This window comes from Stenotrophomonas sp. P5_A9, assembly GCF_056400525.1.
Genome location: NZ_JBFULC010000030.1, coordinates 1 through 43,229, shown reverse-complemented (window position 1 = coordinate 43,229; position 43,229 = coordinate 1). Strand labels below are relative to the sequence as shown.

Annotated in this window: 41 protein-coding genes and 1 pseudogene; 13 read left to right on the top strand and 29 right to left on the bottom strand. The window is 67.7% G+C overall.

Annotation, left to right across the window (positions count from 1 at the left end; genetic code table 11):
• Positions 1-167: 167 nt before the first annotated feature.
• From murU to AC1DR7_RS11450, 4 genes are all read right to left on the bottom strand, one after another.
• Positions 168-881: an N-acetylmuramate alpha-1-phosphate uridylyltransferase MurU gene (murU, locus tag AC1DR7_RS11465; RefSeq protein ID WP_457321191.1), complete on the bottom strand. Its 714-nt coding sequence runs from the start codon at positions 879-881 to the stop codon at positions 168-170.
• Positions 878-1,903 (bottom strand): aminoglycoside phosphotransferase family protein, encoded by a 1,026-nt coding sequence (locus tag AC1DR7_RS11460; protein WP_457321193.1) that lies wholly within the window; start codon positions 1,901-1,903, stop codon positions 878-880. Before AC1DR7_RS11460 ends, murU begins: the two co-directional genes overlap by 4 nt.
• 58 nt (positions 1,904-1,961) lie before the next feature.
• Positions 1,962-2,237, bottom strand: a complete 276-nt coding sequence (locus AC1DR7_RS11455) for a GlsB/YeaQ/YmgE family stress response membrane protein (protein WP_256775735.1) — start codon at positions 2,235-2,237, stop codon at positions 1,962-1,964.
• Positions 2,238-2,306: 69 nt separating this feature from the next.
• Positions 2,307-3,800 carry a M20 family metallopeptidase gene (locus AC1DR7_RS11450; RefSeq protein WP_478051957.1) on the bottom strand — a complete coding sequence of 498 codons (1,494 nt, stop codon included), beginning with the start codon at positions 3,798-3,800 and terminating at the stop codon, positions 2,307-2,309.
• 94 nt (positions 3,801-3,894) lie between these two features.
• Between AC1DR7_RS11450 and AC1DR7_RS11445 the strand changes: the two genes are divergently transcribed.
• The 4 genes and pseudogenes from AC1DR7_RS11445 (at position 3,895) to AC1DR7_RS11430 (ending at position 7,161) form a co-directional block, all read left to right on the top strand.
• Positions 3,895-4,329: a ComEA family DNA-binding protein gene (locus AC1DR7_RS11445; RefSeq protein ID WP_457320421.1), complete on the top strand. Its 435-nt coding sequence runs from the start codon at positions 3,895-3,897 to the stop codon at positions 4,327-4,329.
• Positions 4,330-4,718: 389 nt separating this feature from the next.
• Positions 4,719-5,792 (top strand): annotated as a pseudogene (locus AC1DR7_RS11440) (L,D-transpeptidase).
• A 26-nt stretch (positions 5,793-5,818) separates the two neighbouring features.
• Positions 5,819-6,538, top strand: a complete 720-nt coding sequence (locus AC1DR7_RS11435) for a murein L,D-transpeptidase catalytic domain family protein (RefSeq protein WP_457320419.1) — start codon at positions 5,819-5,821, stop codon at positions 6,536-6,538.
• A 23-nt stretch (positions 6,539-6,561) separates the two neighbouring features.
• Complete coding sequence (locus tag AC1DR7_RS11430) at positions 6,562-7,161, top strand: HutD/Ves family protein (protein WP_457320417.1); 600 nt, start codon at positions 6,562-6,564, stop codon at positions 7,159-7,161.
• Positions 7,162-7,321: 160 nt separating this feature from the next.
• On the opposite strand, the gene AC1DR7_RS11425 is transcribed toward AC1DR7_RS11430, so the two are convergent.
• The 14 genes from AC1DR7_RS11425 to AC1DR7_RS11360 all read right to left on the bottom strand — a co-directional run bounded on the left by AC1DR7_RS11425 (position 7,322) and on the right by AC1DR7_RS11360 (position 21,968).
• Entirely contained in the window at positions 7,322-8,926 is a 1,605-nt protein-coding gene (locus tag AC1DR7_RS11425) for a sulfite reductase subunit alpha (protein ID WP_478052012.1), read from the bottom strand.
• Positions 8,923-9,903, bottom strand: coding sequence for an FAD:protein FMN transferase (locus AC1DR7_RS11420; protein ID WP_478052868.1), 981 nt, complete (start codon positions 9,901-9,903; stop codon positions 8,923-8,925). Before AC1DR7_RS11420 ends, AC1DR7_RS11425 begins: the two co-directional genes overlap by 4 nt.
• Positions 9,904-10,035: 132 nt before the next feature.
• Positions 10,036-10,842, bottom strand: a complete 807-nt coding sequence (locus tag AC1DR7_RS11415) for a DUF4198 domain-containing protein (RefSeq protein WP_256775742.1) — start codon at positions 10,840-10,842, stop codon at positions 10,036-10,038.
• A 113-nt stretch (positions 10,843-10,955) separates the two neighbouring features.
• Complete coding sequence (locus AC1DR7_RS11410; protein WP_457320364.1) at positions 10,956-11,474, bottom strand: DUF2271 domain-containing protein; 519 nt, start codon at positions 11,472-11,474, stop codon at positions 10,956-10,958.
• Between the two features lie 36 nt (positions 11,475-11,510).
• A complete protein-coding gene (locus tag AC1DR7_RS11405) occupies positions 11,511-12,146 on the bottom strand; it encodes a PepSY-associated TM helix domain-containing protein (RefSeq protein WP_256775744.1) in 636 nt (211 codons plus the stop codon).
• A 652-nt stretch (positions 12,147-12,798) separates the two neighbouring features.
• A complete protein-coding gene (locus AC1DR7_RS11400; protein ID WP_478051855.1) occupies positions 12,799-15,228 on the bottom strand; it encodes a TonB-dependent receptor domain-containing protein in 2,430 nt (809 codons plus the stop codon).
• A 143-nt stretch (positions 15,229-15,371) separates the two neighbouring features.
• Positions 15,372-15,800 (bottom strand): hypothetical protein, encoded by a 429-nt coding sequence (locus AC1DR7_RS11395; protein WP_256775746.1) that lies wholly within the window; start codon positions 15,798-15,800, stop codon positions 15,372-15,374.
• 139 nt (positions 15,801-15,939) lie between these two features.
• On the bottom strand, positions 15,940-16,668 hold the full coding sequence (locus tag AC1DR7_RS11390) for a tetratricopeptide repeat protein (protein WP_457319433.1): 729 nt from the start codon (positions 16,666-16,668) through the stop codon (positions 15,940-15,942).
• Positions 16,661-17,350, bottom strand: coding sequence for a Fe2+-dependent dioxygenase (locus tag AC1DR7_RS11385; RefSeq protein ID WP_256775748.1), 690 nt, complete (start codon positions 17,348-17,350; stop codon positions 16,661-16,663). Before AC1DR7_RS11385 ends, AC1DR7_RS11390 begins: the two co-directional genes overlap by 8 nt.
• A 49-nt stretch (positions 17,351-17,399) precedes the next feature.
• A complete protein-coding gene (locus tag AC1DR7_RS11380) occupies positions 17,400-19,685 on the bottom strand; it encodes a TonB-dependent receptor (RefSeq protein ID WP_457319434.1) in 2,286 nt (761 codons plus the stop codon).
• Between the two features lie 155 nt (positions 19,686-19,840).
• Positions 19,841-20,233, bottom strand: coding sequence for a hypothetical protein (locus tag AC1DR7_RS11375; RefSeq protein WP_457319435.1), 393 nt, complete (start codon positions 20,231-20,233; stop codon positions 19,841-19,843).
• An 80-nt stretch (positions 20,234-20,313) separates the two neighbouring features.
• Entirely contained in the window at positions 20,314-20,646 is a 333-nt protein-coding gene (locus AC1DR7_RS11370) for a non-heme iron oxygenase ferredoxin subunit (RefSeq protein ID WP_256775751.1), read from the bottom strand.
• The gene (locus tag AC1DR7_RS11365) at positions 20,643-21,179 is read right to left on the bottom strand and encodes a GNAT family N-acetyltransferase (protein ID WP_457319436.1); all 537 of its coding nucleotides are present in this window, start codon (positions 21,177-21,179) and stop codon (positions 20,643-20,645) included. Before AC1DR7_RS11365 ends, AC1DR7_RS11370 begins: the two co-directional genes overlap by 4 nt.
• 90 nt (positions 21,180-21,269) lie before the next feature.
• Positions 21,270-21,968: a hypothetical protein gene (locus AC1DR7_RS11360; protein ID WP_478052018.1), complete on the bottom strand. Its 699-nt coding sequence runs from the start codon at positions 21,966-21,968 to the stop codon at positions 21,270-21,272.
• Between the two features lie 75 nt (positions 21,969-22,043).
• On the opposite strand from AC1DR7_RS11360, the gene AC1DR7_RS11355 reads away from it, so the two are divergent.
• Positions 22,044-22,478, top strand: coding sequence for a hypothetical protein (locus AC1DR7_RS11355; protein ID WP_478052867.1), 435 nt, complete (start codon positions 22,044-22,046; stop codon positions 22,476-22,478).
• 243 nt (positions 22,479-22,721) lie between these two features.
• Here AC1DR7_RS11355 and AC1DR7_RS11350 read toward each other — a convergent pair whose 3' ends face one another.
• The 5 genes from AC1DR7_RS11350 to AC1DR7_RS11330 all read right to left on the bottom strand — a co-directional run bounded on the left by AC1DR7_RS11350 (position 22,722) and on the right by AC1DR7_RS11330 (position 28,012).
• The gene (locus AC1DR7_RS11350) at positions 22,722-23,978 is read right to left on the bottom strand and encodes a cysteine desulfurase (RefSeq protein WP_478052866.1); all 1,257 of its coding nucleotides are present in this window, start codon (positions 23,976-23,978) and stop codon (positions 22,722-22,724) included.
• The gene (gene sufD / locus AC1DR7_RS11345) at positions 23,975-25,237 is read right to left on the bottom strand and encodes a Fe-S cluster assembly protein SufD (protein WP_256777479.1); all 1,263 of its coding nucleotides are present in this window, start codon (positions 25,235-25,237) and stop codon (positions 23,975-23,977) included. Before sufD ends, AC1DR7_RS11350 begins: the two co-directional genes overlap by 4 nt.
• Entirely contained in the window at positions 25,237-26,001 is a 765-nt protein-coding gene (gene sufC / locus AC1DR7_RS11340) for a Fe-S cluster assembly ATPase SufC (protein ID WP_457319249.1), read from the bottom strand. Before sufC ends, sufD begins: the two co-directional genes overlap by 1 nt.
• A 66-nt stretch (positions 26,002-26,067) precedes the next feature.
• Positions 26,068-27,543 carry a Fe-S cluster assembly protein SufB gene (gene sufB, locus AC1DR7_RS11335; RefSeq protein ID WP_478076492.1) on the bottom strand — a complete coding sequence of 492 codons (1,476 nt, stop codon included), beginning with the start codon at positions 27,541-27,543 and terminating at the stop codon, positions 26,068-26,070.
• A 16-nt stretch (positions 27,544-27,559) separates the two neighbouring features.
• A complete protein-coding gene (locus AC1DR7_RS11330; protein WP_256777476.1) occupies positions 27,560-28,012 on the bottom strand; it encodes an SUF system Fe-S cluster assembly regulator in 453 nt (150 codons plus the stop codon).
• 175 nt (positions 28,013-28,187) lie between these two features.
• Here AC1DR7_RS11330 and AC1DR7_RS11325 point away from each other — a divergent pair, with 175 nt between their 5' ends.
• Entirely contained in the window at positions 28,188-28,655 is a 468-nt protein-coding gene (locus AC1DR7_RS11325; RefSeq protein WP_256777475.1) for an SET domain-containing protein, read from the top strand.
• 138 nt (positions 28,656-28,793) lie between these two features.
• Positions 28,794-29,336: a type 1 glutamine amidotransferase domain-containing protein gene (locus AC1DR7_RS11320; RefSeq protein WP_457319247.1), complete on the top strand. Its 543-nt coding sequence runs from the start codon at positions 28,794-28,796 to the stop codon at positions 29,334-29,336.
• A gap of 69 nt (positions 29,337-29,405) precedes the next feature.
• Here AC1DR7_RS11320 and AC1DR7_RS11315 read toward each other — a convergent pair whose 3' ends face one another.
• The 4 genes from AC1DR7_RS11315 to AC1DR7_RS11300 form a co-directional block, all read right to left on the bottom strand.
• On the bottom strand, positions 29,406-30,002 hold the full coding sequence (locus AC1DR7_RS11315; RefSeq protein ID WP_256777473.1) for a DUF1439 domain-containing protein: 597 nt from the start codon (positions 30,000-30,002) through the stop codon (positions 29,406-29,408).
• 99 nt (positions 30,003-30,101) lie between these two features.
• A complete protein-coding gene (locus AC1DR7_RS11310) occupies positions 30,102-30,638 on the bottom strand; it encodes a hypothetical protein (RefSeq protein WP_256777472.1) in 537 nt (178 codons plus the stop codon).
• 49 nt (positions 30,639-30,687) lie between these two features.
• The gene (locus AC1DR7_RS11305; protein WP_457319245.1) at positions 30,688-30,996 is read right to left on the bottom strand and encodes a DUF3861 family protein; all 309 of its coding nucleotides are present in this window, start codon (positions 30,994-30,996) and stop codon (positions 30,688-30,690) included.
• Positions 30,997-31,725: 729 nt separating this feature from the next.
• Positions 31,726-32,124 (bottom strand): HU family DNA-binding protein, encoded by a 399-nt coding sequence (locus tag AC1DR7_RS11300; RefSeq protein ID WP_038689886.1) that lies wholly within the window; start codon positions 32,122-32,124, stop codon positions 31,726-31,728.
• 376 nt (positions 32,125-32,500) lie between these two features.
• Between AC1DR7_RS11300 and AC1DR7_RS11295 the strand changes: the two genes are divergently transcribed.
• The gene (locus tag AC1DR7_RS11295; RefSeq protein WP_312238668.1) at positions 32,501-32,935 is read left to right on the top strand and encodes an OsmC family protein; all 435 of its coding nucleotides are present in this window, start codon (positions 32,501-32,503) and stop codon (positions 32,933-32,935) included.
• A 75-nt stretch (positions 32,936-33,010) separates the two neighbouring features.
• Entirely contained in the window at positions 33,011-34,687 is a 1,677-nt protein-coding gene (locus AC1DR7_RS11290) for an amidohydrolase (protein WP_457320961.1), read from the top strand.
• A gap of 32 nt (positions 34,688-34,719) precedes the next feature.
• Here AC1DR7_RS11290 and AC1DR7_RS11285 read toward each other — a convergent pair whose 3' ends face one another.
• Entirely contained in the window at positions 34,720-35,595 is an 876-nt protein-coding gene (locus tag AC1DR7_RS11285) for a PhzF family phenazine biosynthesis protein (RefSeq protein WP_478050921.1), read from the bottom strand.
• Between the two features lie 179 nt (positions 35,596-35,774).
• Between AC1DR7_RS11285 and AC1DR7_RS11280 the strand changes: the two genes are divergently transcribed.
• From AC1DR7_RS11280 to murD, 3 genes are read left to right on the top strand one after another with little or no spacing between them, the layout of a single operon-like run.
• The gene (locus tag AC1DR7_RS11280; protein WP_457319463.1) at positions 35,775-38,378 is read left to right on the top strand and encodes a bifunctional aspartate kinase/diaminopimelate decarboxylase; all 2,604 of its coding nucleotides are present in this window, start codon (positions 35,775-35,777) and stop codon (positions 38,376-38,378) included.
• 33 nt (positions 38,379-38,411) lie between these two features.
• Positions 38,412-39,764 carry a UDP-N-acetyl-alpha-D-muramoyl-L-alanyl-L-glutamate epimerase gene (gene murL / locus AC1DR7_RS11275; protein WP_457319462.1) on the top strand — a complete coding sequence of 451 codons (1,353 nt, stop codon included), beginning with the start codon at positions 38,412-38,414 and terminating at the stop codon, positions 39,762-39,764.
• Positions 39,745-41,154: a UDP-N-acetylmuramoyl-L-alanine--D-glutamate ligase gene (gene murD / locus AC1DR7_RS11270; RefSeq protein ID WP_457319461.1), complete on the top strand. Its 1,410-nt coding sequence runs from the start codon at positions 39,745-39,747 to the stop codon at positions 41,152-41,154. The genes murL and murD overlap by 20 nt, the downstream gene beginning before the upstream one ends.
• A gap of 136 nt (positions 41,155-41,290) precedes the next feature.
• On the opposite strand, the gene AC1DR7_RS11265 is transcribed toward murD, so the two are convergent.
• Positions 41,291-41,893: an SMI1/KNR4 family protein gene (locus AC1DR7_RS11265; protein ID WP_457319460.1), complete on the bottom strand. Its 603-nt coding sequence runs from the start codon at positions 41,891-41,893 to the stop codon at positions 41,291-41,293.
• A gap of 227 nt (positions 41,894-42,120) precedes the next feature.
• Between AC1DR7_RS11265 and AC1DR7_RS11260 the strand changes: the two genes are divergently transcribed.
• Entirely contained in the window at positions 42,121-42,921 is an 801-nt protein-coding gene (locus tag AC1DR7_RS11260; protein WP_256777531.1) for a dienelactone hydrolase family protein, read from the top strand.
• The last annotated feature ends 308 nt before the right edge of the window (positions 42,922-43,229 follow it).

Here is a 43,229-nt window from a genome sequence, read left to right as displayed (position 1 = left end):
GACCAACGGTCGGCTCTACACGGTGGGGGGCCGTGTCCTGAGCAGCCGACCAACGGTCGGCTCTACCAGCGGGGCGGAGAGCAGCCGACCAACGGTCGGCTCTACCAGCCCAGCAGCCGACCAACGGTCGGCTCTACCAGCGGGTCGCCCAGGGGGTGTCCGCGGTGTTACCCGTGCGGGTATTGCAGCTGCGCGTCCAGCTGCGCCAGACGCTCCGGCGTACCCACATCGGTCCATCGCCCGCGGTGGTGCTGCCCGCTCACGCGGCCCTGCGCGATGGCATGCCGCAGCAGCGGCGCCAGCCCGAACTGCGGCGGCTGCGCAGCCGCGCCGGGGGTATCGCCGATGACCGCGCGCCACCCATCGAGAATCCGCGGCCGATACACGCCGATGCCGGCATAGGTCAGCCGCGCGGCCTCGCCGTCATCGCTGACCTGGCCATCGCCGCGCAGGATGAAATCGCCGCGCGGATGCTGCGCCGGGTTGTCGACCAGCACCAGGTGCGCATCCCCTGTGGGATCACGCGGCAGCGTGCCGAAGTCCACGTCCGTCCACACATCGCCGTTGACCACCAGGAACGGCGCATCGCCGAGCACCGGCAGCGCGTTGAGGATGCCGCCGCCGGTTTCCAGCGGCACCGCGCCCTCGTCGATGATGTGCAGGCGCAGGCCCCAGCGCGCGCCGTCACCGAGCGCGGACGCGAATTGATCGCCCAGCCATGAGGTATTGATCACCACGTTCTCCACGCCCGCCGCCGCCAGACGCTCCAGGTGCCATTCGATCAGCGGCTTGCCACCGGCCACCAGCAGCGGCTTGGGTGTATGCAGGGTCAGCGGGCGCATGCGCTCGCCTTTGCCGGCCGAGAAAATCAGTGCCTTCATGGGCGTGCCGGGATTGGGCCGGCCAGCTGCGCCAGCGCGGGTTTGATGCGCTGCTGGAGCAGGTCATCCAGCGCCGCCAGTTCGGGATGGCGCGGCAGCACTTCGTCCAGGTAACGGATGAAACGCGGCGCGTCGTCGAAGTAATGGCCCTTGCCATCGCGGTCGCGCAGGCGCACGAACAGGCCGAGGATCTTGAGGTGGCGCTGCACGCCCATCCAGTCCGCATCGCGCAGGAACTGCGGCCACGGGCGCACCGGGAGGCCTGCGGCCAATGCCTGGGCGTGGTACCGCGCCAGCCAGGCATCCACTTTCTCCAACGGCCAGCTCAGGAATGCATCCTTGAACAGGCTGACCGGGTCGTAGGCGATCGGCCCACGCACCAGGTCCTGGAAATCCAGCACGGCCGGACCGGCGTCGACCGGCATCAGGTTGCGCGGCATGAAGTCGCGGTGGGTGAGCACCTGCGGCTGGTTCAGTGCGTTGTCCATCAGCCGGCGATGCACCCACTGCAGCTGTTCCAGTTCGCCGCAGTCCAGCTGCAGGCCCAGATGGCGCTGCAGGAACCATTCGTCGAACAGCCCGGCGTCACGCTGCAGCAGCGCCTCGCCGAACGACCCCATACCCTCGGGCACCGGAATCTGCTGCAGCCGGATCAGCTGTGCGAAGGCGGCATCGAACCACGCGTCGGCATTGTCGTCGTCGATATGCCGCGCCAGCGTCGGGCCCCCGAGGTCTTCCAGCAGCAGGAAGCCCTGCTCGACATCGCGCTCGAGCACGCGCGGTACGCGCACGCCGTTGGGTTCGAGCAGGTCATGCATGCGCAGCCACGGGCGCACGTCTTCCAGCCCGGGCGGGGAGTCCATCACGATGTGGCTCCCGGCCGTGCTGGTGGTGCGCCAGTAACTGCGGAAACCGGCGTCGACCGAGGCCCGGTCCAGCGCCAGGTGCGGGTCGTTGAGCGCGGTACTGGCCCACTGGCGGCGGAGGTCGGCGCGCAGGGGATCGGAAGCGGGATCGTTCATGGACGGGTACGTCGAAGCGGCACCGTGCAGGCGCCAGGGAAAAGAGGGGAGGGCGGGCTCAGCGTTTGCCGTTGCCGCTGACAAGGCGCAGCACGGCAAGCACGGCCACTGCACCGAGTATCGCGCCGAGGAAGCCGGCCGGCTCACCGGCGGCATACCAGCCCATGTACTGGCCGAACCAGCCGGCCAGCAGTGCGCCGACGATGCCGAGCACGATGGTCAGCAGGCAGCCCATGCGGTTGTTGCCGGGCATGAAGAAGCGCCCGAGCAGGCCGACCACGAAGCCGACCAGGATGATGTAGAGCCAGCTGGTGCTGCCGAACAGTCCGTTCATGCCATTTGCGCCTTCGGAGGGTGGACGCAGCCTAGCAAGGCCAGGCTGCGTCCGTCACGCCGTGTGCGCTCAGCAGCAGCCGTGGCCGCCGTGGCGGGTGCCGCTGTCGGCGGCCACCGGCGAACCGCTGGTCTCGCCGCGCAGGCTGGCCGCGTAATGCTCGCTGATCACCTTGGAGACGCACGAGGTGACCTTCTTGCCCATCGGGATATGCAGGAACTCGTTCGGGCCATGGGCGTTGGAATGCGGGCCGAGCACGCCGGTGATCATGAACTGCGCGCCGGGGAACTTCTCGCCGAGCATGCCCATGAACGGGATCGAGCCGCCTTCGCCCATGTACATCGCCGGCTTGCCGAAGAAGGTCTGGCTGGCAGCATCGATCGCCTGGGTCAGCCACGGCGCCATCGCCGGTGCGTTCCAGCCGCTGGAGGCCTTTTCAAGGTCGAGTTTCACTTCGGCGCCGTTCGGCGGATCGCGCAGCAGGGCCTCCTTGAGCAGCTCGCCGCAGGCCTTGCCATCGGCGGTCGGCGGCAGGCGCAGCGACAGCTTCACCGCGGTGTGCGGGCGCAGCACGTTGCCGGCCGAGGCCAGCGGCGGCATGCCGTCCACGCCGGTGACCGACAGCGCCGGACGCCAGGTGCGGTTGAGCACCAGTTCGGTGAGGTCCTCGTTCATCGGCTTGAGGCCGTCGACCATCGGGAATTTCTCGAAGATCGCGGTGTCCACTACGTCCGCGGCGCGCTTGGCCTGTTCCAGGCGCTCGGCCGGGATGTCCACGTTCATGCCGTCGATCAGGATGCGGCCGGTGTTCTCGTCCTCGATCCGCGACAGCAGCTGGCGCAGCAGACGGAAGCTGGACGGAATCACGCCGGAGGCATCGCCGGAGTGCACGCCTTCGTTGAGCACCTTGACCGAGAAATTGCCGCCGGTCAGGCCACGCAGCGAGGTGGTGCACCACAGCTGGTCGTAGTTGGCGCAGCCCGAATCCAGACACACCACCAGTGACGGCTTGCCGATGCGGTCGGCCAGGTGGTCCACGTAGGCCGGCAGGTCGTAGCTGCCCGATTCTTCGCAGGCTTCGATCAGCACCACGCAACGCGCGTGCGGCAGCCCCTGTTCCTGCAGTGCCAGCACGGCAGCCAGCGAGCCGAACATCGCATAGCCGTCATCGGCGCCGCCGCGGCCGTACAGCTTGTCGCCGCGCAGCACCGGCACCCACGGGCCGAGGTCGTCGTCCCAGCCGGTCATTTCCGGCTGCTTGTCCAGATGGCCGTAGAGCAGGATGGTGTCGTCGCCGGTCTCGGCGCCGGAGGCGGGGATTTCCAGCAGCAGCAGCGGCGTGCGGCCTTCCAGGCGCACCACCTCCACGCTCAGGCCCGGCAGGTTCTGGGCCCGGGCCCAGGTTTCCATCAGGGTGACGGCCTGCTCCATGTACCCATTGGCCACCCAATCTGCGTCGAACATCGGCGATTTGTTGGGAATACGGATGTAATCGACCAATTGCGGGACGATTTCGCTGTCCCACTTCTCACTGACGAATTGGCCGAGTTTGGTGCTGTCCATCTGACACTCCGGAGGCATTGGCTAGTCGTCACATTCTACGCCGCTGGTCGGGGTAGGGATTTCCCTACATCACGTCAGGTATTTGGCTGGCTGTGTGAAGGCGTTGTGGACGATAGGCTGTGTGTATGTGGCGAGGGATGCTGGAGCCTCCGACGGGATAGCCGGCAGGCACCGGTTCCGAGCCACAAGGAGTAGCACGGTGGGGCCTTGGTTTTCGTGGAAGGCGCTTGCGCTGGGACTGCTGTTGATGGGAGCCGCTCACGCGGCCGACCGCATCGACATCAATACGGCTGATGCGTCGACGCTGCAGCAGGGATTGACGAACGTGGGGCCACGCAAGGCCGACGCGATCGTCGCGTACCGGCGACAACACGGACCTTTCCTCCGGATCGAGGATCTGGCACGGGTGAAGGGGATAGGGACAGCAACGGTCGAACGGAATCGACAACGGATGACGGCGGGGGTCATGAAGAGCCCCGCGGCGGAACCGCCCAGGAGGGCGTTGCCGGCAGCCGTACCAAGGCGATGACCAACAGGACAGGTCGGGGACGGGCAGGGAGCTGGTCACTGGTCGCCGCGCAGGACGCGCGATGACACCGACACACGCAGGGAAGCGGTGCGCACGGATGCGGCGCGGAAGGAGTGGCGCGGATCCACCTGGACGGTGGCATCCAGACCCGGGAAGGGCTGCGATGGCGGAACGATTTACGGCCGAGTGCAGGGAGCATGGCCGGACCCACACTGGGCAGGATGCACAGGGGGAAGGCTGGACGCCGACAAGGACGTGACGATTGCCCGGTCTGCGCAGGGATGCGTGGCCGGGCAATTTCTTTTGGGCGACGTGCACACCCACGCCAACACCTGATTCATGCAGCGCGTTGGTGTAGCGTCGTCGCATCACTGCATGGAATGAACCACATGGCGCCACGCCGCGCGTTGCTTACCCTGGCCTTGGCCACCTTGTTCGCCGCCGGTATGGGCTCGGCTGCTGCCGCGACCGCCACGCCGCCCGCCAGCACCGCCGCCGCGAAGGCCGTTGCCGCGCCGCGCGGTCCCACCGATCTGAAGCCTGGCCAGTTCCTGTAGCATCCGGAAATCTCCCCGGCCGGTCCGATCGTGCTGGTGGTCAGCCTGGATGAGCAGCGCGCCTACGTGTACCGCAACGGCATCGCCATCGGCCTGAGTACGATCAGCTCGGGCAAGACCGGGCACGAAACCCCGACTGGCGTATTCACCATCCTGCAGAAGGACAAGGACCACAAGTCCAACCTCTACAACAGCGCGCCGATGCCCTACATGCAGCGGCTGACCTGGGACGGCATCGCCCTGCACGGCGGCAGCTTGCCCGGGCACCCGGCCTCGCATGGCTGCGTGCGCCTGCCGCAGGCGTTCGCGCAGAAGCTGTTCGGCGAAACCAAGCGCGGCGACACCGTGGTGGTGGCCGATGCCAAGAGCGCGCCGATGACGCTGGCCTATCCGGCGGTGCTGGCGCCGGTCAACAGCACCGGCAAGCCGCTGGTGGAAACCACCGCTGCGCYGGAGCATTACTGGAACGATGCGGCCGCCCCCAGCGGGCAGGTCGGCATCCTGGTAAGCCTGCACGACCAGCGCCTGTACGTGTTGCGCGACGGGGTACTGATCGGCGAATCGCGGCTGCAGGCCAAGGCGCTGCCGGCGTTCGAGGGCACCACCTTGTTCGTGATGCAGCAGGGCTACTCGGATGTGCCCAGCCCGCTGGACGCCCATCAGCGCCTGCACAAGTGGACCGCCTATCCGCTGCTCGGGCAGAGCGCCGGCAATGCCAGCCCGGACCTGCTGGCCACGCCCAGCCTGCCGATGGCGCTGCCGCCGGAATTCGCCGAGCAGCTCTACAAGGCGCTGGTGCCGGGCACCACCCTGCTGGTCACCAGCCTGCCGGCGGTGCGTCCGGAGGCCGATGAACAGAACCTGCAGCCGGTGTTGGAATCCGACGCTGGCGGGTCCACCTTGTAGGCATGGGTCCTGCGGGTATGCCGTTGATGCGTGTGTCCACCTTTTCCTGGAATGCCCTGTGCGGGCTGGCGCTGACCGCGTCGGCCGCCGCGGTAGAGGCTGCCCCGGCAGTGGCGGCCGGGACGTTGCCGCCGGCGCAGCTGGCCGACATGCTCGCCCGCGCCGCGCCCGGCGCGGACCGCAAGGTCCTGCAGCTGGCCGCCAAGGCGATGTCGTGTGCGCTGCGTCGGCCGGAGTTGGGCATCGATCCGACCCGGCTGAGCGTGATCGATTATTCGCGGCCCTCGACCCAGCAGCGCATGTGGGTGTTCGACCTGGCCCGGCAGAAGCTGCTGTTCGAAGAATGGGTGGCGCATGGCCGCAACAGTGGTGGCAACCAGACCGAGCACTTCTCCAACCGCGACGGCAGTTTCATGTCCAGCCTGGGCGCGTTCACCGCCAAGGAAACCTACATGGGCGGCAACGGCTACTCGCTGCGCCTGGAAGGCCTGGAGCCGGGCTTCAACGACCATGCGCGCGACCGCGCCATCGTCATCCACGGGGCGCCGTACGTGAACCCGACCATGGCGCGCCTGCAGGGCCGCCTCGGCCGTAGCCTGGGCTGCCCGGCAGTACGCCTCACGGTGGCCAAGCCGCTCATCGACAGCCTGCGCGGCGGTGCGATGGTGTTCGCCTACTACCCCGACAAGGACTGGCTGGCGCGCTCGCAGCTGCTCGGACCGGACTGCGGTGGCAGCGCCGGCTGAGCGTGCTGGGGCACAATGGCGGCATGTCGACCGATACCGTCCTGAGCGCGGCCACGCGCGTCATTCCCAGTTTCGAATACCGTCGCGAACGTTGGCGCAACGGCATGGGCTGGACCCGAGAAATCCTGCGCGTGCCGGACAATGATGGCTGGCAGGTGCGCTTGTCGATTGCCGAGATCGAACAGGACGCGGCGTTTTCCGCGTTCCCCGGCATCGAGCGCGAGCTGGTGCTGCTGCGTGGGGAAGGGCTGCGTCTGCGTTTCGCGGATGGCACGGTACATACACTGTCGCCCCCGCACGACCGGCTGCGTTTTGCCGGCGAGGCGCAGGTCAGCGGCGAGCTGGTCGATGGCCTCACCCACGATTTCAACCTGATGTGGCGGCGCGACACGCTCGATGCAGCGCTACTGCACCGACCGTTGGTGGGCAGCATGTTCTTCTTCACCGAGCCCGCGGTGGCCTGGGCGATTCACCTGCTGGCCGGCCAGGCCGCGTTCGAGGGGGAGGCCGGAATGCCACCGTTGGAGGCGGGTGACACCGCGTGGCTGGCCGCTGGCGCGCGCAAGCGATTTGCGTTGCGCGGTGGCGGCGAGCTGCTGGCGATCCGGCTGAGTCCGCGTTAGGGACGCATCCCGATCGATCACCGATACCCGTGTGCCACGTTCGGTGGCGACCTGACCGGTGGCGAAGGCGGCTTCGGTGGAGATGATGCGTGTGTCGCGCCGATCACGGTCATCGTTCGTTTGGGAACCGACCCTATCGGCTGCGGCGCACTGGGTGCGCTCAATACACGTCGCGGCGGTACCTGCCGGCCACGATCAACGCTTCCTTGCCTTCGCGTCCCAGTGCGCGTTCGATCACGTCGTCCACTGCCGGGGCCATGCCCTGCAGACTGCCGCAGACCAGGATCGTGGCGCCGTCGCGGACCCACTGCCACAGCGTGTCGATGTTGGCCTGCAGCCGGTCCTGCACGTAACGATGCTCGCCGCCGTCTCGGCTGAACACCGTATCCAGACGCTCGATCCAGCCGGCCTGCTGCCAGGCCTGCAGTTCATCGCCGAAGTAGAAGTCATGCGCAGCGGTACGTTCGCCGAACAGCAGCCAGTTGCGCCGCGCGCCGGCATCCCTGCGTGCACGCAGGTGCGCGCGCAGGCCGGCGATGCCGGTGCCGTTGCCGATCAGGATCAGCGGTGCGTCGGTAGCGGGCGCGTGGAAATTCGGATTGCTGCGGAAGCGCAGGTCGATGCGTCCACCGAGGGCGGCGTGATCGCACAACCAGCCGCTGCCCAGGCCGGGCGTGCCATCGGGACGCAACTGGCGGCGCAGCAACAGCTGCACGTCACCTTCGACCGGCATGCTGGCGATGGAGTATTCGCGATGGGGCAGCGGTCGCAGCGCGGAAACCAGCAATGCGGCATCGGCGGACGGTGTTTCTTCAGCGGTCGGCAGGTGCGCACAGGCAAGATGCTCGCGCAACGCGACGCCGTCGATCACCTGCGAGCCGTCCAATGCGGCCTCGGCCAGCCATGCCTCGACAGCGGCCGGCGCGTGGCGTGGACCGATCTCCACCACATCGCCCGCCTGCCAGACCGGCAGCACACCGTCGGCCGGTAACAGCGATACCGCCCAGGTGCCCGCGCCAGGGCTCCCGGGATTCTGCAGCGCACGGCTGCGCAGCTGCCAGTGCTGATACTCGGCCGGGGTCCAGTCGGGCAGGTCGGTCGCCGTACCCCCAAGTTGGCCAAGCAACTGCTGCCAGTGGCGCAGCGCGGCCGGATCGGCGTTGTCCACCTCGACGGTGTCGAACAGCGGGTGCGCACCCTGCCGGCGCAACCAGGTATCCAACTGATGGCCGAACGCGCAGAAATGCCCATAACTGCGGTCACCAAGCGCCAGCACGCCGTACTGCAGGTCGGGCAGCGCCAACGACTGCGACATCACGGTGCGCAGGAACGGCAGCGCATGATCGGGTGCATCGCCTTCACCGGTGGTGCTGGCCACGAACAACACCTGCGTCGCCTGCTGCAACGCGTTGCTGTCGATCTGGTGCAGACCCCGGATGCGTACCGGCAGGCCGGCCGCGCGCAGTGCCTCGGCACTGCGCGCGCACACCTGCTGGGCGAAGCCGGTCTGGCTGGCCCAGACCAGCAGGATCGGTGCCTGTCCTTCACTGCCTGCATCGTCGCGTGGGCGCCCACGCCACCAGATCAGCGCGCATAGCGCGGCATAGCCGAGCACGCTGCCGATTGCCCAGCGCCAGTGCGAGGCCAGCGGCGCGCCCTGCCACCCGTCTTTCTGCAGGTGCAGGCGCAACAGCAACCACGCCAACACCGCCAACGCGGCGAGCACCAGCAGGTTGCCGACCACGGCGCGCGACGGACGGCTCATGCGGCCGGCGCCTGCTGCACATCGAACAGACGTTCGAACGCCGGGCTCATGTGTTCTTCAATGCCATTGGAGCCACGACTGACGAAGCGCACGGCCAGGTCGTGCGCGCGCGCGAACGCCAGCCCCTGCTCGACGCCCATCACGGTGAGCGCGGTGGCCCAGCCGTCGGCATGCATCGCATCGCGTGCCACCACAGTGACGGCTGCGGCGGCACGGGTGACCGGTGCGCCGCTGCGTGGGTCCAGGGTATGACTGAACTGCGCGCCGTCCTGCTCGAAGTGGTGCCAGCGGTCGCCGGAGGTGGCCACGGCCAGGTCATCCAACCCAAGCACGCGCGGCGGCAGGTCGGTACTGGCCTCTTCTTCCGGGCCGGCTTCCACCAGCACGCGCCACGGTTGGCCATCGGGCTTGCGACCGTAGCCGTACAGCTCGCCGCCAACGTCGACCAGCGCCGCGCGTACGCCCTGTTCGCGCAGCCAGTGGCCCACCTGGTCCACGCCGAAGCCCTTGGCGATCGCCGACAGGTCCAGCGCGACGCCGCCGGGTTGCTGCAGCGCGCGGTCCCGCCAGAGCAGGCGTTGCCAGCCACAACGCGCGCGGGTGGCCGCGAGCACCGCCGGATCGGGGATGCGCTGGGCGTGGGCGTGCGCGCCAAAACCCCACAGCGCCACCAGCGGGCCGACGGTGGGATCGAAGGCACCGCCGCTGCGCGCGGCGATGTCCAGCGCGGCGTCGAGTACCTGCGCGAACAAGGGCGGCAGCGGATGTACGCTGCCGCTGTCGGCGCGGTTGAAGCGTGAGATATCGCTGCCTGCTTCCCAGGTGCTCATCTGCGCGACGATGGCGTCGAGCTGGGCCTGGATGCCGGTGTGCAGCGGAGGCAGATCGCGCGTACGCGCCACCACCAGCTTTACCTGCCAGGTGGTGCCCATGGTGTGGCCACCGAGGCTGGCGATGTCGAAATCCGTGTTGTTCATGGGGTGGGCATGGCGGGCACGGTCGGCCCGATTGCCGATAAGGGTCTGGTGAAAGGCCCCCTCCATGCTGAAGGGGGCGTGGCAACCGCGCAGGCTGGACGTGACCTGCGCGGCGGTGAACGCCTTGGGCGATTACTGCGGCAGCACTTCCAGCGTGGCGACGTAGTTCAGGCGACGGGTCTTGGCCTGCTTCAGCGAGGTCTTCTTGTCTTCGCTGCTGGTTTCCAGCCAGTACATGCCGGCTTCGGGCCAGGTGACGGTGAACTCGCCCTTCTTGTCGGTGCTCACCTTGATCTCATTCTGGGCGTTGCGGTAACGCGTGCCGCCGCGGGTGATCTCGAACGCCAGGCCGGCGCGCGGCTTGCCATCGACCAGCACGCGAAAGCTTGCCGCTTCGCCGGCGGCCAGGTCGTTGGGGTGACCCAGAGCGACCAGCTCGATGCCCTGCTTGGTGGGGGCCAGCGCGGTGGCGTTCGGGGTGCCGTTGGTGACGAAGGTCTCGATGCGGTTGACCGACTGCGACACCTGCAGCTTCTTGGCTTTCTTCGGCACTTCGGTGGCGAAGGTGGCCGGGGTGCCGCGCCAGCGCTTGGGCTTGCCGGCTTCTTCCCAGCTGGCCGACAGGCCGCTGCTGACCGAGGCCAGGCGGTAGGTGCCCTGCTGGGTCAGTTCCACGTCGAAGACGCTGCGGTACTTGCCGGTGGACGCGTTCTGCGGCTGCACGGTGCTGCCGTCCGGCGCGGTGATGACCAGGCTGTCCAGGCGCAGCGGCACGTGGTTGAAGTAGAACAGGTCGTTGGACACGGCCGCATCGACGGTGATCCACGGGTTCTCACCGGCAATCACGGTCTGCGAGGGCTGCAGCCAGGCCTTGTGGGCCAGGGCGGAGAACGGAAGTGCGGCGGCCAGGGCGGCGGCTAGGACGAGCGAGCGCTTCATCAAAAACTCCATGTAGTGGACAGCTTCGGTGAACTGGGGATCGGCCCGGAGGCCGACGCTACGCCGCTGCGCGACGTCCCGAGGGGAACCCGACGGTGAGGGCGGGCGACAAGTCAGGGCTTGGCCGTGAGGGTGACCAGACCGAGTTCGGTGGCGCCTTGGGCTTTGCCGTTCTGGACGGTGGTGGCCGGCCAGGTAAAGGGGATCTTGAGCAGTTCGCGGCCGCCGACTTCGCGCACCGCTTCGACCACCAGAGTGTAATTGCCCGGGGCGAGGGCTTTCAGTGCCGGCTGCTTGTCGTTGAACGACAGCGCCTGCTTGCCGGCCGGGCGGGTGGGGCCGGTGACGCCGTCCACGGGCACGTCCAGGGTACGACCGCTCTTGCGCCACCACTGGCGCAGGTCGGGCAGCCACTTGGTGCCGTGGCCTTCGCTGTTGCCGGTCTGCTGGTACCAGACCGAGAGATTGGCGGCCACTTTCTGGTCGGCCCCTTCCAGCCACACGGCGACATACGGGCGGTGATATTCGGCCACGTTGAGCTTGGGTACTTCGACGTTGATGTCGAGGGTGGCGGCGTAGGCCGGGGTGGCGGCCAGCAGGCCGCTCAGGGCGATGGTCAGGGTGACGCGCATGGTGCGGCTCCGTGGGGGACGATCAAGGTAGGAGGGTCAGTGGATCAGGATCAGGGCGATCAGCAGCGGGATCATCAGGCCCAGGCCGACCAGCGGCCAGGTCATGCGACGCTGGCGGGCATGCAGGTGCAGCAGGAACAGGCCGGTGATGCAGAACACCAGGCAGGCCACGGCGAACACGTCCAGGAACCAGCCCCAGGCCGGTCCGGCGTTGCGGCCTTTGTGCAGGTCGTTGAAATAGGAGATCCAGCCGCGCGAGGTGGCTTCGTATTCGACCGCGCCACTGTCGCGATCGATGCTGAGCCAGGCGTCGCCGCCGGGGCTGGGCATGGACAGGTAGATTTCGCCCTCGGACCATTCGGCGCGGCGGCCGCCGACGGAAATGGCCAGCTGCGCATCGAGCCAGCGCGCGGCGGGGCGCGGAATCGGGGCGTTGCCGTCGGTGCGGTCGCCAAGTTGTGCGAGCAGGTCGGCGGGCAATTCGAGCTGGCGATTGACCACCTTCGGGGTGGCTTCGATGCTGGACGCGTGATTGAGGGTGATGCCGGTGGCGGCAAACAGGAGCATGCCGATCAGGCACACGGCCGAGCTGATCCAGTGCCACTGGTGCAGGGTGCGCAGCCAGAAGCCACGACGTTGTTGCTGCTGCACGCTGGAGGAGGGAGTGGCCACGGTCACGCTGCTGGGAACTGAATGGCGAATTACACCATTGATGAGAATGGTTCGCAATTTCTGGGTTTGCGGGGCTCCTGTGCTTGGAGGCGAGCGTCGCAAGCGCGGGACGTCCAGATCCTTAGCTGGCCAGCGGATATGGGTAAAAGCGGGTGCCTCGCAGTTTGTTTACTGAGGGCTGCCGAGCATGGCTCGGCACTACCGGTACACGGCCCCCGGGTAGWGCCGAGCCATGCTCGGCTGCTCCTGCTCCTGCTCCTGCTCTTGCTCTTGCTCTTGCTCCTGCCCTTGCTCTTGCTCTTGCCCTTGCTCTTGCTCCGGATCTCAACGCGGCGACCCGCCAACTTTCCGGGGGCGGTGGGGGCGGGGTTGCGGGATCGTAGAGCGCTTCCTGATCCGCAGCTGGGCTGGCGGGCATGGGTAAAAAGCGGGTGCCTTGCAGTTTATTTCGTGAGGGCTGCCGAGCATGGCTCGGCACTACCGATATACGGGCCCTGGTAGAGCCGAGCCATGCTCGGCTGCTCCTGCTCCTGCTCCTGCTCCTGCCCTTGCCCTTGCTCTTGCTCTTGCTCTTGCCCTTGCTCCGGATCCCACTTCCGCCCCCACCGCACCGCCCCCGCAGTGCGCAGGCCGTCCGCCGTTGCCGTCGCCCTCAGAACTTCGCGTTCACCGAGATCCAGTAACTCCGGCGCTGGTCCTTGGTGGCGTAATCGTCCACGCAGTTGTACTCGCTGTCGCTGCTCAGCACGCACGACTGCGACACGAAGTCCTTGTCGAACAGGTTGTTCACCCGCGCGTTGAGCGTCAGCCAGGGATTGATGTTCCAGCTGCCGCCCAGGTGGAAGATCGTGTAGTCCTCGTAGTAGCGCACCTGCGACGTGTTTACCCCGCCCACGTTGCTCAGCAGCGTGTCGCGGTAACGGTCGTAACGCCCCTCGCCGATCAACGACAGGCTGACCGCATCGCTGAGCTGCCAGTTCAGGCTGGCATTGGCCATGTGCCTGGCCGGCGTCGTGGTGCCGCCCACCGGCTTGCCCTTGTCCACGCCGCTGGTCTGCTCGGAGCGCGTGTAGGTGTAGTTGCCACGCAGCTGCAGGTTGTCCAGCAGGTCCACATAAGCGGCCGTTTCAATGCCCTTGGTCTCGGCCTTGTCCACGTTCACGCTCTGCGCGAACGTGCTGTAGCCCAACGCTGCCCAGCCCGGACCGACGTCAACGCAGTAGCCACTGCCGGCCGGTGCCACTTCGCAGTTCGGGAAGGTGCCGCCGCTGGCGATCTTGTCGTCGAACTTGTTGAGGAAGCCGGTCACGTTGAAGCCCCACTGCGCGCCCTCGTAGTACGTCGCGATCTCATAGTTGGTGCTGGTTTCCGGCTTCAGGTTCGGCGAACCCACCAACGGCAGCACGCCCTGGCCGCCGAAGCCGGTCACCCCCGGGAACAGCTGGTCGGGGCGCGGGGTCTTGTAGCCGGTGCTCACGCCGCCCTTGATCGTCCATGCATCGCTGGCGTTCCACACCAGGTATCCGCGCGGACTGACGTGGCTGCCGAAGATGTTGTGGTCGTCATAACGCACGCCCACCGTAGCGGTGAGCGTATCGGTCAACGACCAGTTGTCCTCGGCGAACACCGACCACATCCGATGCTGCTGCTTCACGTTGGCGCGGTAGCCGGCGCCGTCCATGCCGAACACGCCGTCGACCATGTCGGTGTCGTTGTATTGGCCGCCCACGGTCAGCTTGTGCGCGCCGAAGGTCATGTCCAGCATCGTGTCCAGCACGTAGCCTTCCAGCTCCATCGTGCGCAGCGGGCGCGGCAGGAATGCCTGCAGGCGTGCCTGCTCGCTGGCATTGAGCGCACTCAGCGCGTTGCCGCGGCCGGCCGCGCAGTTGGCGGCGGCGCCGGTGCGACGGCAGACGTCGTTCCACAGCGTCTGCAGGTCATCGCGTTCGTCCAGCGTCAATGGCAGCGAACGGCCGAGGTTGTTGCTGATGGTGTGGGTCAGCGTGGTCTGCCAGGTGCCGAATGTGTAGCGGCCCTGATGGCTCAGCGCCAGCTGGTCGCGCTCGTAGCGCTGGTAGGCGGTATAACCCACGCGCGGCTGAACTACGCGGCGGGTGAGGGTGCCGGTGCCGTTCGGATGGGGAACCGTGGCGTTGCCGACGCGCCACAGGCTGGCCAGGCTGTCCAGGGTGCCGGTCTGGCCCTGGCTGTTGTCGTATTTCTGCCGCGACACGTCGTAGTCCAGGGTCAGGTCGTGATCGTCGTTGATCGTCCAGTTCACGCGCACGCCGGTGTTCCAGTTGGTATTGGCCACCGCCTTGCCGCCGCCACCGAAGCCGATGCTGCGCTCCCACAGCGTGCCGTCCGGCAGCGGCAGGTCGTCCCATTCCGGGTTGGAGGCCTTGGCGTCGTAGTAGCTGCCACGCACCGCCAGGCCCAGGCGATCTTTGACGAGCGGTCCGGTCAGGTACACATCGGTGGTGCGCGCATCGCCGAACTGGTCGTCCTGCTGCACGGTGGCGCCCTGGGTGAGCGAGCCGTGCCAACTGTCCTGGTTGCGCCGGGTGATGATGTTGATCACCCCGCCCATCGCGTCCGACCCGTACAGGGTGGACATCGGGCCACGCACCACTTCGATGCGCTCGATCGCATCCAGCGGCGGCAGGTAGGAGAACTGGCCGCCGCCGAAGTTGTTCGGGTAGAGCTGGCCGACGTTGCTCTGGCGGCGACCGTCGATCAGCACCAGGGTGTACTCCGACGGCATGCCGCGCATGGAGAGGGTGGCGCGGCCGTTCTTGTCGGTGGTTTCCATGCCCACATCGATGCCTTCCACGTCGCGCAGCGCGTCGACCAGGCTGGTGTAGGGCCGCTTGCTCAGCTCTTGGCGACTGACCACGCTGATGCTGGCCGGGGCGTCGGTGATTTTCTGTTCGAAGCCGGCGGCGGTGACCACGACCTTGTCCAGCGTGGTCGGTGCGGCGGCGTCGCCGTTGGCGAAGGCGGGCGCGCTGATCGCGCCGAGCAGGGCCAGGCTCAGGGCGTGGCGGGACAGGGACATGCGACGACGATGGCGTTGGGCCATGGGGGTAACCTCGAAAAGGAAAGACGAACGCGGGACGCCACGACCGGCGGTCGCAGCGCTGCAGGAATCAGGGAAGTGCCCGGGAACAGGCAGGTGTCGCCATCGACGGGGGGCGCGTCACTACCGCGACGCGCGTGTCGGAATCAGCCCTGCGGTGGGGCTTGTCCGCGTTGAACGCGCAGGCCGGGCGCAGCCGGCAGCGGAATGGCAGGCGCCGAATCCACCGACGGGGCCACCTGCGGCGGCAGGTCGACCCAGGTCGCCAGCAACCGGTCCAGCGCGTCGGGCAAGGCCGGCGGCAACGGTGGCGGGGTGTTGGCCGGACGCACGCTGGTGAGCCGACGCGGTTTGGCCGCTACTTCTTCCTGCGGCGTGGTTTCACCGCCACCGCGACGTTCTTCGGCCGGCAGCTGCAGTACCAGCGCGGCACTGCCCGGCAACGCCCGGTCCAGCACCGGCAGGGCGGTGAACAGCATCGCCAGCAGGCCCAGCCATGCCAGCACGCTCGCCAACGCCGGACGCTGCCCGCGCACGGCGGGGGCGAAGTTGCGAAGGCGGTGCGGGTGGCGCAAGACGGAATCCCTGCTCAAGCGTGTTGGGTGGGGAACATGACGCTCCCGATCACGAGCGGACCTCGATGACGCGGCGGAGTGTAGTGAGATCCGTTCGCGGACGCAAATAGGAATGATTTGCGAATGGCTGGGTAACGATCTACGGCGCCGAAGGCGGATCGACCAGCGCCCGCAACGCGGCATGCGGCGAGGCCGCGAGGGTCGGGCGGAGGTGGGCAAGGAATGATGGGCTGCCATGGGCCAGTGCGCGTTTCAGCCACGCCGTGGCTGCATCGACCTGACCCGCCGCCAGCAACACCGAAGCATGGCTGGTCTGGCCGCGGAAGTCGCCGGCTTCGGCCGAGCGCAGGTACCACGCCGGTGCCGCGGCCGGATCCGCCGCCACGCCGATGCCGTCTTCCAGGCAGCGGCCGACCAGGTTCATCGATTTGGCATGGCCCAGTTGCGCGGCCCGCAGGTACAGCGCAAACGCGGCGCGGTCGTCGCGGAGGACGCCGCGGCCGGTGCCCAGCAGGTTGGCCAGGTTGTATATCCCCCAGTCCAGGCCGCTGTCGGCCGCCTTGCGATACCACACCGCCGCCAGTTCCAGGTTCTGCACGGTGCCGCTGCCCAGCTCATGGCAGCGCCCGAGCATGTTCATGGCGATGCCCAGCCCGCCGTTGGCGGCGCGCTCGAACCAGAGCACGGCGGCGGCCGGATCCTGCGGGATGCCGCGGCCTTCCATGCAGGCCTGGCCGAGCAGGAACTGCGCCTGCACGTCGCCGCGTTGGGCGATCGGGATCAGCGTGGCAAGTGCGGCGGTGGGGTCGTGCTGCAGCTGCGCGGCCAGCGCGGTGGCATCCAGTGCGGGCGGGGTCGGCTCAGACATCAGCCCACTGCCGCAGCAGGTTGTGATACACGCCGGTAAGGTTCACCAGCGCGGGATGGTCGGGGTGGTCGTGGGTGAGGCGCCGGATCGCGTTGTCCATGTCCCACATCAGGCGGCGCTGCCCGTCGTCGCGCAGCATGCTCTGGATCCAGAAGAACGAGGCCAGTCGCGTCCCGGCGGTGACCGGAGTGACCTGGTGCAGGCTGGTGCCGGGGTACAGCACCATGTGCCCGGCGGGCAGCTTCACCCGCTGGGTGCCGAAGGTGTCCTCGATGACCAGTTCGCCGCCTTCGTACTCGTCCGGATCGCTCAGGAACAAGGTCGCCGACACATCGGTGCGCACCGGTTGCGGTTGCCCGGCCACGCTGTAGTCGTAGCGCACCGCGTTGTCGATGTGGAAGCCGAAGGTCTGGCCGGGCTGGTAGCAGTTGAACAGCGGCGGAAAGATCCGTCGCGGCAGGGCGGCCGAAAAGAAGCTGCTGTTGCGCCCGAGCGCATCCAGGATGGTCGAACCCACCGCGCGCGCGGCCGGGTCGGACTCGGGCAGCTGCAGGTTGTGCTTGGCCTGCGCGGACTGGTAGCCCGCGGTCAGCCGTCCGTCGGTCCAGCCGGCGGTGGCCAGCTGCTTGCGGGCCAGGGTGACCTGCTCGGCGCTGAGGACGTCGGGGATGTGCAGCAGCATGATCGGCTCCAGCCCCTCCCGCACCGGAGCGCGGGAGGGAGCGTATCGCTTAGAACGTGAAGTTGAAGGCCAGCGTGGCCGAACGACCCGGCGCGATGGCAGCGTAGTGCGAAGCGTACGCCTTGGTGAAGTAGGTTTTGTTGGTCAGGTTCTGCACGTTCAACTGCAGGCTGTAGCGCTCGCTGAAGGCGTAGCCCACCATCGCATCCCAGCGGATGTAGGACGGCACCCACTTGGTGTTGTTGACGTTGCCGTAGACCTTGTCCACGTAGTTCGCGCCGGCGCCCAGGCTGAGGCCTTCGACGAACGACGGCGCCCAGGTGGTCCACAGGCTGGCGCTGTGTTTGGCGGTGTTGGGGAACTGGTTGCCGTTGAACGGCGAGGGCACGTACACCCCGTTGACCAGGGCAAAGCCGTTGTCCTCGACTACCGCGTCCAGGTAGGTATAGCCACCAAACACCTGCCAGCCCTGCACGATCGTGCCGCTGAAGCCGATCTCGGCGCCCTTGACCTTCTTGCTGCCCGCGTTCTGGGTGGTGCCCGCATCGCTGGTGACGCGCGCGTTGGTCATCTCGGTTTCGAAGATCGCACCGGTCAGCGACAGGCGCGCATCGAACAGGTCCCACTTGGTGCCCAGTTCGATGTTGCGGCTGCGCTGCGGCTTGAGATCCTGGATGGTGGCGCTGATGCCATCGGCGCCATCACCGCCGTCGGTGCCCACCGGGGTGGAGGAGGTGCCCCAGGACAGGTAGATGCTGCCGTTTTCCACCGGCTTGAAGACCAGCCCGGCCTGGCCGTTCCAGAACGAGGTGTCGTTGCGCAGGTGCTGCAGGTTGGCTGCGGCCGTCGGGTTGAACTGGTGGGTGCTGTAGTCGTCGAAGCGCGCGCCCAGGTTGAGCATCCACTGCTCGCTGAAGCTGATGGTGTCGAACACGTACGCCGACTTCGTGCGCGTGGTCTGGCGCACGTCATTGGCGGGGTTGCTGCGGGTCACGGTGTGCAGCGACGCCCACGGATCGTTCGGGTTCGGGTTGGTCAGGTCGGTGCAGTTGTAGCCGGTGGCCGCGCCGGTCGTCGGGCAGCTCTGGTTGCCGGTGATCGGGTTGTTGGTGCCGCCGGTGGTCTGTCCGTTCGGGCGACGCACCTCGCCGATCAGGTAGTTGCCGCGCACGGTCTTCTCGCTGCTGTATTCCACGCCGGCGTTGAAGCTGTGGCGCAGCGGGCCGGTCTCGATCTCGCCGGTCACGCTGGTCTGGTTGATGAAGCTGTCGGTCTGCGTGGCGCGCGAGTTGGTGCGGCGCCAGACCGTGCCGTACAGGTTCGGATTGCCCTTGCTGTCGTCCGGCTGGGTCCACAGGTAATCGTTGCGGGTATCACCGTAGCGGGTGATGTTGCGCAGCACGATGCCACCGAAATCATGCGACAGGTTCAAGGTGGTGATGTCGGCGCGGGTCTTCTGGAAGTCACGGTCGACCAGGCCGTAGAACGCGTCGCGGTTGGTCACGATCGGGCTGCCGTCGCCGTTGAGCGCCAGGTTGGCGCCGCTGGTGAACGGGTTGCTGTACGGGAAGCCGCCGGCGTCGGGCAGGTCGTCGGTTTCCATGTGGTAGTGGCTGATCACCCCCTGGGTCGGACCGTTGAGCCCGAACGCCAGCGACGGCGCGATGCCCCAGCGGCTGCTGTTGACTTCATCACGGCCGGCCACGTCGGCCTCGTGCTTCATGAGGTTCACGCGCGCGGCGATGCCGTCGCCGATGACCTGATTGGCGTCCAGCGTGCCGCGGTAGTAGTTGTCGGTACCGGCGGCCAGCGAGCCCTGCACGAAGTTGTCCAGCTTCGGGGTCTTGCTGACCAGGCTGATGGTGCCGCCGGCCGAACCGCGACCGGAGTAGGCCGAGCTGGGGCCCTTGACCACGTCGATCTGCTCGATCGCGAACACCTCGCGGGTCTGGCTGCCGGCATCGCGCAGGCCGTCCACGTAGATGTCCGAGGCCGAATCGAAGCCGCGGATGAAGGGACGGTCGCCGGTCGGGTTGCCGCCTTCGCCGGCACCGAAGGTAATGCCCGGCACGGTGCGCAGCGCGTCCAGCAGCGTGGTGGCCGCGGTCTGCTCGATCACCTGCTGGGAGATCACGCTGACCGACTTGGGCGTATCCAGCAGCGGCGCGGTGAACTTGGACGACTGCGCGCGCACGCGCTCGCCGTGCACGTCCACGCCGTCCAGTTCGGTCGCGCGCTGCGGCTCGGCGGCGGTGTCGGTGTCGGCATGGGCGATGGCGGGGGCGGCAATGGCCAGCAGCAGGGCGGACGACAACGGGGTCGGGCGAACGGTCATGGGAGGTCCTGGACGTACGGGCAAGGGCGGACCGGCAGGCGGTCACGGCGGCGAGCGGGTGGGAAGGTCGGGAAAGCGAACAAACGAACAGGCAGGGCCGCTGGCTGCGCAGGCGCAGACAGGGCGGGGCCGTCACGCGGGGCGTGCGGCGGGGATCAGGCGGTGGGAGGGGCGTGGCCCGGGTTGAGGCGCAGCGAAGGCTCCATCCGCTGCCAGCGCAGTGCATCGGCAGGCCATAGCGGAATCGCTGCTACCCACGCGTTGCGGCGCAGCGGGAACAGTGCGGCAGCGCTCCCGGGCTCGGTATCGGCACTCGCGTCGCTTTTGGCGCTGTTTTCGCTGGCCGGCGCATCAGGGCAGGGCAGCGAAGGCGCTTTCTGGCCGGTGTCGGTGGCCATCGCGGCGGCTTCAACCTGCTGCGCAAGCGGCCCAGGACCGTCCTGCACGCCGCGGGTGGCGCCCGTATTCAGCCAACCGGCGGCCAGCAGCACCACGCAGAACGCGGCCCACAGGGCGACAACATCGATGGCGGAACGGGTGAGAGACACGGGCGACCAGGCAGGCGCGGCCAGGCGGCCGCGGTGCACATGGTAATGCTAGCAATTCGCATTTTCAAAACGCCGGGCGTTCAGTCGCGGTCGTCGCGGGTCCAGACCCCGTCGTGTTCGCGCTTGACCGGGAACTTGGCCACCGGAGAGTAGGCCGGGGCGCACAGGGCGCGGCCGTCGCGGATATCGAAACGCGCTCCGTGCAGCACGCACTCGATGCTGGCCTCGGCGGTGTCGAACGTGCCCGAGGACAGCTCGAACTCATCGTGGGTGCACTGGTCTTCGAGCGCGTAGAGCTCGCCGTCCAGGTTGAACACCACGATCGGGGTGCCGGTGACCTCGTCGAAGGTGCTCTTCATTTCCCCGGCCAGCAGCTCGGCGCTGGCGCAGACGAAGGTCCAGGTCTCGCTCACGCCTGGACCGCCAGCGGCTTTTCCAGGATCTCGAAGCGCAGGTCGTCGCGCTTGGGCGTGCCGAAGCGCGCGTCGCCGTACGGGAACGGCTTCTTGATCCCGGTGCGCACGTAGCCGCGGCGCTCGTAGAAGGCGATCAGTTCCTCGCGCACGTCGATCACCGTCATCTGCATCACCGGCACGCCCCATTCGCGCGCGGCGTGGGCCTCGGCCGCATCGATCATCACCTTGCCGATGCCGCCGCCCTGCTGGGCCGGATCGACCGAGAACATGCCGAAGTACCCCTTGCCGCGGTCGTCGGCCACGTGCGCGCAGGCCAGCAGCTGGCCATCGCGCTCGGCCAACAGGATGGTGGAACGCGGGCGCGCCAGATCGGCCTGCAGGCTTTCGGCATCGATGCGCGCCCCATCCAGCAGGTCGGCTTCGGTGGTCCAGCCGGCACGGCTGGCGTCGCCGCGATAGGCCGAGGTGACCAGGGCAATCAGGGCGGGGATGTCGGCAGCGGTGGCCGATCGGAAGGTCAGGGTGCTCATGGGCACATTCTAGGCGGGGTGGGCGGTGGCGGGGAGGGGGCAGGGGAGGCAGGGCGAGGCAGGAGGAGGCGACGGGCGGTTGGCTGGCCGCTATCGGGGGACCGGTGATCGGCAATCGCGGAGCGGCACTCGGCGGAACGGCAAGCGGCGGAACGGCAAGCGGCGGAACGGCAAGCGGCGGAACGGCAAGCGGCGGAACGGCGGATCGTCGAATCGCCGGATCGCCGGATCGCCGGATCGCCGGATCGCCGGATCGTAGGATCGTCGAATCGTAGGATTGGTAGTGCCGAGCCATGCTCGGCAACCCGCAATGCGGCGTCGCGATCCGCTGGCGGTGAGCGACGCAGCGAAACGACAACGCTGTTTATGTCTCCTGTCCGTCTGCAATTGCCAGCACAGCTCTGAGACGGGCCGGATTTGACCGGTCTGATCCGACTGGAGAATGCCAGCGATGCGATACATGCCGATCTCGATGACCACCTTCACGATGTGTTTTGTCTTGAACTGGCCCGTCGCGACACGGGGTTTATCTTGGCATCGCGCCGAGACTGGATGACGACGTCGTAAAGCGACTTGTTTGCTAACCGTCATGGAGTGATTTGACCGACAAGTCGTCCGCAGCAAACGCATCCATTGAAATGATGTTGGATGTAAACGTTTGCATGCGACAGCGTGAATCGCCACGCGCAGAATCATCGAAACACTGCGTTGGTTACCTATCGGAATGCAGCCTAGGATGACCTGCGTCTCCTGCGATTGCGTCGCAATGTTCGCAACAGTGCGATGCATGACAGGGTCCGCGCCGTTGCCGTGGTGACAGCCGAGCAGCGCGTCTTCCTCCCCCAATCTTCGCTGGTGCTTTCCATGAAACAGTTTCTGATGCTGTGCGTACTGCCGTGCGCGGTGTTTTTTCTGCTGGCCGCATGTCGAGGGTCGACGACGTCCAGCGGGACCTATCTTTCTCCGGAACAGACCGCGCAGGTTCTGGCCAAAGCCCAGGGTGGCGACCTCCACGCCATCAAGCGGCTGATCTCGCACTACGAAGCCAGCGGCGACGTGGACGGGCTGGCAGGTCCGTGGCGGGTGCGGGCGCGGAAACTGGGGGATCCGTCGGAGTTGTACCACCACGCCGCGTGGTGCTTCGCCGCGTCACGGGAAGAGCAGGACCCGAAGGTGCGTGCGCAGTTGCTGGAGGACGCGTTGGCGTCGGCGAAGCGGGCGAGCGTGGTCGATCCCTCGGCGCAGTTGTTGGCCGACCAGATCGCCCACGTACAGATGGAAGCCACGCGGGCCGAATAGGGCTGCGCGTCAGCGCATGAAGAATTCGACCGGGAACGCCGTTCCACGGGCGCCGAACGGTCGTCGGGCACCGTGGGAAGCGGGGCGGCGCTGCGGAATGCCGCGTGAGCTGGCGGGACATGTTCCGCGCGACTGCGCCGGGACGGCCTCGCGCAGTCAGCCGTGATCCAACGGCCTGGCCACCCGGAAAACAAAAACGCCGTGGCAAGCCACGGCGTTTCGCTGCCAAGGGGGTGTTGCACCTCACCCCAGCAGCTTGCGCACCTTGTTCAAGGCCACGATGAAGCGCTCGATCTCCTCATGCGTGTTGTAGAACGCCAGCGAGGCACGGCAGGTCGCGGCCACGCCGTAGTACTGCAGCAGCGGATGAGCGCAGTGCTGCCCCGAGCGGATGGCCACGCCTTCCAGGTCGAGCAGGGTGGCCAGGTCGTGCGCGTGCGCGCCTTCGATCAGGAAGGAAACCACGGCCGCCTTGTGCGGCGTGGTGCCGAAGATGCGCAGGCCGTCAATCTTGTTGAGCTCTTCGGTGAAGTGCGCCAGCAGCTCGGCTTCGCGGGTTTCCACGTGCGCCAGGCCGAGGGATTCGAGGTAGTCCACCGCTACGCCCAGGCCGATGAAGCCGGCAATGTTCGGGGTGCCGGCTTCGAACTTGTGCGGGGCATCGTTGAACACGGTGCCCTCGAAGCTCACTTCCTTGATCATCTCGCCGCCACCGATGAACGGCGGCATCGCGTCGAGGTGTTCGCGGCGGGCCCACAGCGCGCCGGTGCCGGTCGGGCCGCACATCTTGTGCCCGGTGATGGCGTAGAAGTCGCAACCGATGGCGGCCACGTCGACCTTGCGGTGCGGCACGGCCTGGGAGCCGTCGACCACGGTGATGATGCCGCGCTTGCGTGCTTCACGGCAGATCTCGCGCACCGGGTTGACCGTGCCGAGCACGTTGGAGACGTGGGCCACGGCCAGCAGCTTGACCTCGGCGGTCATGGCACGACGCAGGGCGTCCAGGTCGAGCGCACCGTCGGGGGTGATCTCGGCCACGCGGAGGGTGGCGCCGGTGCGCTCGGCGACCAGCTGCCACGGCACGATGTTGGCGTGGTGCTCCATGCGCGAGACCAGGATGACATCACCGGCCTTCAGCCGCGGCAGCGCCCACGAGTACGCGACCAGGTTGATCGCGAAGGTCGTGCCGCTGCATAGCACCAGCTCGCTGGGGCGCACGTTGAGGAAGCGCGCGAGCTTGTTGCGTGCGCCCTCGTAGGCGTCGGTGGCCTCGGTGCCCAGGGCATGCACGGCGCGGCTGACGTTGGCGTTGTAGCGGCGGTAGAACTCGTCCACCGCGCCGATCACCTGCACCGGCTTCTGGCCGGTGTTGGCGTTGTCGAAATAGACCAGCGGCTTGCCGTGCACTTCGCGCATCAACAGCGGGAAATCCAGGCGCACGCGATCCCAGTCCGGGGCCGCCACGGTATCGGCCGCCGGGCGCGGGGTGGACAGGTTCATGCCACGCCTGCCCGTGCCAGGGCCAGGTCGAGCTGGCGGCGCAGCTGTTCGGTCAGGCGTGCGTCGAGCGCGTTCAGCGGTTCATGGCAGAACGCGGCACTGAGCAGCTGCTGGGCCTGGTCGGCGGGCAGGCCGCGCGAGCGCAGGTAGAACAGCGCATTGGTGTCCAGCTGGCCAACGGTGGCGCCGTGCGCGGCCTTCACTTCGTCGGCGTCGATCACCAGCGTGGGCTGGGTATCGATCTCCGCGTCGGCCGACAGCAGCAGGTTCTTGTTGGACAGGTTGGCATCGGTGCCATCGGCGCCGGCGCGGATGTGGATGCCGCCGTGGAAGACCACCCGGCTGCGGTTGGCGGCGACGCCACGCCACACCATTTCCGAGGCGGTATCGCGCGCGATGTGCTCGATGCCCAAGCGGGTGTCGACGTGGCGACGGCCATTGCCGAGCAGCACGCCGTTGGCAGTCAACTGGGCGTTGTCGCCTTCCAGGCGCACGTTGAACTCGTGGCGGCTGAGCGCGGCGCCCAGTTCCAGGTCGATGCGACGGTACTGCGCGTTGCGGGCCAGCACGGCATCGGTACGCAGCAGGCTGGTGGCGCGGGTGGCGTCGGCCTGCACGCGGGCATGCGAGAGCACGGCGTCCTGGGCCAGGTGCACGTGCACCAGGGTGTTGCCCAGGTGCGCGGCATCGCCGACGTGCAGGTGATGTTCGACCACGCCGAGCGCGGCGCCGCTGCGCAGCTCGATCAGGTGGCGGTGGTGCCAGGCCAGGTCGGCGCTGCCGGCCACGCTGACAAACACCAGCTGCAGCGGCAGGTCGATCTTCGCAGCTTCGTCCACGCGCACCAGCACGCCTTCGTCGGCAAGGGCGGCGTTGAGGCGGGCGAACACTTCTTCGCTGCGCTCGAAACGACGGCCGAGGAAGCGCAGGGCTTCATCGCCGGCGGCCAGTGCCGAGGACAGCGTCTGCAACTGCACGCCGGCGGGCAGCGCGCCCAGGTCGCTCAGTGCATCGGACGGGCGGCCGTTGACGAACACCAGGCGCGGCGACGGGATGTCGGCCAGCAGCGCAGCATCGACCTCGGCGGCCGCAAGCGGCGCGGGGCTGAAGCTGCGACGCTCCAGCTGGCGCAGCGAGGTGTACTTCCAGGCTTCGGTACGCGGGCCGGGCAGGCCGGCCTGCAGGGCGGCATCCAGTTCGGCACGACGCGCGTCGCTGCCGCAGAAGCCGCTGGCGAGGGAATCCAGCAGGACGCTCATCAGACCGCTGCCTCGGGAACGACGCGATCTTTCAGGAAGTGGTAGCCGTGGGCTTCCAGTTCCAGCGCCAGCTCCGGGCCACCGGTCTGCACGATTTTGCCGTCGGCCAGCACGTGCACCACGTCCGGCTTGATGTAGTCCAGCAGGCGCTGGTAATGGGTGATCACGATGAACGAGCGGTCCGGCGAGCGCAGCGCGTTGACGCCGTCGGCCACGCTCTTGAGCGCATCGATGTCCAGGCCGGAGTCGGTTTCATCCAGGATCGCCAGCTTGGGCTCGAGCACGGCCAGCTGGAAGATCTCGTTGCGCTTCTTCTCGCCACCGGAGAAGCCTTCGTTGACGCCACGGTGCAGCAGCTCGTCCTTCAGGTGCAGCACGGCCAGCTTCTGGCGCACCAGCTTGAGGAACTGCATTGAATCCAGTTCTTCCTCGCCACGCGCCTTGCGCTGGGCATTGAGCGCGGCGCGCAGGAAGTAGGTGTTGTTCACGCCGGGGATTTCCACCGGGTACTGGAAGGCCAGGAACAGGCCGGCGGCGGCGCGTTCTTCCGGCGCCAGGTCCAGCAGGTCGCGGCCTTCGAACTGCACGCTGTCGGCGCTGACGTCATAGCCTTCGCGACCGGCGAGCACGTTGCCCAGGGTGGACTTGCCGGCGCCGTTGGGGCCCATGATGGCGTGCACCTGGCCCGGCTTCACGCCGAGCGAGAGGCCCTTGAGGATGTCCTTGTCGCCGATGCGGGCGTGGAGGTTGTCGATCTTCAGCATGATACGAATCCGGGGTAGAGCCACGCCATGCGTGGCTGAAAAATTCAAACGAAGGCGGCTGTGGGGTTAACCCACGGACCCTTCCAGCGAGACTTCCAGCAGCTTCTTGGCTTCCACCGCGAACTCCATCGGCAGCTCGCGGAAGACCTGCTTGCAGAAGCCGTCGACGATCATCGACACGGCGTTTTCCTGGTCGATGCCGCGTGCGCGGCAATAGAACAGCTGGTCGTCGGAGATCTTGGAGGTGGTCGCCTCGTGCTCCACCGTCGCACTCGGGTTCTTGACCTCGATGTACGGGAAGGTATGCGCGCCGGACTTCTTGCCGATCAGCAGCGAATCGCACTGGGTGTAATTGCGCGCGCCGTCGGCGTTGCGGTCGACCTTGACCAAGCCACGGTAGGTGTTCTGGCCGCGACCGGCGCTGATGCCCTTGCTGACGATCTTGCTCTTGGTTCGCTTGCCGATGTGGATCATCTTGGTGCCGGTGTCGGCCTGCTGGCGATGATGGGTGAGCGCGACCGAGTGGAACTCGCCCACCGAGTCGTCGCCCAGCAGCACGCAGGAGGGGTACTTCCAGGTGATCGCCGAGCCGGTTTCCACCTGGGTCCAGGTCACCTTGCTGCGCGCGCCACGGCATTCGGCACGCTTGGTGACGAAATTGTAGATACCGCCCACGCCGTTCTCATCGCCCGGGTACCAGTTCTGCACCGTGGAGTACTTGATCTCGGCATCGTCCAGCGCGACCAGCTCGACCACCGCGGYGTGCAGCTGGTTCTCATCGCGCATCGGCGCGGTGCAGCCTTCCAGGTAGGACACGTACGCCTTGTCCTCGCAGATGATCAGGGTGCGCTCGAACTGGCCGGTGTGGCCGGCGTTGATGCGGAAGTAGGTGCTCAGTTCCATCGGGCAACGCACGCCCCTGGGGATGAACACGAAGCTGCCGTCGGAGAACACCGCCGAATTCAACGCGGCGAAGTAGTTGTCGCCGACCGGCACCACCGTACCCAGGTACTGCTTGACCAGTTCCGGGTGTTCCTTGATGGCTTCGGACATCGAGCAGAAGATCACGCCCTTCTCGGCCAGTTCCTTGCGGAAGGTGGTGCCGACCGAGACCGAGTCGAACACCGCATCCACGGCCACGCCGGCCAGCTTGGCGCGCTCGTGCAGCGGCACGCCCAGCTTGTCGTAGGTGTCCAGCAGCTCCTTGGGCACGTCATCGAGCGAGGCGTACTTGGGGCCCTTGGGCGCGGAGTAGTAGCTGAGCGCCTGCAGGTCGATCGCGGCGATCTCCAGCTTGGCCCAGTCCGGCATCGGCATCGTCAGGAAGTGACGGTAGGCCTCCAGGCGCCACTGCGTCATCCATTCGGGCTCTTCCTTCTTGGCCGACAGGGCACGGATGGTGTCCTCGTCCAGGCCAGGCGGCAGCGAGTCCGATTCGATGTCCGTGATGAAGCCGGCGGCGTACTTGCGGCCGAGCTGCTCATGGATCTCGCGGTTGGGGGTATCGCCGGCGGCGACGGTGTCGAGGGTATCGGTGGCCATGGGGGCTGCCTGTGGATCAGGAGACGACATCCGCCGCGATCACGCGGCGGGGAGCGTCAACAAGGGGAAGAGGGGGCAGGATCTGCGCCAGGCTGACCGCACGCAGTGCTTCGGACACCACGTCGTTGATCAGCCGCCAGCTGCTGCGCGCGCCGCACTGCATCTCACGTCCGCACTGGCTGTGTTCGTGGGCGCACTCGGTCAGGCCCAGCGGGCCCTCCATGGCTTCCACGATCTCGAACAGGGTGATCTGGTCGGCCGCGCGGGTGAGGCGGTAGCCGCCGCGCACGCCACGCAGGCCTTCGACCAGCCCGGCCTGGGCCAGCGGCTTGAGCAGCTTGCTGACGGTGGGCGGTTCGAGGCTGGCGAACTCGGCCAACTCGGTGGCACTGAGCACCTCGCCCGGGCGGGCGGCGAGCACGGTCAGCACGACAGTGGCGTAATCGGTGAGCTTGGTGACGCGGAGCATGGGGAGGGCACAACCTTAAAGCGGACTGAAATTGTACGCTTTTCTCCGCGGGCATCCAACCCACCCCGTTCAGGGGCGTGGCGGCGGGGCCTCGCGGGGGCGGGCGCGCGCGTCGCTTTGGCAATCACAAAGATTAAGCGAGAATCGGTGCCTACCTCTCGCAACGGCCAGCCAGATGCCCAAGAAGATCCAAGCCCGCAAGTCCTCCATCCATGGCAATGGCGTGTTCGCGCTGGCGCCGATCAAGAAGGGCGAGCGGGTCATCCAGTACAAGGGGCTGCTGCGCAGCCACGCCGACGTGGATGCCGATGATACCGGGGACGTGGAAAGCGGGCACACCTTCCTGTTCACCCTGAACGACGATTACGTCATCGATGCCAACTACAAGGGCAACGATGCGCGCTGGTTGAACCACAGTTGCGAGCCGAACTGCGAAGCGGTGATCGAAGAGGCCGAGGGCGACAACCGCCGCGAGGACAAGGTGTTCATCGAGGCGATCAAGGACATCAAGCCGGGCGACGAGTTGACCTACAACTACGGCATCACCCTGGCCGAGCGCCACACCGCGCGCCTGAAGAAGATCTGGGAATGCCGCTGCGGTTCGAAGAAGTGCACCGGGACGATGCTGCAGCCCAAGCGCTGATCGCACCCCTGGCGTACCGGCCCTTGGTCGGTACCCGCTGCGCAGCGCGGTGGATACCGACATGGCGTGCACATGCCGGTCACTGTTGCCCAATGCGCAACTGCGCAGACTGGAGGCTCCTTTTCAACGGAGCTTTCCATGGCACACGCACTCAACGGCAAGCAGGTGGCGGTTCTGGCCACCGATGGTTTTGAACAGTCCGAGCTGCAGGAACCCAAGCGCCTGCTGGAATCCTGGGGCGCCACGGTAACGGTGATCGCGCCGGGCGACGCCAAGCAGATCCGCGGCTGGAAGGACAAGGATTGGGGCGAGAGTGTCGCCGTCGATCAGGCGTTGGCCGGTGCCAAACCCGAGGCGTATGACGCGCTGGTTCTGCCGGGTGGGGTGATCAACCCGGACAAGCTGCGCATCGATACGCAGGCGGTAGCCTTCATCAAGAACTTTGGCGCCACCGGCAAGCCGGTCGCGGCGATCTGCCACGGACCGTGGTTGCTGGTGGAATCGGGGTTGGCCAAGGGCCGCGCGGTGACCTCGTGGCCATCGTTGAAGACCGACCTGGGCAACGCCGGCGCGCAATGGCTCGATGCCGAGGTGGTGGTGGACGGCAACCTGATCACCAGCCGCAAGCCCGATGACATTCCGGCGTTTGCCGATGCGGTCGCCAAGGCGTTGGCGGGTTGATCCGTGCGGGTACCGATTAACCATCGGTACCCGCCGTACGTTTGGAGCTTGCCGAGCAACGAGCGGTCTTTACCGGCCCAGCATCCCGGCCGGCACCAGCTTGCCCAAATCCTGATTGAAGGTAACCACCAGCTTGCCGTTCTCGACCTGGGCCGACTGCACCTGCAGCGCGCCGAGCACGCCGGCCACGGCCGGGTCGATCTTGTAGATCGGCTCGCGGCGTGCGTAGTCGGTCAGCCAGGCGTTGAGCAGGCTGCGCGTGCGCGAATCCAGCCGGCCACCGTTGTTGGCCGGAGTGAAGTCATCCACGGTCGGCTGGTCCAGATGGAAGCCCTGGGTCTGCGCGTCGTAGCGCAGGCCGCTGCTCAGCTTGACCTTGCCCAGTGCGGCCGGCGCACTGCCGGCGGTGGCCATGGCGATGTCGAAGCCCAGATCCAGACGGTTGCCCTGCGGCAGCGCCAGCTTCGGGTGGCTCATGGTCATCGCGATGAGGCCGCCGAGGGCGTCCTGGGTGCGCGGGAAGCTGCTGTCCAGGTACTGCTGGACGTCGGGAGCGCCGACGGACAACTGGCGGCCGGACACGCTCGGTGCGGCCTGTGCGCCCACAGCGGCGGCAATCAGTACGGTGCAGGCGGCAAGACGGGACAACAGCGGTCGTACGTTCATGGTGTCAGGCCGGGCAGGGAAGAGAGACGCCAACGATAGCGCTTTCGGCTGAATCCAGCTTTGACGGCGCATGGCGGCATGCACGGCGTTGCCGCAGGCTCAGTCGAGCACCGGTTGCAGTGACGCGCCGTGGATTTCCCAGCCGCTGTCATCGGCGCGCGGCTGCAGCCGATACCAGCCTTTGTAGCGCACGATCCGATCGGCGGTGGTGACCCGGAGGGTGACCGGCACCTCGCGCAGCCGTGAGGGCTGCGCTGAATCGCGGGCGATGGGAACATCGCTTTCCAGGCGGATGCCGCGTACGCCGGGCAGCTGCATGAGATCGTGCAGGGCGGCGTCGTCCCTGCCTGCCGCGCCGCCGCTCCATAAGGCCTCGGCGGCGGCATGGTCGCGGCGCATCACCGCGTTGAAGTAATTGCGCACGACGGTGTTTTCGTCGGCTGCGTCGGGCGGCACGGCGCTCAGTATTGCCGGCGCCATCGCGACTACCGCGCCCGCCTGTGCATCATCGGCCGCGGCAGGCGCGGCTGCGCGCGTGGTCGCATCTGCCTGGGTGCTGCCGGCGTCACCGGCATGACGCTGGCACGAACATCCACCCAGCAGCAGGAGCGGCAACAGGATCACGGCACGACGCATGGCGGACTCTCCCCGGAGAAGGGGAGAGTGTAGCGGGCGGTCGCTCGCGTCAGGGGGCTTGCTGGATGTCCTGGAGCGCGCCGAGCACTTCACCCAGCTGCGGCTGCAGGCGGGTCAGTGGATGCGACGGTTCCTGCGCGTGGCGTTGGGCCAGGTCGTGCAGGAGCTGGATGGCCACGATCGCCGCCGCACGCTCATCACCACTGAGGCCGCTCTGCCGGCGCGCGACTTCCAGCAGGCGCATCCAGTCCTGCTGGGCGCGGTGTTCCAGTTCGATCGTGCAGCGTCCGCTGCACTGCAACCCGTCCTTCTCGATCGGGGTAACGGTAATGCGGTAACGCTGGGAGGGGCTGGTCATGGCGGCTGGCGTTGGGGGGACAGGCCCACCATAGGCGGGCACATCGCCGGCGACGACCGGTGCGGTCGCACGCAGTGTTCCACCTTGTGCGTTCCAGGTGCAGGCCAATGCGTGGAAAGGGCTGTGGCAGCGGGCTTTGCGCGCCGGATTGTGCGATCGGACGCGTCCGGCAACGCTGTGTCTCGCTACCTGCGCGGCAGCGCAAAAAAAGGTTCTTCGCCTGCATATGGAGCAAGCACGAAGCGCGCCTTGAATCATTTTCCGCGTGGCGGTCGGTGGTTGGGGCGCTGGGCCCCCATACCCTTTCCGGCGAATGTCCCCCGGCCGCGGGGCGGCCTCCTCCTTTATTTCGCCTCCAAGGGCATGGGGGCCCAGCGCCCCAACCACCGACCAGCGCCAAAAAAGCCTGGCTTCTACCTGCTTACCGCAAGCCGAGCCCCGTAGCGGCCGGCAGGCGCCTGGGCAAAATCAAGGAGGAGGCCGCCCCGCGGCCGGGGGACATTTGCGCCAGGGGCCTRCCGGCCGCTACGGGGCCCTCACGCGCGCGACAAACCCAACCGAAGCCACAGCCCCTATCCACACACCGCCGGCACTGACCGTCCACACGAGCAGCGGCGTGCCCAATCTGCGATGGCCCTTGCAACAAGACGCTCCCTCAGACGGGAGAAGAACCAAAAAAGAACGGGACGGCCAAGGCCGTCCCGTCCGGTGCTGCAGGAAACGCGCCTGTTACAGCGCAGCGTCCTTGAGCTTCTTGAGCGGACGCACCTTCAGCTTGGTGGAGGCCGGCTTGGCGGCGAACCACTGCTCTTCCTTGGTGAACGGGTTGATGCCCTTGCGCTTCGGCTTGGCCGCGACGCTGACGGTGGTGATCTTCAGCAGGCCCGGCAGGGTGAAGCTGCCAGCGCCCTTCTTGTGCACCGAAGCGGCGACGGCGCCTTCCAGCGAGGCGAGCACGGCGCGGACGTCCTTGGCGACAACGCCGGACGTTTCAACGATGTGTGCAACCAGACCAGACTTGCTCAGTACGTCCTTGATCGGCTTGGGAGCGGCCGGCTTGGCGGCTGCCTTGGTAGCGACTTTCTTTACTGCCTTCTTCGGGGCAGCCTTCTTAGCGGTCTTTGCCATGGTTTCCTGTTCCGTGAACGGTTGGTTGTTTGGTCGCGCCGAACCCGGTCGGCAAGCGAAATGTAGGGCAACAATGCGGCGCCGCCAATAGGCAATCGCATAAAAATTCGCGATTTCCCGCCTGTTGGTTACCGCAGTGCATCAGTACATGCCCGGAAAACAGGGGGCGCGACCACCCGGGAGGGACCGCGGCGGCACCAGGACGTTGCGCCGGATGCAGCGCAAACCCCTTGAAAACAGCGGTTATTTTTCTTCCGGCGGGCAAGGCGGGGCCTGCTCGGGGCATGCGTCGTCACGGCGGGCACACAGGCCCGACGCGGTGCTAACGCCGCATCGTCCATGCTGGCCCTGCCATTCATCCGCAGGAGACAAACCGATGGGTATTTCGCGTCATGCCACCGCGCACTGGGAAGGTGACCTCAAGACAGGCAAGGGACAACTGAGCACGCCACAGAGCGGCCTGATGGACAAAACCCGCTATGCCTTCAGCAGCCGCTTCGGCGATGAGAAGGGCACCAATCCCGAAGAACTGATCGCCGCCGCACACGCCGGCTGCTTCACCATGGCGCTGTCGGCCAAGCTCACCGAGGCCGGCTTCGTGCCCACCTCGCTGGATACCGAAGCCAAGGTCGACCTGTCCATGGAAGGCGGCCCGCAGCTTTCGCAGATCACCCTGAAGGTGAAGGCAGTGGTGCCGAAGATCGATGCGGCGCAGTTCCGCGCGATTGCCGACGACGCCAAGCAGAACTGTCCGGTGTCCAAGGCACTGAGCGCAGTGCCGATCAGCCTGGAGGCCGAGCTGGCGAGCTGAGCGTGCCGCAGTGCGCATTGAGTGAACCCGGCAGGGGCGGCATAGTCGCCCCTGTTTCGTTGCGGGGAGCATCGTATGCGCGTTCGTGTTCTGGCTGTCCTGTTGTCCTGTCTGTGCGCGACCCAGGCGCAGGCCGATGTCCGGCTGCTGACCGCCGCGACCCTCCACACCGGTGAGCCCGATGCACCGGCCGCTACCGCGCTGGCCTGGGACGATGCCAGCGGCCGCGTGCTGGCGGTGGGCGAGCGCAAGGCGCTGCTTGCGCTGTACCCGCTGGCGGCGCTGACCGACCTGGGCGATGCGACCGTGGTGCCGGGCCTGATCGATGCGTACGCCCACCTGATGTTCCTCGGCAGCACGCTGATGCAGGCCGATCTGACCGGCGCGACCAGCAAGGCTGAGATCGTCGCGCGGCTGCAGCGCTTCGCGGCCGACAACCGGGACGGCTGGCTGCTGGGCAACGGCTGGGACCAGAACCAGTGGACGCAGACGGATTTCCCGACCGTGGCCGACCTCGATGCGGCGTTCCCGGAGCGTCCGGTCTGGCTCGGGCGCATCGACGGACATGCCGGCTGGGCCAACAGCGCCGCCCTGCGTGCGCTGGCGAAGCAGCCCGGGCAGCGCGCCCTGGCCGGGCGCTGGCAGCCGGCGGGCGGGCGCATCGTCCGCGATGCGCGCGAGCAGCCCAGCGGAGTATTCATCGACGGCGCGATGGAGCTGGTGCGCGCGGCGATCCCGGCACCGAGCGAGGCCGCCCGCGAACAGATGCTCACCCGAGCACTGCGCAAAGCAGTCAGCCAGGGGCTGACCGGGGTGCATGACATGGGCGTATCGCGCGAGGACCTGGCACTGATGCGCCGTTTCGCCGATGCCGGCCAGCTGCCGCTGCGCATCGATGCCTATGCCGATGGCAACAGCGCGGCACTGGCCGATCTGTGCGCGCAGGGCGCGTATCGGCATCCCGGTGGGCGGCTGGCAATGCAGGGCGTGAAGCTGTTCATGGACGGCGCGCTGGGCAGCCGTGGCGCGGCGCTGCTGGCCGACTACAGCGATGACCCGCACAACCGCGGGCTGCTGGTGATCTCGCCGGACGACTTCGAGGCCGCCGTGCGCAAGGCCGATGGCTGTGGCGTGCAGGTGGCCACCCATGCGATCGGCGACCGGGGCAACCGCATCGCGCTGGATACCTACGCGCGCGTGCTGGGGCCGCGCAGCGACCGCGATCACCGCTGGCGGATCGAGCATGCGCAGGTGGTCGCGCTGCAGGACATTCCGCGCTTTGCCGAACTGGGCGTGATCGCATCGATGCAGCCCACCCATGCGACCTCGGACATGGGCTGGGCGCAGGACCGGGTCGGGCCCGAGCGCATTCTGGGCGCGTACGCGTGGCGGCGGATGCTCGCCGCCGGGGCGCATATCGCACTTGGCTCGGATTTCCCGGTGGAACAGGTCGACCCGCGGCTGGGGCTGTATGCCGCGGTGACCCGGCAGGATCGCGCCGGGCAACCGCCCGGTGGCTGGCAGCCGGACCAGCGCCTGAGCGCGGCCGAGGCGCTGCGTGGTTTCACCGCCGATGCGGCGTGGGCCGGCCACGACGAAGGCCAGGTGGGGCGACTGCAGCCGGGGCTGCGTGCGGACTTCGTGGTGCTGGATCGCGATCCGCTGACGGTGCCGCCGGCGCAACTGGCCGAACTGCAGGTGCGGTCGACGTGGGTGGATGGGCGGCCGGTGTACGAGGACGCGACGCACTGAGGCGCCACGTCGCGGTTAGCGCTGCGCGCTGATCACCAGTCCAGCGTGCCGCGGATGACCGTCTGCACCTGGCCGCCGGACCACACATCGCCAGCGGCATCGATGTGCAGGCTGAGCCGCGCATCGTGGCCGACCTCGCGGCCCTGGCTGACCACGTAGTCGCGCGCACCGCCAGGCAGGGCGTCGCGGCTGTCCAGCCAGGCGGCCAGCACCGCGTTGGCCGCGCCGGAGGCGGCATCTTCGAAGCGTCGGCCATTGCCGACGAACGCACGCACGGCCAGGTCCCAGGCCTGGCCCTGGCTGCGCGCATAGGCGAACACGCCCATGCTGTCGGTGCTTTCGGCGAGCGCGGCAATGGCATCCCAGTCCGGGCGGAGCGCGCGCAGGGTGGCCTCATCGCGCAGTTCCACCACCCACCAGCTGCGCCCGCCGGCCATCCGCGCCGGTGGCAGCGCGCCCAGCGCCCAGCCCTGCAGGGCGGCCTGCAGGCGCGGATCGGTGGCCTCGGTCACCTCGGCGACGCTGGCGCGCGGGGTGCGGATGGCGATGGTGCGGGCCGCGCCGTCACCGTCCACGCGCAGCGGCAGCGCCCCGGCGATGCCGTCCTGCACCAGCAGGCCGTCCACCGGCGCGGCCAGGCCGGCGTCGAGCACCGCATGCGCCGTGCCCACGCTGGGGTGGCCGGCGAACGGCACTTCCTTCTGCGGGCTGAACATACGGATGCGGTAGCTGGCCCCGGCCACTTCGGGGGCGAACACGAAGGTGGTTTCCGGCAGGCGGGTCCAGCGGGCGATGGCCTGCATTGCCGCCTCGTCCAGGCCCTCGGCGTCGAGCACCACGGCCAGCGGGTTGCCGGCGCCGGGATGGGGGGAAAACACGTCCAACTGCAGGAAACGGCGAGAGCTCATGGCGGCAAGGATCGGCAAAACGGTCGGGCAGCTTATCAATCCCCGGGGATGGGGACGTGCCCACCGAGGTCGCGCCGATGCCCCGCTGGCCCTGCCGGGGCCGGGCTTGGCATAGAATCGGGAGTTCGGCCGGTGTGCCGGGCGAATCCCCCTCCCACTACGAAACCCTCTTTACTTCCATGTCAGCTTCCCCCCTTGTCGATCGTTGGATCGTACTGAAGTTCGGCGGCACCTCCGTGTCGCGTCGTCACCGCTGGGACACGATCGGGAAGCTGGCGAAAAAACGTGCGGAAGAGACCAGCGCGCGGGTGCTGGTGGTGGTGTCGGCGCTGTCCGGGGTGACCAACGAGCTGACCGCCATCGCCGACGGTGCCGCCGACAGCCGTGCCCGCGTGGAGGCGCTGGTAACGCGCCACCGCGAGTTCCTGCTGGAACTGGGGCTGGATGCCGGCGCTCTCGACGCGCGCCTGGCCGGCCTGAGCGGGCTGCTCGACGATCCGCGCGCGGCCACCCGCCCGCTGGACTGGCAGGCCGACGTGCTGGGCCAGGGCGAACTGCTGTCCTCCACGGTGGGCGCGGCCTACCTGCGCGCCAGTGGCCTGGATTTTGGCTGGATGGACGCGCGTGAATGGCTTGATGCACTGCCGCCGCAGCCCAACCAGAGCGACTGGTCGCAGCGTCTGTCGGTGAACTGCCAGTGGCGTGCGGACGCGGCGTGGGCCGCGCGCTTCCGCGCCCAGCCGACCCGCATGCTGATCACCCAGGGCTTCATTTCGCGGCATGCCGATGGCGGCACCGCCATTCTTGGTCGCGGCGGCTCGGATACCTCGGCGGCGTACTTCGGTGCGCTGCTCGGTGCCAGCCGCGTGGAAATCTGGACCGACGTGCCGGGCATGTTCAGCGCCAACCCGCGCGATGTGCCCGACGCGCGCCTGCTGACCCGGCTGGACTATTACGAAGCGCAGGAAATCGCCACCACCGGTGCCAAGGTGCTGCACCCGCGCTCGATCAAGCCGTGCCGCGATGCCGGCGTGCCGATGGCGATCCTGGATACCGAGCGCCCGGAACTGCCGGGCACCAGCATCGACGGCAGTGCCGCGCTGGTGCCGGGGGTGAAGGCGATCAGCCGCCGCAACGGCATCGTGCTGGTGTCCATGGAAGGCATCGGCATGTGGCAGCAGGTCGGCTTCCTGGCCGACGTGTTCGGGCTGTTCAAGAAGCACGGCCTGTCGGTGGACCTGATCGGGTCGGCCGAAACCAACGTGACTGTGTCGCTGGATCCGTCCGAGAACCTGGTCAGCACCGACGTGCTGGCCGCGTTGTCGGCCGACCTGTCGCAGATCTGCAAGGTCAAGATCATCGTGCCGTGCGCGGCGATCACCCTGGTCGGACGCGGCATGCGTTCGCTGCTGCACAAGCTGTCGGATGTGTGGGCCACGTTCGGCCGCGAACGCGTGCACATGATTTCGCAGTCGTCCAATGACTTGAACCTGACCTTCGTCATCGATGAAGCCGACGCCGACGGCCTGCTGCCGATCCTGCATGCCGAGCTGATCGACAGCGGTGCCATGCCGGTCGAAGAAGGCGAGGTGTTCGGCCCGCGCTGGCGCGAGATCGCCGGTACCGTGCGTCCGCGCGACACCGCCTGGTGGCGGGGCCAGCGCGAGCACCTGCTGACCCTGGCCCAGGCCGGTACGCCGCGCTATGTCTACCACCTGCCCACGGTGCGTGCCCGCGCACGCGCGCTGATGGCGATCAAGGCCATCGACCAGCGTTACTACGCGATCAAGGCCAACTCGCACCCGGCCATCCTGGAGGTGCTTGAGCAGGAAGGCTTCGGTTTGGAGTGCGTGTCGCACGGCGAGCTCAAGCACGTGTTCAACACGCTGCCGACGCTGTCACCGCGCAGGGTGCTGTTCACCCCCAGCTTCGCCCCGCGTACCGAGTACGAAGCGGCCTTCGCGTTGGGTGTGACCGTCACCGTGGACAATGTCGAAGCGCTGCAGCGTTGGCCGGAGCTGTTCCGCAACCGCGAGCTGTGGTTGCGCGTGGACCTGGGCCGTGGCGAAGGCCACCACGCCAAGGTGCGCACTGGCGGCAAGGACTCCAAGTTCGGCCTGCCGATCGCGCGGGTGGATGAGTTCGTGCGCCTGGCCGGCGAGCTGGGTACCCGCGTGGTCGGCCTGCACGCGCACCTGGGCAGCGGGGTGGAAACCGCGCAGCATTGGCGCCTGATGTGCGATGAGCTGGCCGGTTTCGCGCGCCGCATCGGCAGCGTGGAAACCATCGACATCGGTGGCGGCCTGCCCATTCCCTACAGCGCCGACGATGAGCCCTTCGACCTGGACGCCTGGGCGATCGGCCTGGCCGAGGTCAAGGCCGTGCACCCGGCGTTCCGCCTGGCGATCGAGCCGGGCCGCTACCTGGTGGCTGAATCGGGCGTGCTGCTGGCCACGGCCACCCAGGTGATCGAGAAGGACGGCGTGCGTCGCGTTGGCCTGGATGCGGGCATGAACACGCTGATGCGCCCAGCCCTGTACGACGCCTGGCACGACATCGAGAACCTGAGCCGGTCGGGCGGGTACGCCGAGGCGGTGTTCGACGTGGTCGGCCCGATCTGCGAGTCCAGCGATGTGTTCGGCAAGCGCCGCAAGCTGCCGGTGTCCACCGCGCCGGACGATGTGATGCTGATCGCCGACGCCGGTGCGTACGGCTACGTCATGGCCAACACCTACAACCAGCGCGAGCTGCCGCGCGAGGACGTCATCGATGACGTGCCTTGACTGCTGCCTGCCGCCTTCTCAACCGGATACACCATGACTGCTTTCGATAAACACCAGGTTGCCGTTTTCCGCTTCGTCCGCTGCGATTTCGCTGCGGATACCGGCGTGGCGCACCTGGTCTACGCCTTCGACGACGGCCCCGAGCTGATCGAGACGGTGACCATCCCCGGCGCGCCCTTCGTGCTGGACGGCGCCCGCGCCGAGGCCGTGCAGCGCGCGCTGCGCCTGCTGCACCTCATTGCGGGCGTGAGCTACTACAAGGCCGGGGTGCCCGATCAGGTACGCATCGACGGTTACGCCATCGATGCAGCCACCGCGGCGCTGGTGGAGGACATCTACCTCAACGGCCTGGGCGAGTTCGCCTACCGCAACGGGCTGAACCTGCGCGGGCGCTTCCGCCTGCCGGCCGACGGCGAGGCCTTCGCGGCACCGGCCGTGGGCCTGCGCGAGCACGCGCTGGTCGCCATCGGCGGCGGCAAGGACTCGCTGGTCAGCATCGAAGCGCTGCGCGGATTGGGCATCGCCGAAACGGTGACGTGGATCGGCGGTTCACAGCTGATCCGTGCCTGCGCCGAACGCACCGGGCTGCCGACACTCAACATCGGCCGCGCGCTGGCCCCGGAGCTGTTCGAGTTGAACCGCCAGGGCGCCTGGAACGGGCACATCCCGGTCACCGCGGTGAACTCGGCGATCATGGTGCTGGCTGCGCTGCTGCAGGGCGTGGACCAGGTGGTGTTCTCCAACGAGCGCTCGGCCAGCTACGGCAGCCAGATTCCCGGCACGGGCGAGGTGAACCACCAGTGGTCCAAGGGCTGGGCATTCGAGCAGGCCTTCGGCGAGCACCTGGAAAAGCACGTCGCCGCCGACCTGCATTACTACTCGTTGCTGCGCCCGCTGTCGGAGCTGGCGGTGGCGCGCCAGTTCGCCAGGAGCGACTACTACGACGCGCATTTTTCCAGCTGCAACCGCAACTTCCACATTCTCGGCGAGCGCCCGGTGAACCGCTGGTGCGGGGTCTGCCCCAAGTGCCACTTCGTGTTCCTGGCGCTGGCTCCGTTCATGCCCAAGCCGCGCCTGGTGGCCATTTTCGGCCGCAACCTGCTGGATGATCCCGAGCAGGCCGGCGGCTTCGACGCGCTGCTGGAATTCCAGGACCACAAGCCGTTCGAATGCGTGGGCGAAGGCCGCGAATCGCGTGCGGCGATGGCCACCCTGGCCGCGCGTCCGGAGTGGGCCGAAGATGCGCTGGTGAAGCGCTTCGTGGCGCAGATCCAGCCGCAGCTGGATGCCACCGAGCTGCACATCGAACCGTTGCTGGTGCTGGAAGGCGAGCACCGTATTCCGGCGTCGATCTGGGAGCGCCTGCGTGCGAATTTCGCAGTTTGAGGGCAAGCGCGTTGCCTTGTGGGGCTGGGGACGGGAAGGGCGCGCCGCATGGCGCGTGCTGCAGCAGCGGCTGCCGTCGCTGCCGCTGACCCTGTTCTGCCCGGAGGCTGAAGCCGCCGACGCGCGCGCCGACGCGGGCGATGTGCTGCAGGTGCGTTCGGATGTGAGCGGTGAGGCCCTGGCGGCGTTCGAGGTGGTGATCAAGTCGCCGGGCATCAGCCCGTACGGTGAGGCAGCCTTGTATGCCGTCGCGCACGGCACGCAGTTCATCGGCGGCACCGCGCTGTGGTTTGCCGAACACGCCGATGCGCAGGGCATCGTGCGCGACACCGTGTGCGTCACCGGCACCAAGGGCAAGAGCACCACCACCGCGCTGCTGGCGCACCTGCTGCGTGCGTCGGGTGCGCGCACCGCGCTGGTCGGCAACATCGGCCTGCCGTTGCTGGAAGTGCTGGATCCGCAGCCCGCCCCGGATTACTGGGCGGTGGAGCTGTCCAGCTACCAGACCGGCGAAGTGGGACGCAGCGGCGCGCACCCGCAGGTGGCGATCGTGCTGAACCTGTTCCCCGAACACCTGGACTGGCACGGCAGCGAAACGCGCTACATCGAAGACAAATTGCGCCTGGTCACCGAAGGCGAGCCGCGCATAGCCGTGCTCAATGCGGCCGATCCGCACCTGGCGGCGCTGTCGCTGCCACGCAGCGAGGTGGTCTGGTTCAACCAGCCGCAGGGCTGGCACATGCGCGGCGATGTCGTGCACCGGGGTGAGCAGGCGGTGTTCGACACCGCGCATACGCCGCTGCCCGGTCGCCACAACCGCGGCAACCTGTGCGCGGTGCTGGCCGCGCTGGAGGCGCTGGGCCTGGACGCGGTGGCGTTGGCAGCGGCGGTGCAGGACTTCCGTCCGTTGCCCAACCGCTTGCAGACCATCGGCACGTGCGATGGCATCACCTTCGTCAACGACTCGATCAGCACCACCCCGCATGCCAGCCTGGCGGCGCTGGAGTGCTTCGCGGGGCGGCGTATTGCGCTGCTGGTGGGCGGACACGACCGCGGCTTGGACTGGCACGATTTCGTGGCGCACATGGCACACGACGTGCCACCGCTGGAGATCGTCACGATGGGTGCCAATGGCCCACGCATCCATGCACTGCTGCAGCCGCTGGCCGATGCCGGCCGTTTTGGCCTGCATGCCGCCGCCGACCTCGGCGAGGCGATGCAGGTGGCGCGCGCCGCCCTGGGCGTGCAGGGTGGGGTGGTGCTGCTGTCGCCGGGCGCGCCGAGCTATGGCGTGTACCGCGATTATGTCGCCCGTGGACGGCATTTCGCCGCGCTGGCCGGGTTCGATCCCGAGGCGATCACCGCCATCCCGGGGATAGGGATTTCGTAGAGCCGACCGTTGGTCGGCTGCCCTTGCAGGCAGAGCCACGCCATGCATGGCTGCGCGATCTGCGCCGAGAGCAGCCACGCATGGCGTGGCTCTACGCGGGTATGCGCGGCTTTCACCATCGGCAGCGATGGGACGGTCAGCCGTCTTCGTCGATGAAGGCGTAATCGCCGTCGATGAGCTGCTGCAGGTACGCATCGAAGTTCGGGGCGATCACCCGGTAGCTGTCCGGGTCGTGCAGGTAGCGCACCACCTGGCCGACTGTGCCGCCGGGGGCTGGATCGAAATCCAGGTACAGCACCGAGGTGCCGCCGTTGTTCATGCAGTGCGAGAAGCACAGGCGCTGGCCCATCGGCAGGTCGGCATCGATGCCGTCGCCCAGTATCTCCGCGTCCTCCTCGAGCCATTCTTCGTAGATCGAGCGGATGCTCTCGCCCCAGCGTTGCCACTGCGCACTGTCTTCGACGATCTGATCGGCCGAGCGCAGGTAATAGGGGTAACGCCCCTCCCCGACGTCCGAGCCCAGCATCAGCACCACCACCTCGCCCTTGGGGTAGGTGCGGAAATGGGTGCCGTCGACCCGGCCGAGCAGCACCAGCAGGCTCTCGGGCACCTGCGGCCAGCGCTCGCGCAGGCGCTGCAGATCGGTGCCGCTGGCGCCCTCGGTCCAGGCCCACATCGGCGCATCCTCTTGGGGCAGGCGCGGTAGCAGGCCGGCGAGGAAGCGATCAACCAGGGTCATGCGGGGCATTCCTTACGCGGGGGGCGGCCAGCCTGCCAGATCGGGGGCGCGTACGTCGAGCCGTTGACGGGCGGGCTTTGCGATCCGTTTCGAGGCGCGGAGCGATTTCCGTGCCCGGTGCGGCGAAAGGGTCACTGAGCGAAGGGCAGCCGACCAACGGTCGGCTCTACACGGCGTCGTCAGGTGGCCGGCATACACTCGGGGTTCTTTCTGTCGGGAGCAGACGCATGAACAAGCAATGGCGGTGGGGTGCGGCGGTGCTGTTGGGCATGACGGCGTTGCCCGCGCTGGCGGCGATGCAGGCCAAGCCCGTGGAATGGACGCAGGATGGCACCACCTTCAGCGGCGTGCTGGTTTACGACGACAGCGACACCGACACGCGCCCGGGGCTGGTGATGGTGCCGAACTGGAAGGGCGTGAATGACTCGGCCATCGCCAAGGCCAAACAGCTGGCCGGCGATGACTACGTGGTGCTGGTGGCCGATGTGTACGGCAAGGGTGTACGCCCGAAGACCGACGCCGAGGCCGGGCCGGTGGCGACCAAGCTGCGCAATGACCGACCGGTGCTGCGCGCGCGGGCGCTGAAGGCGATCGAGGTGCTGAAGGCACAGGTCGGCAAGGCGCCGCTGGATGCCAGCCGGATCGGCGCGGTCGGGTTCTGCTTCGGCGGCACCACCGTGCTGGAAATGGCCCGGGCGGGGGCGCCGCTGGCGGGCGTGGTCAGCCTGCATGGCGGCCTCGGCTCGCCGCTGCCGGCCAAGGCCGGTGGCACGCATCCCTCGGTGCTGGTGCTCAACGGGGCTGACGACAAGAGCGTCAGCAAGGACGATATCGCCAGCTTCGAGCAGGAAATGAACGCGGCCAAGGTTGATTGGGAGTTCACCAACTACAGCGGGGCCGTGCACTGCTTCGCTGAAGCGGACGCCAACAGCCCCCCGGGTTGCCAGTACAACGAACGGGCTGCCAAGCGCGCGTGGAAGACGCTGGATGAGTTCTTCGAAGAGCGATTCGAGACAAAACGCCGGTAGCGCCGACCGTCGGTCGGCTGSAACGCGCAGGGCGCGGTGCATSTATCGGTGATCGTGGTGCGGGCGCGAAGAGCAGCCGACCAACGGTCGGCTCTACGTGWCAGGGACCACATCGCCCCGGCGGTCGGCCCGTACGAACGMTCCSGTAGAGCCGACCGTTGGTCGGCTGCAACGCGCAGGGCGCGGTGCATSTATCGGTGATCGTGGTGCGGGCGSGAAGAGCAGCCGACCAACGGTCGGCTCTACGTGTCAGGGAYCACGTCGCCCCGGCGGTCGGCCCGTACGAACGCTCCGGTAGAGCCGACCGT

Bases quoted from the DNA above. Each gene is read 5' to 3' on its own strand.
- AC1DR7_RS11300 (WP_038689886.1), bottom strand. From the start codon at position 32,124: ATGGCAAAGACCGCTAAGAAGGCTGCCCCGAAGAAGGCAGTAAAGAAA.
- AC1DR7_RS11285 (WP_478050921.1), bottom strand. From the start codon at position 35,595: ATGAGCTCTCGCCGTTTCCTGCAGTTGGACGTGTTTTCCCCCCATCCC.
- AC1DR7_RS11415 (WP_256775742.1), bottom strand. From the start codon at position 10,842: ATGAAGCGCTCGCTCGTCCTAGCCGCCGCCCTGGCCGCCGCACTTCCG.
- AC1DR7_RS11320 (WP_457319247.1), top strand. From the start codon at position 28,794: ATGGCACACGCACTCAACGGCAAGCAGGTGGCGGTTCTGGCCACCGAT.
- AC1DR7_RS11365 (WP_457319436.1), bottom strand. From the start codon at position 21,179: ATGAGCACCCTGACCTTCCGATCGGCCACCGCTGCCGACATCCCCGCC.
- murL (WP_457319462.1), top strand. From the start codon at position 38,412: ATGACTGCTTTCGATAAACACCAGGTTGCCGTTTTCCGCTTCGTCCGC.
- AC1DR7_RS11260 (WP_256777531.1), top strand. From the start codon at position 42,121: ATGAACAAGCAATGGCGGTGGGGTGCGGCGGTGCTGTTGGGCATGACG.
- AC1DR7_RS11350 (WP_478052866.1), bottom strand. From the start codon at position 23,978: ATGAACCTGTCCACCCCGCGCCCGGCGGCCGATACCGTGGCGGCCCCG.
- AC1DR7_RS11290 (WP_457320961.1), top strand. From the start codon at position 33,011: ATGCGCGTTCGTGTTCTGGCTGTCCTGTTGTCCTGTCTGTGCGCGACC.
- AC1DR7_RS11295 (WP_312238668.1), top strand. From the start codon at position 32,501: ATGGGTATTTCGCGTCATGCCACCGCGCACTGGGAAGGTGACCTCAAG.
- AC1DR7_RS11420 (WP_478052868.1), bottom strand. From the start codon at position 9,903: ATGAACAACACGGATTTCGACATCGCCAGCCTCGGTGGCCACACCATG.
- AC1DR7_RS11355 (WP_478052867.1), top strand. From the start codon at position 22,044: ATGAAACAGTTTCTGATGCTGTGCGTACTGCCGTGCGCGGTGTTTTTT.
- AC1DR7_RS11400 (WP_478051855.1), bottom strand. From the start codon at position 15,228: ATGGCCCAACGCCATCGTCGTCGCATGTCCCTGTCCCGCCACGCCCTG.
- sufC (WP_457319249.1), bottom strand. From the start codon at position 26,001: ATGCTGAAGATCGACAACCTCCACGCCCGCATCGGCGACAAGGACATC.
- AC1DR7_RS11315 (WP_256777473.1), bottom strand. From the start codon at position 30,002: ATGAACGTACGACCGCTGTTGTCCCGTCTTGCCGCCTGCACCGTACTG.
- AC1DR7_RS11460 (WP_457321193.1), bottom strand. From the start codon at position 1,903: ATGAACGATCCCGCTTCCGATCCCCTGCGCGCCGACCTCCGCCGCCAG.
- AC1DR7_RS11435 (WP_457320419.1), top strand. From the start codon at position 5,819: ATGCGTGTGTCCACCTTTTCCTGGAATGCCCTGTGCGGGCTGGCGCTG.
- AC1DR7_RS11410 (WP_457320364.1), bottom strand. From the start codon at position 11,474: ATGCGCGTCACCCTGACCATCGCCCTGAGCGGCCTGCTGGCCGCCACC.
- AC1DR7_RS11310 (WP_256777472.1), bottom strand. From the start codon at position 30,638: ATGCGTCGTGCCGTGATCCTGTTGCCGCTCCTGCTGCTGGGTGGATGT.
- AC1DR7_RS11425 (WP_478052012.1), bottom strand. From the start codon at position 8,926: ATGAGCCGTCCGTCGCGCGCCGTGGTCGGCAACCTGCTGGTGCTCGCC.
- AC1DR7_RS11305 (WP_457319245.1), bottom strand. From the start codon at position 30,996: ATGACCAGCCCCTCCCAGCGTTACCGCATTACCGTTACCCCGATCGAG.
- murU (WP_457321191.1), bottom strand. From the start codon at position 881: ATGAAGGCACTGATTTTCTCGGCCGGCAAAGGCGAGCGCATGCGCCCG.
- AC1DR7_RS11385 (WP_256775748.1), bottom strand. From the start codon at position 17,350: ATGCTGCTGCACATCCCCGACGTCCTCAGCGCCGAGCAGGTCACCCTG.
- AC1DR7_RS11450 (WP_478051957.1), bottom strand. From the start codon at position 3,800: ATGGACAGCACCAAACTCGGCCAATTCGTCAGTGAGAAGTGGGACAGC.
- AC1DR7_RS11360 (WP_478052018.1), bottom strand. From the start codon at position 21,968: ATGCATCGCACTGTTGCGAACATTGCGACGCAATCGCAGGAGACGCAG.
- AC1DR7_RS11330 (WP_256777476.1), bottom strand. From the start codon at position 28,012: ATGCTCCGCGTCACCAAGCTCACCGATTACGCCACTGTCGTGCTGACC.
- AC1DR7_RS11430 (WP_457320417.1), top strand. From the start codon at position 6,562: ATGTCGACCGATACCGTCCTGAGCGCGGCCACGCGCGTCATTCCCAGT.
- AC1DR7_RS11455 (WP_256775735.1), bottom strand. From the start codon at position 2,237: ATGAACGGACTGTTCGGCAGCACCAGCTGGCTCTACATCATCCTGGTC.
- AC1DR7_RS11325 (WP_256777475.1), top strand. From the start codon at position 28,188: ATGCCCAAGAAGATCCAAGCCCGCAAGTCCTCCATCCATGGCAATGGC.
- AC1DR7_RS11280 (WP_457319463.1), top strand. From the start codon at position 35,775: ATGTCAGCTTCCCCCCTTGTCGATCGTTGGATCGTACTGAAGTTCGGC.
- AC1DR7_RS11390 (WP_457319433.1), bottom strand. From the start codon at position 16,668: ATGTCTGAGCCGACCCCGCCCGCACTGGATGCCACCGCGCTGGCCGCG.
- sufD (WP_256777479.1), bottom strand. From the start codon at position 25,237: ATGAGCGTCCTGCTGGATTCCCTCGCCAGCGGCTTCTGCGGCAGCGAC.
- AC1DR7_RS11380 (WP_457319434.1), bottom strand. From the start codon at position 19,685: ATGACCGTTCGCCCGACCCCGTTGTCGTCCGCCCTGCTGCTGGCCATT.
- AC1DR7_RS11265 (WP_457319460.1), bottom strand. From the start codon at position 41,893: ATGACCCTGGTTGATCGCTTCCTCGCCGGCCTGCTACCGCGCCTGCCC.